The organism is Streptomyces sp. JNUCC 64, assembly GCF_054484115.1.
In genome coordinates this window covers 4,482,369-4,536,839 of sequence record NZ_CM137015.1, presented here as the reverse complement: position 1 = coordinate 4,536,839, position 54,471 = coordinate 4,482,369, and the positions used below count along the sequence as shown (strand labels likewise).

The window sequence follows — 54,471 nt, the reverse complement described above, 5'->3', positions numbered from 1 at the left end:
AGGTGTCGCCGCCGCCCGCCTCCCCGGCGGGGGCGGTGGGCTCAAGGGTCTCGCCCCCGGTGTCGCCACCGCCCTCGGTGGGACAGGAGTCGGACGGCACCCAGGCGAACTGGACCTGATAGGACGCGCCCGGCTCCAGGATCAGCGAGGACGGTTCCGACGAGGGCGCGGGCAGGCCCGTCGCCGCGTCGCCGGAGGTGTGGGTGAGCGCGCCGACGTCCTCCGGCTGCGTCGCCCCCTGGGCGATGACGGCGACGCTGCCGCCCCCGTCGACCGTGCAGTTCGCGGAGGAGACGTTCGCCACCCGGAACGAGCCGTAGACCGTGCCGTCCGGGCCCGGGGCACCGGCGGCCGACGTCGCCTGGCCGAGGTGGCCGGGGCCGCAGCTCGGGGAGGTGGCGTTGTCGGAACCGGTACCGCCGCTGTTGGTACCGCCGGAGCTGGAGCCCCCGCCGGTGACCGGGCCGCCGCCGCTGCCGCCGCTGCCGCTGCCACCGGAGCCGGAGCCCCCGCCGGAGCCGGAGCCGCCGCCCTTCGAGGGCTTGTCCTTGTCGCCCTTGCCGCCGCCCTTCGGGGGCTTGCTCGGGGAACCGGACTTCTTGCGGGTGCGGTCGGGCGAGGGCGTGGCGCCCTTGCTCTCGGCGGCCTTGCTGGAGTCCGGGGTCCGCTCGCCGTGGCCGATGGTCGAGACGTGGGTGTCCGTGGTGCCCGGCCGGTTCGCCAGGTGGACGACGGTGGGCACCGCCGTCCCGATCAGGACGGCCGCCGCGACGACCCCGACCATCGCCTGGCGCTTGCGGGCGCGGCGCGCGGGGACGGCCCGGCGCAGTCGCTCCAGGGCGTCGTCCGAGGGCTCCAGCAGGCCGACCCGCTGGTGCAGCAGGCCGTGGAGGTCGTCCAGCCCGTCGAGCCCCTTGAGGTCGTCCAGCCCGCCGAGGTCGAGGGACGGGACGTCGTCCTTCTCCTCCGGCTTCTTCGACTGCTCCGGCTCCTCGGGCTTCTCGGGCTGCTCCGACCGCTCCGGCTGCTCTGCGGGCTTCTTCTTCGGTGCGGAGGCGTCGCCGTCGTTGTCGCCGTCGTTGTCGGCGGTGGCGGCGGGCGCGGGGGTCGCCGGGTTCCCGGGGGCCTTGGACGGTCCGGGGGCCTTGGAGGGCTCGGAGGTCCTGGCGGTGCCGGGCTCGCCGGGTGCGTCGACGGAGGCACTGGAGGTACTGGAGGCCGGGGGGGTGTCGGAGCCTCCGGAGCCGCCAGGGCCTTCCGGGTCGCTGGGGGCTGCGGAGTCGCCAGTGGCTTCGGGGTCACCAGGGACGCTGGCCGATCCTTCGGCGGGGCCGGCCGGCCCGGCGGGGCCGGCCGGGTCTGCGGGTCCGGCCGGGTCGGCCCGTTCCGCTTCGGCGGGCCCGGCGGACCCGGTGCCGTCCACGGCGTCCGCGCGGTCCGGCGCGGAGGCGCCGCCGTCGGGTCCGGTTCCGGTTCCGGTGGAGGGGCTCTCGTTCACGGTTCCGTTCCCAGCGTCTCGCTCGTTCTCGTTCGGGGCCCGATCGGCACCGGTCCAGTCTCCCGGCTCTCCGCCGTTACCGGACGGGGGCGTGCCGTCGCGGCGGCCCTGATGTTCCCCGCTCACTTCTTGGCTCCCATGGCGACCCGTAGGGCGGCTATCCCCCGGGATCCGTACGCCTTCACCGAGCCCAGGGACACCCCGAGCGTCTCCGCGACCTGCACCTCGGTCATGTCCGCGAAGTACCGCAGGACGAGGACCTCGCGCTGGCGGCGCTGGAGGCCCTTCATCGCCTGGATCAGGGCGTCCCGCTCCAGCAGGTCGTAGGCCCCCTCCTCCGCGCTCGCCATGTCCGGCATCGGCTTGGAGAGCAGCTTGAGCCCGAGGATGCGGCGGCGCAGCGCGGACCGCGAGAGGTTCACGACCGTCTGCCGCAGGTACGCGAGGGTCTTCTCCGGCTCGCGGACGCGCTTGCGCGCGGAGTGCACCCGGATGAACGCCTCCTGGACGACGTCCTCGCAGGACGCGGTGTCGTCGAGGAGCAGGGCGGCGAGACCGAGCAGCGAGCGGTAGTGCGCCCGGTAGGTCTCGGTCAGGTGGTCAACGGTGGTGCCCTCCGCCGGAACGTCCTCCGCGCTCTTGCGCGGGGACGGGACCGAGGTGGGACGGGTCGCGGGCACGGGGGCGATCACCGGCATGCCGCCGGGCGCGGAGACCGCGCGGGGGCGCCGGGAAGGGCGCGGGACGGTGCCGTACGCCTGGACCACTGGGAAGTCGAGTACCTCTGCCACGTCAGTTGGACACACTCACCCGGTTCAGGGTTGTACGCCGTGGTCCTCTGTCCGGTTCCGGGCACTCTGCTCGACACAGCGCCATCCGCCCACATGCGTACCAGCTCTTCCCTCGCCCCGATGTCGTTCACGCCCCCGTGACCACCCGGCGGAACCTCCTGGCGTCCGCACAGACGTACGCCTAGACGCGGGTCGCGGTGCGCTTGGTTGCAGCGGCGCGACGGGGAGGGCTCACGGGGCCATGGGTGGGTTCCGTGGGACTTACGGTGATCCTACAAATGAATTCGGGCTTGGCTAGCAGGGATTTTCGCTGGCGGGGGCGGCGGGGGCCGTTTCGGAGGTCCCGGCGTCCCTTTCCGGGGGACGGGGACCTCGCCCGCGCGGGCTGCCCGCCGGGTTCCGGCGGGCGGGGGGCTTCGGGGACGGGTCCCCGGGGCGCGGGCCGTCCGGTGCGGGGGCGTATTGAGGGGCGCGAGTCGCCGCGCGGGCCGGGGGTACGGCGTGGGCCCGTGGGGGCGCGCGTGCGGTTCCCGCGCCCCTTTCCTTCCCTGGGCGCCTGCCGTTGATGGCTGGATTTCGCCGTCCGTCGCCCTCGGCCGCCCCTTCCCGTCGGGTGCCGGGGCCCCGCCGGGTGAGGGGCCGGGCGGGGTCCCCGTTCGTCGCGGACGTGGACGTGCGGTCAGTGGGTCGTCGGGTGGTCCGTGGGGTGGTCGTCTCCGGTGGTGTGGTGGGGGCAGACGTGGTGGGTGACGGACCGGGGGCCGGTGGTGGCGTCGGTTCCGGTGCCCGTGCCGTCGGGGGCGTGCCGGGTGGTGTAGCCGATGACGACGGGGGCGGTGGTCCAGCGTCCGCAGACGTAGCAGTGGGTACCGGTCTCGGTGGGCGGGCCACCGAGGAGGGCCTCGCGGATCACGCGGCCCTTCCCGTCCTCGTCGCCGTCCCCGTCGGCTGGGGGTGGGCCTGGTGGAGGCCGGGGGCGGTGGCGGCGTAGGGGTAGTCGTAGCCGAGTTCGGCGAAGGCGGTGGCGTAGAAGCGTTCGCGTTGGGCGGGGGTGAGGTGCCGGGTTTCTTCGGCGCGGAAGATCGCGAGGGCTTCGGCGGAGCTGGGGCCGGTCCAGGGGCGGCGCCAGGGGTTCGGGTCCGGGGCCGGAGCCTGGCCCGGGGCGGGGGCCGGTGCGGGGGTCGGTGCGGAGGTCGGTACGGGATCGAGTGCGGGAACCGGAACGGGGGCGGGGACGGGACCGGGGGCGGATGTGGGTTCGGTCCTGGCCAGGTGTTCGGCGGTGTGGCGCCCGGGGCGGGTCCGTCGGGTGAGGGGAAGCCGGATCAGGACCCATACGAGGGCATGGCAGATACGCTTACGCATACGTCGGTCAGCTCCTAGGAAAGCTGTCTTGGCGAGTCCCGGGTGGACCGTTGGTGCGGTCCGCCCGGGGCGTTTTCTGTTTCAGGTGGTGGTGGTCAGTAGTGCGGTGAGTGGGGTGTGGCGAAGGTTTCCGGTGGGGGTTCCCGGGGTGAGTGGGCAACTGGTGAGGTTGCCGTTGGGGTGGACGGTGAGACGTCCTCGTGCGTGGTGGGCGTGGGTCTCGTCGAGTCCCGGCCCGGGGTCCGTTCCGGAGACGGGATTACGCGCCCCGGTGTGATAACGATCTAAGGTGACTCGGGTAACGCCCATCGCTTTGAGATCTGCGCGGGCCCACCGGATGCGCTGCCCGGGGAAGGTGTCGATGATCCGGGCCCGGACGCGAACCCCGCGCTGGACGGCCTGCCGGATGGCGTGACGAGTGTCGCTGTGGCTGCCGGGGTGTCCGGTGAGGTACTCGTGCTGGTTGGCGGAGTCACTGTGATAGCCGGTCGTCACGCCCATCCCGGGCCGGGCGAGCAACTCCCACCATTCCTCCCGGACTTGGACGAGGTCGGTGTACAGCTCGACGGTCAGCCCGGACGACAGGGCGTGCGCGGCGAGGTCGGTCCAGTGGGGGTGGAGGGTCGGTTCGCCACCGATGAGCCGCAGGTGGGGGACGTTGAGGGTGGCGGCGTCGGTGATGACGCGGCGCCAGTCGTCGGGGGTCATCGTCCCGGGTACGGCCCAGGGTTCGGGTTCGGAGAGGCAGTGCGCGCAGTGGCGGGTACAGCGCCCGGTGATCTCCAGCTCCAGGACGGTGATCCCGGTGAACGGCCGCCGGGGCGGGGACGGTTCATCAACCAGCGGCATCGGCTGATCCTTATCACTGTGTCAAGGTTGCGGGTCGCGGTGGATATGAAGTGGTGCTCCCCCTGCCGGGCGACAGGACAGCGGGGCAGGGGGAGGTTCGGGGGCCTGGGTGCGGGGCTCGGGCTCAGCACTCGGGCTCGGGCTCAGCTCCTGGAGCCGGTCCCGGTCCCGGTCCCACTGTCGGCGGCGGTGCCGGTCGCGGTTTCGGGCCAGGCGGTGAGGACGTACCGCTCGCCGTACTCCGCCGCGACGACCTGGACGGTTCCCCCACCACGCAGTCGCCGCACCGCCGGACCGTGGTCCTCGCGCAGCGCCCAGGAGCGCAGACGGGTGGGGACGTCACCGGGGAACTCGTGGTCAGGGAACGGGATCTCGTGCAGCGCGTCCGGATGGATCGGCCCGCCGTCCGGGTCCGGGTCGAGCCCGTCAGCGATACGGAACGCCTGCCTGCGGAGCCAGCGCAGCACCCGCCCCGGGTAGGGACTGTCGAACGCCCCGAGGGCCATCCGGGTGTCCCAGTCCCCGTACGCCGAGGACCACTCCGCGACCACCTGCGCCCGGTACCGGGACGGGTCGCCCGTCACCGCCGCTCCCCTTCCGCGTCGACGGGCACGGCGAGGGTGCACCAGGTCTTCGTACCGTCGGGCCCGACGCCCCACTTGGCGGCGAGGGCGGCGACGATGAGCATTCCGCGCCCGTTCTCGTCCTCCGGACCGGCCACGCAGACGTCCGCCCGGCGCCCGGGGCAACCGTCGTCCACCTCGATGGTGACCAGGTCGTCGGCCAACAGGAGTCGGCAGGTGACGCGTTGACCGTCCCCGTGCCGGAGCGCGTTGGTGACGAGTTCGCTGACGAGGAGCTGCGCGCTGTCCACGAGATCGGCCAGCCCCCAGAAACGGAGCTGGGCGCGGCAGACCCGGCGCAGGTGGCCGACCCAGCGGTCATCGCCCGCGCCGGACGAACGGCCACCGGCCCGGGGGCTTCGATGGAGAGACAACGTCGCCTCGCCGCGCACCCCTTCGGGAACGGCGGCGAGAGGGCGGTACTCGGTGGGGCTTCCTGCGGTGACGTTCTGGCGCATCGCGGCCTCGACTCGTTGAGGAGGGAGCGGACCGCCGCGCCCGATGGAGAGATCGGGACGGCAGCCCCGGCCGGAGATGAGGGGAGTCAACCGGCCGACCGACAGGCAGCAGCGACTACGCAGGGCGCAACGCATCACCATGAGTCAGGGCATGGTGACTTCCTGTCGAACCTAGCTTGCGCCTTTTTAGGTTCCGAGCGCAACACTTTCACCCCAGACGCAAAAAAGCGCGAACACCTGTACGCATCGCCAAGTGCGACGCAGGCGTGACAAACTGCGACCATGACGCAGAAGAGGGCGACACCGTCAATCAAGAGGCGACGGGTGGGTGGCCAACTGCGCCGCTGGCGCGAACAGTTCGAGATGCCGTCAGGCGATGTCGCCCGCGCTATGGGGTGGAGCCAAGCGCGGTTCTCCCGGATTGAGCGCGGCTACTACCGCGTCTCGCGCGACGAAGTCCACGACATCTGCGCAAAGATCGGCGTCGATGACCCTGAAGGCGTAGAAGAGGTCAGCCGCATCGCCGAGGAATCCCCCGGAACTGGCTGGTGGGCGTCCTACTCGGACCGGATCGGTCAGAACTACTTGGACTTCATCGAGCTTGAGTCCGAAGCGGAGACGATCCGAATCCACCATCCGGTCGTCATCCCCGGCCCGATTCAGACCGCTGGCTACGCGCGTGAAATCCTCACCCACACGGCCACCCGGGAAGAAGGCCAAGGGGAGATGTTGGTTTCCATCCGCATGGCACGCCAGGAGATCCTCACTCGAAAGAAGCCTGTGCAGTTCCACGCACTGGTACCAGAAATTGCCCTTCATGCCCGCTTCGGCGAAGGGCCCGGCATCATGCCGGACCAGCTTCGCAAGCTGCTTGATGTGGCAGACATGCCGAACGTCAAGTTGCAGATCGTCCCTATTACTGCTCACCCGGCTTACGTGACGAAGGGACCGATGACCCTCCTCACGTTCCGCCACCCATGGGTGCCCGTGGCCAGCGTGGACAACCAGATGGGCGGAAGCCATACGGAAGGCGCAGAGGAAATCAAGTTTCTGAACGCCGAGTTCGATGCCGTCGGCTCCATCGCCCTTTCCGTGGACGAGTCACGGGATCTACTCACCGAGTATCTGGAAGGAATGCGCAAGTGACCATAGACAAGGGGAAATCTCTGATGGCACCAAAGATCGAAGGCGCCGTCTGGAAGAAGTCGTCCTACAGCGGCAGCGGTGAAGGGCAGTGTGTCGAGATTGCTGACCTGCCTGCCACGCTGCGCAACGGCGTTGGAGTCCGTGACTCGAAGGACCTCGGTGGCCCGGCGCTGGTCTTCACGTCATCCGCGTTCGCAAGCTTCATCACGCAGGTCCGAAGCAGCGGGCTAACCATCTGACGCAGCTTGCAACTATGAGAGGCCTGTCTCCCCATCCAACCTGGGGGACAGGCCTCGTCGTACTTGGACCTGCGCGGGTCAGAGCAAGCTACCCACCAGGAGGCAGTGTCTCCACGACTATCTGGAAGGACTGCATCGTGACCACCATGAACACACGGAAACTCACCGCCACCCTCGAAGGTGCCATCTGGCGAAAGTCGTCGCACAGCGGTAGCGAGTACGGCCAGTGCTTGGAGATCACCGAGAGGGGCAACGCGGTTCACGTTCGGGACTCGAAGAACCCCGACTCCATTGCGCTGACCTTCACCACCGCCCAGTTCACCACCTTTGCCCGGTTCGCGTCAGAGCCCGGCGCGTAGCCTCAGCCGCACTCAACGATCAATCAGGATCGGGCTTCTTCTTGTGCCGATGGGGGAAGCCATACGGAAGCGCAGCAAATCCAGCTTCTGGAAACCAGGCTCACCGTCCTCAGCTCCATCGTGCTTCCCGTGGACAAGTCGCGGGATCGTCTCAACGAGCACCTGGAAGGACTGCATCGTGACCACCATGAGCACACGGACACTCACCGCCACCCTCGAAGGCGCCGTCTGGAAGAAGTCGTCCTACAGCGGCAGCAGCCAGGGGCAGTGCGTCGAGATCGTCGATCTGACTGCGACGCTGCGCAACGGCGTTGGAGTCCGTGACTCGAAGGACCTCGGTGGCCCGGCGCTGGTCTTCACGTCATCCGCGTTCGCAAGCTTCATCACGCAGGTCTGAAGCAGCGGGCTAACCATCTGACGCAGCTTGCAACTATGAGAGGCCTGTCTCCCCATCCAACCTGGGGGACAGGCCTCGTCGTACTTGGACCTGCGCGGGTCAGAGCAAGCTAGCCGCCAGGAGGCGGTGTCTCCACGAGTATCTGGAAGGGCTACATACGTGACCACCATGAACACACAAGCACTCACCGCCATCATCGAAGATGCCATCTGGCGGAAGTCATCGCACAGCGGCGGCGACTACGGGCAGTGCCTGGAGATTGCCGAGAGAGGCAACGCAGTTCACGTCCGGGACTCGAAGAGCCGTGACTCCGTCGCGCTGACCTTCACTATCGCCCAGTTCACCACCTTCGCACGGTTCGTTTCAGAGCCCAGCGCGTAACCTCAGTCGGACTCAGCGACCGTTCAGAGGATGGCTTCATCTTGTGCAATGGGGGAAGCCATCCGGAAGGCACAGCAAATCCAGCTCTTGGAAGCCAGGTTCAACGTCCTTGGCTCCATCGCGCTTCCCGTGGACCAGTCTCGGGATCGTCTCCACGAGTATCTGGAAGGACTGCATACGTGACCATCATGAACACACGGACACTCATCGCCACCATTGAGGGTGCCGTCTGGCGAAAGTCGTCCTACAGCGGCGGCGAGCAGGGACAGTGCGTTGAAGTAGCCGACATCCACAGCCACGGAAGCATCGCCGTACGCGACTCGAAGAACCCGACAGGCCCCATCCTCCTGATGGCCCCCGAAGCGTTCACCAGCTTCCTCGCCAGCGCGACTCACGGAGCTTTCGAGCAGCGCTGACGTGGCGCCCCCTGAGAGAGGCCCGTCTCCCCCAGGCCGTAGCTGGGGGAGACGGGCCTCTCTCATTGCCCCGCACGCGCGGGGAGCACGCAGGCCAGGCGCCGTACGCGGACGCCATCCGGGGACCACCCCCGCACGCGCGGGGAGCACATCACCGTGCACGCATCATCCCACCCCCGTCCGGGACCACCCCCGCACGCGCGGGGAGCACCCGTTCGCTGCCCGCGACGCGCCGATGATGGTGGGACCACCCCCGCACGCGCGGGGAGCACACCAGGACGATGCCGTAGGCCAGGGCGAGCCGGGGACCACCCCCGCACGCGCGGGGAGCACCCCCCGCCCGACGACCCGGCCGCCCGGGCGGCGGGACCACCCCCGCACGCGCGGGGAGCACGGTGGTCCGAGCGGCCTGTGTGATACCAGGGCGGGACCACCCCCGCACGCGCGGGGAGCACTCTTCCTGACCTGCGACGTTACCCCGCCGCCGAGCGGTTTTTGGCAAGAACTTGGAACTCCGGCGTAACATACATAAGCCGCGAACGGGAAGTCAGGGAAACCGCGCCCGACAGCCCCCGAGCCCTCAAACACCCGCTCTCCGTCCGCATACCGCCAACGTACCCCGCTCGCCGTCCCCGTCCGCCTCGTTCCTCCCCAACACCCCATCCGCAGACCGTTCCCACGGTTAACAGCGCGTCCCGTACCCGTCCGTGCAACGCGCGAGGCCGGGGCCAGGGAAGCCGCTGGCCTCAAGGTGACGCACGACAAGAACCGGCACCGATGGGGATGGGTGATCTGTTGCCCGTGCAGTAAGAAGGTCACGGTGTACTGCACGCCCAGCAGTCAGGGAGAAGAGGCGAACAAGATTGACCAGTTCACCGGGAAGCACCGGAACTGTGCGTAGCTGGTACTTCAACCTCGTTCTCGACGCCCCTCTCACCGAGGAACAGAAAGACGTCCTGGACGGTCTCGACCGCTTCGCGGAGGGCGGCATCGGGCTGGAGGAGGGGCCGGATTACACGGGGTTCCTCTGCGTCGTCCGGGCCGAGTCCCTCACCGCCGCCGTCGCTGACGCGCTGAGCCGCTTCGAGGACTTCCCCGGCGTGCTGGTGCGGAGCGTGGTGCTGGATCACTTCGACCTCGCCTCGAACGGCATGGCCACCGCCGCCGTCGTCGTCGTGTCCGCCACGCCCCCCGTGGAGCCAGCCCCGCCAGCGCCTTCGTCGGCAAGCACCGCACCTGTGCGTGACTGGCACTTCAACCTGGTGCTCGACGCCCCGCTCACCGAGGAGCAGTCGGACGCCCTGGACTGGTCCGACCGTTTCAACGACGGGCGGATCGGTCTCGCCGAGGCGCCGTGCTACTCCCGATTCATCTGCGCGTTCGCGGCGGAGACCCTGACGGAGGCGGTCGCGGACGCCCTCTCCTTCTTCGAGGAGCTACCGGGCGTCCTCGTCCGAAGCGTCGAACTCGATGAGACCGCCCTCGCGCACAACGGCATGGCCACCGTCGCCGTGGTGCCCGTCCCGCCGGAACCCGCCGACGCCGTCTGACCGCCCGGCCGGAGGGTAGCCCTGCCGTCGAGGCGCCCACCAGCGTCCTCCCTGCGCGCCCCCGGGCGACCCCAGGCGTCCCCGAGCTGTCCCGAGCGCGCCCGCTGGAAGGGCGCGCCCCGCACGGTGAGCCCCGCGCCCCGCGTTCCGGGGGACCGTACCGGCGCAGGGCAGCGACGCGCCAAGTCCCTTGCCCCGTAGCGCAGATGAGGAACTCAAGCGCGCTGATCGCGGCAACGTCACTACTTCTGGTGGACGTTGGGGCCGGATCCGTTTGGTTTGCGCCGTTGCGATCAGGATGCGGACGGCACGGCATCATCCGTTCGCAGAGAAGGTGGTTCCGCATGACCAGCGACCCGACCGCTCCCGCTCCCCCGGTCACCGAGGCGACGCTCACCGACATCGCCACCAACGGCGTCTGGGGGCCGGGCCACAGCGTCAGTCAGGCCGTCGTCGACGTGTCCCGGGCGCTGCTCGCCGCCCTCCAGGGCGAGGAGGGCGTCCAACTCCCGCCGGAGCTGGCGGAGCTGGTGGCCGAGGTGCGGGGGATCGCCACGATCGGGCAGCCCCGCGTCGTCGCGTCCGACGGCGTCCGGCTGTCGGCGTTCTCGGTCAAGCTGAAGGGCGACGCCCCGCACCCGGTGGTGATCGTGCCCGCCGGGTGGAACCCGTACGGCTGGCTGCCCTTCCTCTACGCGTACCTCAAGCTGGCGCAGCGCGGCTACCACGTACTGGCGTACTCCCCGCGCGGCATCGGCATCAAGGGCTGGCCGTCGACCTCCGAGGGGTTTGTCGACGTGGCCGGGCCGAACGACTGGGCCGACGGCTCCACTGTGATCGACTACGCGCAGGAGTCCCTGGAGCCCAGCCGGATCGGCTTCCTCGGCGAGTCCTACGGCTCCGGGATCAGCCAACTCGTCGCCGCGCACGACCCGGCCGGGCGGGTCGACGCCGTGGTCGCGCTGAGCACCTGGGGGAACCTCGCCACCAGCCTGTACAACAACCGCACCCGTCACCTCCAGGCCGTGCGGGCGCTGATCGACTTCACCGGGGGGCCGTTGGAGGAGAAGTTCGACGAGGGGGCCCAGCAACTCCTCAAGGACTTCCTGAGCGGCCAGAACCTGGACGACGTGGTCGCGTGGGGCACCGAGCGCTCCCCGGAGGCGTACGTCGACCAGACGAACGCGCGGGGCGTTCCCACGTTCATCTCGAACACCTGGCACGAGACGCTGTTCCCGGTCAATCCGGTGCTCGAACTCTTCGAGCGGCTCACCGTGCCGAAGCGGCTGAACCTGTGGATCGGCGACCACGGCGCCCCCGAGGGCCCCGGCCTGGTCGGGCTGGCTCCCGGGGCCCCGTTCCCCGGGCTGGCCGTGCCGTCGAGGGAGGCGTACGAGTGGCTGGACCACCATCTGCTCGGCGTCGCCAACGAGGTGCCGAACTGGTCGCCGGTGACCAGTCAGAGCATGTTCACCTACGAGACGGTCACCATCCCGGGCGGCACCAAGCTGATCACCGTCCCGGCGCGGCGGGAGTCCCACCCGTCCTGGTACGACGCCACCACCGGCAGCGAGTCCTGGTACCTCACCGGCGCCGGGGACACCGGTGACGGCTCGCTGACCGACAAGCCCGCCGTCGGGTGGTCGCGGGACTTCCAGGCCGGTGCCCTGACCTCCTCCGTCGCGGGCGAGCTGCTCAAGACCGGGCAGCGGGAGTGGTTCGGCAACCCCGATTCCTACGAGCTGGCGAAGTTCGAGCGCGACCAGTTGCTGGTCTGGTCGACCGAACCGCTGACCGGCTCCGACGACGTGGCCCGCCGGATCCGGGGCGCCGCCACCGTGCGGCTCAACGTGCGGAGCGACGTCGACGCCGCCACCCTGGTCGCGTACCTGTACGACGTCGCCCCGGACGGCACCGCCCGGCTCATCGCCCACGAGCCGTACACGGCCACCGACCTGACCCCGAAGGCCGACACCGCCGTCGTATGGTTCCTCCAGGCCGTCTCCTACGACCTGCCGACCGGGCACCGTCTCGCCCTGGTGGTCAACAGCCGCGACCCGCTGTACTCCTACGCGGGCTCGGACCTGCCCGCCCTCACCACCACCACGGTCAGCTCGGTGAGCGGGACCGAGGCCCGGCTGGACCTGCCGCTGGGCTGACGCCCCGGGGCCCCGGGCTCCACCGCCCGTGTACGTCGGCGGCCCGTCGCGACCGACCGGTGCGCGACGGGCCGCCGCCGTACGGGACCGGGCGTCCGTCTCAGCCCTGGGCGTCCGTCTCAACCCTGGGCGTCCCATTCAGCCCTGGGCGATCAGTTCCGCCAGCTGGACGCTGTTCAGCGCCGCACCCTTGCGCAGGTTGTCGCCGCAGACGAAGAGTTCCAGGGCGCACGGGTCGTCGAGGTTGCGCCGGAGCCGTCCGACCCAGGTCGGGTCGGTGCCCACCGCGTCGGCGGGGGTGGGGAACTCGCCCGCCTCCGGGTCGTCGGAGAGGACGACGCCGGGCGCGGTCGCGAGGACCTCCCGGGCGCGGTCCACGGTGACCTCGTCCTCGAAGCGGGCGTGCACGGTCAGGGCGTGGGTGGTGAGGACGGGCACCCGTACGCAGGTCGCGGTGACCCGGAGGTCCGGGAGGCCGAGGATCTTGCGGGTCTCGTCCCGCAGCCCCAGTTCCGCCGAGGACCAGCCGCCGTCCCGGACCGCACCGGCCCACGGCACGACGTTGAGGGCGACCGGTCCGGGGAAGGGCCCGGTGCGGTCGCCGACCGCGCGCCGGACGTCGCCGGGGGCGGTGCCCAGTTCCGTCCCGGCGACCAGCGCGAGTTGTTCGCGGAGGATGTCGACGCCCGCCTGACCCTCGCCGCTGACGGCCTGGTACGTGGAGACCAGCAGTTCGCGCAGCCCGAACTCCGCGTGCAGCGCGCCCACCGCGACGATCATCGACAGGGTGGCGCAGTCCGGACCGGCGACGATGCCGCGCGGACGGATCCGGGCGGCGTGCGCGTTGACCTCGGGGACGACCAGCGGCACGTCCGGGTCCGCCCGGAAGGCCGTCGAACCGTCGACGACCACCGCGCCCTTGGTGACGGCGACCGGCGCCCAGCGGGCGGCGACCTCGTCGGGCACGTCGAACACCGCGATGTCGACCCCGTCGAAGGCGTCCTCGGTGAGCGCCACCACCTCGGTCGCCTCCCCCCGCACGACGAGCGAGCGGCCCGCCGAACGGGGGGAGGCGATCAGCCGGATCTCGCCCCAGATGTCCGCGTGCTGGGACAGGATCTGGAGCATCACCGAGCCGACGATCCCGGTCGCTCCCACGACCGCGAGCGTCGGACGGCGGGTCATCGCCCGGTGCCTCCGTAGACGACCGCCTCGTCCGAGTCGGAGTCCAGGCCGAAGGCCGTGTGCACCGCCTGGACGGCTTCCTTGACGTCGTCGGCGCGGGTGACCACCGAGATGCGGATCTCGGAGGTCGAGATCAGCTCGATGTTCACGCCCGCGTTGCTGAGCGCCTCGAAGAAAGCGGCGGTGACGCCCGGGTTGGTCTTCATCCCGGCGCCGACCAGGGAGATCTTGGCGATCTGGTCGTCGTAGCGCAGGGACTCGAAGCCGACGCCCACCTTGGTGGACTCCAGCGCGGCGATCGCCTTGCGGCCCTCCGCCTTGGGGAGGGTGAAGGAGATGTCCGTCAGCCCGGTGGCGGCGGCCGACACGTTCTGGACGATCATGTCGATGTTGATCTCGGCGTCCGCGACGGCACGGAAGATCGAGGCGGCCTCGCCCGGCTTGTCGGGGACCCCGACGACCGTGATCTTCGCCTCGGAGGTGTCGTGTGCGACACCGGAGATGATGGCCTGCTCCACCTTGCGTTCTCCCTTGCCCGGATGTGGTTCGTTGCTGACCCAGGTGCCCTGGAGTCCGGAGAAGGACGAGCGTACGTGGATCGGGATGTTGTAGCGGCGCGCGTACTCCACGCAACGGTGGAGCAGCACCTTCGAGCCGGAGCTGGCGAGTTCCAGCATGTCCTCGAAGGAGATCCAGTCGATCTTGCGGGCCTTCTTCACCACACGGGGATCGGCGGTGAAGACGCCGTCCACGTCGGTGTAGATCTCGCAGACCTCGGCGTCCAGGGCCGCCGCGAGGGCGACGGCCGTGGTGTCCGAGCCGCCGCGACCGAGCGTGGTGATGTCCTTCTTGTCCGCCGAGACGCCCTGGAAACCGGCGACGATGGCGATGTTGCCCTCGTCCAGCGCGGTCCGGATGCGACCGGGGGTGACATCGATGATGCGGGCTTTGTTGTGGACGGAGTCGGTGATGACGCCCGCCTGGCTGCCGGTGAACGACTGGGCCTCGTGGCCCAGGTTTTTGATCGCCATCGCCAGCAGGGCCATGGAGATGCGCTCTCCGGCGGTCAGCAGCATGTCGAACTCGCGCCCGGCGGGCATCGGCGACACCTGCTCCGCGAGATCGATCAGCTCGTCCGTCGTGTCGCCCATCGCGGAGACCACGACAACCACCTGGTTGCCGTTCTGCTTGGCCTCGACGATCCGCTTGGCGACGCGCTTGATGCCCTCGGCATCGGCTACGGAGGAGCCTCCGTACTTCTGCACGACAAGGCCCACTTGCGTACGCTCCTCGCTCGGTCCGGTTTATCCGTCTTGGGGTGACCGGATCGGTCAGTTGGGGGTCAGGACAGTCTAACGATCGGGGCGGAACCGCCCCGAAGGGGTCGCATCCTGAGACGTGATGACCACGAAGTGATCAGGTCGTCATCTGCCCAGCCGACCGGCGCGGCACGCGCGAAGTGGGGCGACTCACAGCCCGCGCCCGCCTCGCGCCCGGTCCACACCCGGTCCGCGCCCGGCCCACACCCGGAGAAAGGCGGACATACGTCCCCCGATCGGGGGGTGGGTGGTCTTCCGGTTGTCCCTGGGCGGGGAGCGCCCGCCCAGGGGTGCCGGAGGCGGCGGAAGTACTGGAGGCGGAGGCGGCGGGGGTACTGGCGGCGGAGGTACCGGGGCGCCGACGTCAGCCGGAGGTGGTGCGCAGGCCCAAGGGGTGCGCGATCTCCTCGGTCATCACCCGGCCCGCCTCCTCGGCGAGGACGTCCTCGCCGAGGTCCTGGTCCGTGTCGAGGCCGTCCAGCTCCTGGAGGGGCTGGTTCAGCCGGACGTGCGCGACCAGCGACTGGAGCGCCCGCAGCGCGCCGGAGGCGGTGGAGCCCCAGTTGGAGAAGTACGAGAACTGCCACCACCACAGCGCCTCGGTGGTGCGTCCGGCCCGGTAGTGGGCCATGCCGTGCCGCAGGTCCGCGATGACGTCCGCGAGGTCGTCGGAGATCCGGCAGGGCACCGGCGCCTTGCGCGGCTCGTACGGGTCGAAGACCTCGGAGTAGACGTCGATCGGCTCCAGCAGCACGGCGAGCCGTTCCCGCAGGTCGTCCACGTCCGGCTCCGCGCCCAGGTCGGGCTCGTACCGCTCGTCGGGGACGATGTCCTCGTGCGCCCCGAGCCGCCCGCCCGCCAGCAGCAGCTGGGAGACCTCCAGCAGCAGGAAGGGCACCGCCGAGTCCGGCTCGTCCCCCTTGGCGACCTCGGTAACCGCGACCAGGAAGCTCGCGATCTGGTCGGAGATCTGGACCGCGAAGTCGTCGGGGTCCTGCGTCGTGGAGTGCAGCGTCACGTCAGACATCTAGGAGTCTTCTCCCCTCAAAGGCGCGGCCCAGGGTCACCTCGTCCGCGTATTCCAGGTCGCCGCCCACGGGCAGGCCGCTCGCGAGCCGGGTGACCCGCAGCCCCATGGGTTTGATCATCCGCGCGAGGTACGTGGCGGTGGCCTCGCCCTCCAGGTTGGGGTCGGTCGCCAGGATCAGCTCGGTGACCGAGCCGTCCGCGAGGCGGGCCAGCAGCTCACGGATGCGCAGGTCGTCGGGGCCGACGCCCTCGATCGGGCTGATCGCGCCGCCCAGGACGTGGTAGCGGCCCCGGAACTCGCGGGTCCGCTCGATCGCCACGACGTCCTTGGGCTCCTCGACCACGCAGATCACCGCCGGGTCCCGGCGGGGGTCCCGGCAGATGCCGCACCGCTCCTCCTGCGCCACGTTGCCGCAGACCTCGCAGAACCGGACCCTCGCCTTGACCTCCATCAGCGCCTGGGCCAGCCTGCGGACGTCCGTCGGCTCGGACTGGAGGATGTGGAAGGCGATCCGCTGCGCGCTCTTGGGACCGACGCCGGGCAGCCTGCCCAGTTCGTCGATGAGGTCCTGGACCACGCCTTCGTACAACGGAATCGGCCTTTCAGCGGGCCCGGCCGACGGCCGGGGTGATGCGGTCGGTGGTGCGGACGGTGCTGCCGTGGCGGTCGGCGACCGGGGGCCGGGTGGGGCTCACGGTTCGCTTCCCTCGTCGTGCTTCGTTGTGTCTCGTTGTGCTTCGTTGCGCCTCGTCGTCCTTCGTTGTCCTTCGTTGGTAACCGTAGTTGCCCACGGGCCGCCGTTGAAGCGTTGGGACGCCTCCGTCTCTCGCCGCCGTTCCTCCGGGCGGTTCTCAGACGGCTCCCCGTGGGCCCTCCGGTCGTTCCTCCGGTCGTTCCTCCGGTCGGTCAGAAGGGCAGGCCCGGGATGGAGCCGCCGCCGAGGCCCTGGGCCAGCGGGCCGAGCTTCTCGCCCTGGAGCCGCTGGGCGTTCTCGTTGGCCGCCTGGACCGCCGCGACCACCAGGTCCGCGAGGGTCTCGGTGTCGTCCGGGTCGACGGCCTTGGGGTCGATGACCAGACCGCGCAGCTCGCCGGAGCCGGTCACCGTGGCCCGGACGAGGCCGCCGCCCGACTGGCCCTCGACCTCGGTCGCCGCCAGTTCCTCCTGCGCCCGCGCGAGGTCCTGCTGCATCTTCTGGGCCTGCTGGAGCAGCTGCTGCATGTTGGCCTGGCCACCACCGGGAATCACGATCAGCTCCTGTTGCCGACGCCTGGCGCGTCGGCGGACGACGGTACGACGGTCGGCGGGTTTCCCCGCCTGGCACGAGCCTACGTGCTCCGGGGACGGCTCGCCCCAGCACTCTTTCGGGTGACACGGCGCCCCCGTCCCCGTCCGGCCGCGCACCGCCCCCGGGCCCGCATCCCGCGAACCGGCGCCCGTGACCGCCCCCGGGGCGGCGGCCCGGGGCCCGTCGGGTGCGCGGGGCACCTCCCCCGCGTCACGTACGGTCACCTCACGGGCACGGAAACGGGACGGACGCGGGCCGGATCGGCCGGATCGCCCACACGGTCCGAACGAACGCGTGTGCGACCTGTGGACACGTGGACCCGTGGGGTCCGTGGGGTCTGTGGGTCCACACGTCCACGGGTCCGTACGTCCACGGGTCCGTGGGTCTGTGGCCGTGACCCGGTCGCGGTCCGGTACCGGGCTCGGGTCCGGTACCGGGCTCGGTCCTGGCCGGTCCGGGGTTCCCCTGGTCCGGTCCGGGTCCGGTCCGGGTCCGGTGCGCGTTCCGGGTCGTGTCCTCCGGCCCCGGTCACGGCCCCGGCCGGGTGTCCGGGCGGCCGGTCCGGGTCGGCGGTGGGCACGCGGGCGGTGGGTGAGTGGCGAGCGGTGAGCGGTGGAGCGGTGCGCAGTAGAGCGGTGAGCGGTGGGCGGGTGGTACGAGCGGTGCTAGCAGGGCGAACGGTGCGCGTGGTGGCCGGACGGCGTGGACGGTGCGGGCGACGGCACGGTCCTGCTCGGTCCGCACGGTGCGGGCGACGGTGCGGATGGTGCGGGACGTGCGGACGGTGGACGTGTCGGGCGACGGACGGGCCCGGACGGGGCGCGTCCTCCGTCCCCGGGCCGAGGACCGACGGACCCGGGCCGAGGACCGACGGACCCGGACGGCGCCCGGACGGGCCGGGACCGGGGACGTACGGGCGTCGTGGACGGCGGACGGACGGGCGAGGCGACGAGGGGAGTGCCGGGTGAGTCAGCCGGAGATGCGGCCCGAGGGACCGTCCGAGGGGAACCCGCCGGACGGCCGTGACGGGGGCAGGGGCCTGCGGCCGGGTGATCTGGTGGGGCGCGGACTGCCGCTCGGGGACTGGGACGACCCGGCGGAACGGCTCGACGAGCTGTACCGCTGGGTGGAGCGCGGGGCACTGGACATGGCCGAGTGGTACCTCGCGGACCGGGTGTGGAAGCGCAGGTGGGCGCGGGTGCTGCGGGCCGGGGCCGCCGCGCTGACGGTGATCGGGGTGGTGCTGCCGCTGGCCGACCCGTCGGGGACGGGGGGCGCGGTCGCCCGGTGGGGGTACCTGGCGCTGCTGCTGGCCGTGGCGTGCGTGGGGTGCGACCGTTTCTTCGGGCTGACGTCCGGCTGGATGCGGGACGTGGCGACCGCGCAGGCGGTGCAGCGCAGGCTCCAGGTGCTCCAGTTCGACTGGGCGTCCGAGTGCGTCCGGGAGGTGCTCGGCCCCGCCGAGGGGACCGCCTCGGAGGCGGTCGAACGGTGCCTGGGGGTGCTGCGGCGTTTCTCCGACGACGTGCTGGAGCTGGTGCGGGTGGAGACCGCGGACTGGATGGTGGAGTTCCGCGGGGGGCCCGCGCCGCTGGGGTTGCAGATGGGGTGCGTGGGGGCCGGGGGCGGCGGACGCCCGGACGGTACGGTGCCCGCGCGGTTCGCCCTGACCCATCCGTCGGCCACCGCCCGGCCCAACATGCCGCGACAGCGACCGCCGGAGCCACGCTGAGCGCTTCGCGGGTCGCCTTCGTCCGGTCCGGGTGCCTGGGCTGGTCGCTCCCGGGTGCCCGCGCCGGTTCTGGGGCCCCGCCCGTCGGGTGCTCGCGCGGTTGGGCGTCGCGCCGTGCGGGTGCGGGGAGTGGCTCCGTGCGGGTGCGGGGTGGTCGCTCGCGCCGTTCCCCGCGCCCCTTGGGTGCTGCCTCGGACGGTGCGCTGTCTTCCTTCGCTCCGTCGTGGTTCCCCGCGACCCTGGCGGGGCTGTCAGCTGAGCCCCGGTGGCGGGAATCCGCCTTGGAGGGGCTGCCGTCCGCGCGCCAGACTGGGCCGTCCGTCCCGGTCCGACGCCGGGCCCGACCTCTCCCGAGGACCCAGCGGTGATCAGTCTCGAACAGGCGGCGGCACTGGCCCGGACGTACGTGGCGGAGGACCCGCTCAACTCCGCGGTGGATCTGATCCATATCGAAGGACGAGTGGCCGTTCAGGACGGTCACGCCTACTTCGGGTACCAGAACCGGCCGTACCTGGAGACCGGCGATCTTTCCCATATGACCGTCGGAATCGGCCCCGTCCGAGTCGATCTGAACACCGGCGAGTGCAAGATGCTCGGTTCCCTCCAAGCCCGGGAACTGAACTTGTTCGACACCGACGGGATGGTTCTGCCTGGCCCTGGCGGATGGCAGTTCGTCCCCTCCGGACTGCTGGACGCCTGGCGCGCCGTCTTCGAGGCCGAGCCCGACGCCTCCGACCTGTCCGGGCCCTGTCCCGGGTGCGACGCCCGGGACCTCCACCGTTGGTACCGGGCGGACCAGGCCGTGGACGAGATCATCGACGAGGTCATCGACGGGGTCCACATCGTCGGCGACGGCTGGCGGATCGAGTGGTGCGCCGCGTGCCACATCTACCAGGACGACGAGAGCCTCATCCCCGGCTCCTGGTGCTCCCCCTACGACGTCCCCGACAGCCATGTCATGGACGTCGTCTTCGCCCGTCCCGCCGAAGCCGCCAGGCAGGCCGAGCTCGCGGCCGACGGAGGACGGCGAGCCCCTGACGGTCCGGAGCTTCCCTCCCGCGCGCCCGGTGACGGGACTCCGGAAGGGAGCCGACCGCAGTGACAGCGGGCAGCAGCGAGTTCGCGTTCCTCTGGGACGGATCGGAGGAAGGCTGGGCGGTCCTCCGACTGGACGCCGAGTCGGGCACCATCTACAACGTCAGGACCCACATGGCGCTCGTCATCGAGGACGACGACGAGCACGAACGCGCCATCCAGTCGATGAAAGAGCACGGGCTCCCCGTCCTGGACTCCCTCCCGTGACCCACTACCCGGACCTGTCCCCCTACTCCTACGAGGAGGGGGACGGGCTTCCGCTCAACGTCGGATGGCTGGGCGCGGGCCGGGCGTACGCCCGTGGGGTCGTGGACGACCGGGTGGTGGACGCGTTGCGGATGCTCAGCGCCACGTACGAGAACCAGATGCGCGGGGTCCACTTCTGTGAGTTCTGTGCCGTGGACCGGCCCACCGTCCTCGGCGGGCCGGACCTCGCCACCACGGTGTGGCTCGGGTCGGCGGAGATCCGGGTGACGGGCGCGGACGGCACGGCCTACGCCGCGCCCAACCTGGTGATCCACTACATCACCGACCACCTCTACCGGCCGCCGGAGGAGTTCTGCCGGGCGGCCCTGGAAGCCGTCGGGGTGGAGGCGGACGGGCCGTTGACCTTGAGCGAGTGACAGGCGGGGCCGTGCGTGCTCAGGGGGTCGCGGGGCGGGGAGGCGTGGCCCCCGTCGCCGTCGTCAGCGGGTCGTGGGGCGGGCGGTTCAGGAGGGGGGTGAGGTCGGGGCCGGGGGCGGCGAGGAAGCCGTGGCGGACGGCGGTGGCGAGGGAGACCAGCATCGGGGGCTGGAAGGGCAGCAGGCCCGGGGCGGACAGCACGCGGCGGCGGTACTCGGAGAGGCCGACGTCGCGGTGCGGGACGCCGAGGCGGTCGGCGACCGCGCGGGCCGTGAGCGGGGTGGTGCCGGTCAGTTCCAGGACGCGGCCCGTGTGCGGGGCCGGGTCCGCCGCGACGGCCGCCGCCACGGCGGCCAGGTCCGCTCGGGCCACCGCCGCGAGCGCCCCGTCCCCGAAGGGCGCCTCCAGGACCTCGTCCGACCAAGTCAGCAGCGCGCCGAAGAGTTCGGCGTAGAGGCCGTTGCGCAGGATCGTCCAGGGCGTCGGGCCCTCGCGCAGCAGACGTTCCGTCGCCCGGTGCGCGAGGGCGAAGCCCAGGTGGTCGCCCGCGCCCGTCAGGCTCGTGTACACGACGTGGCCGACGCCGTCGCGGGCCGCCGCGTCCAGCACGGCCGTGTGCCGTCGGATCACCCGGTCGTCCTCCGCGTACCCCGCCGAGACCAGCACCAGGACGTCCGTCCTGGTGAGGTCGAGGCCCGCCGGGTCGTCGAAGTCCAGGCGCCGGACGCCCTCCCCCGGGGTGCGGCTGCCGCCCGTGGCCCGGGCGCCCCGCGCGCGCAGTTCCGTCAGGACGGCCGCACCGAGGTGCCCGTTCGCTCCGGTCACCAGGATCACGTCGTGACCTCCGTTCGTGGTTCTCTGCGGTAACTACGGTCGATCGTCACCGGGTCGTCCACCGCCCACAAGGAGGCAGTCTCATGTCACCCACGCACACCGGGGTAACCGGCCCCGCCGCGCTGGAGCCTTGCGGACGCGAGGACCATCCCGACTGCGGCATCCGTGACGTCCTCGACCGGCTCGGGGACCGCTGGTCGGTGCTGGTGCTCGTGGAACTCGCGGGCGGGACACGGCGGTTCAGGGAGTTGCAGCGCGCGATCGACGGGATCTCGCAGCGCATGCTGACGCTGACCGTGCGGCGGCTGGAGCGGGACGGGCTGGTGACGCGCACCGTGTACGCGACGGTCCCGGCCCGGGTCGACTACCGGCTGACCGGCACCGGGGCCAGCCTCACCCATCTGGTGCGGGCCCTCGCCGACTGGTCGCTGGACCATCGCGAGGGCATCGCCGGGGCGCGCGCCGCGTACGACCTGGAGCACCCGGGCCACAGCGTCCAGTAGTCCGGTGCAGTCCGGCGGTCGGGTGGTCCGGCAGTCCGGCGGTCGGGTGGTCCGGTGCGGTCGTGCGGGCGGCGCGGGGGCGGAACCCCCGCGCCGCCCGGGCCGCTCGCGCCGCCCGGGCCGTCGAGCCGCTCGGGCGGCGCGGGGCGCCGGTCGCGGGCGGGGCGCGGGATCAGCTGAAGATGATCATCGAGCCCTGGGCGAGGCTGCGGGTGGCCGCCGCGTGGAGGCCGAGCCAGACGTGGCGCTCGCGGGCGTAGGGGCCGCCGTCCAGCGGCACCGGGGCCGCGGGCTCCTCCAGGGCGGTGGGGCCGGACGGGGGGCGGGGGGACGCGGGCGGGTTGCGCGGGTCTATGCCGATCGCCGGGGCCACGTACTCCAGCTCCCGCAGCAGGCCCTGCGAGGAACCCAACGGACCGCCCCCGGCGAGCAGTTCGTCGTTGGAGAGCGGGGCGGCGAAGTCCAGCGGGACGTACGCCCCGGCGTGGTCGTAGTGCCAGACCAGGTGCGACTGCTGGGCCGTCGGCTCGAACATCTCCAGCAACTGCTCGTAGTCCCCGCCCAGTTCGTCCACGGGGGTCACGGTCAGCCCGCACAGTTGGAGCAGGTACGCCCGGCGGAGGAAGTGCAGCGCGTCGTAGTCGAACCCGGCGACGGGGGCGACGTCCCCGGACAGCCCCGGCATGTACGCGTACACCGGCACCGGAGGCAGCCCGGCCTCGGCCAGGGTGCGGTCGTAGAGCGCGAGTTCCTCGGCGAAGGGGTTGTCGGGGCTGTGGCAGAGCACGTCGACGAGCGGGACCAGCCAGAGGTCGCAGGCCAAGGGTGGGCTCTCCTTGCGGTAGTCCGTGGACAGGGGGCTCGGCGCGCGCCGTCCACTACGGCGCGCGCCCCGGTCAACGGAAGATTAATGCGCACGGGCCGTTCCGGCGCCCGGTCGGCGGGAGCGGGACGGGAACCGGCCGGGAACAGGGGGGACCCGGGGCGCTCAGTCGGTCGCCGGGCCGCCCGACAGCCGCTCGATGAGGCCCAGCGCATGGGCGTTGTACGCGGCGAAGACCGCGCGGGCGACCGTCCGGTCCCGTCGGGCCAGGGCGTCCACCAGCTCGGTGTGCGCGGCCCACAGCCGTCCCGCGAGGTCCGGTTCGCGGCGCAGCAGCGGCACCGCGCAGGTCCAGGACTGGACGCGCAGCCGGTGCAGGAAGTCGGTGAGGTACGGGTTGCCGAAGACCGCGCCGAGTTCCCGCCAGAAGCGCAGGTCGTAGCCGATCAGGACGTTGAGGTCCCCGGCGAGCGCGGCCCGTTGGGCCTCCTCGCCGCGCCGCCGCACGGCCCGCAGCGCCTCCTCGACCTCGGCGCTCCAGGCGTCCCCGGTGAGGCCGCGGAAGAGCGCGTCGGTGATCAGGGCGCGGGCCTCGATCATGCCCCGGAAGTCCGCGAACGAGTACTCGCGGACCTGGAAGCCGCGGTGCTGGACGGCGTCGAGGAGGCCCTGCGCGGAGAGGTCGACCAGCGCCTCCCGCACGGGCGTCGCGGAGACCCCGTACTGTTCGGCGATCTCCTTGACGGTGAACTCCTGGCCGGGCTGGAGACGGCCCGCCAGCACCTCGTCGCGCAGGGCGTCCGCGATCTGCTGGCGCAGGGTGCTCCTGGTGACGGCGGTGGCGCCCGTCCCGGCGCCGCCGTGACCTCTCGTGCCGTCTCCGCCGCCGGTTACGGTGCCGGACATGTGCGCGCCCCTCCCCCGCGTGACGGGTCCGAAATCGCTCTGACGAGCGGAGGCAACCCTACGCGGTCGGCGGGCCTCCGGCGGCCCGGGGAACCCGTCCGGTTCCCGGCGTTTCCCGCCGGGGCCCGCCGGACGTCACACCGTGTAGGTGTCGGCCACCGTCAGCGCCGCGTCGAGGGCGGCGAGCCCCTCCTTCGCCTCCTCGTCGGTGAGGTTGCAGGGCGGAACGACGTGGGTGCGGTTCATGTTGACGAACGGCCAGATCCCGTTGCGCTTGGCGGCGGCGGCGAACGCGGCCATCGGCGCGTTGTCCTCGCCGCTGGCGTTGTAGGGGACGAGCGGTTCGCGGGTCTCCCGGTCGCGGACGAGTTCCAGGGCCCAGAACGCGCCGGTGCCCCGGACCTCCCCGACGCTGGGGTGGCGGTCGGCGAGGGCGGCGAGCCCGGGGCCGAGCACCTCGCGGCCGAGGCGTTCGGCGGCGCCCACGACGTCCTCGTCGGCCATCACCTGGAGGGTGGCGATGGCCGCCGCGCAGGCCAGCGGGTGGCCGGAGTAGGTGAGGCCGCCGGGGTAGGGGCGGCGGGCGAAGGTGGCGGCGATCTCGGGGGAGATCGCGACGCCGCCCAGCGGGACGTACCCGGAGTTGACGCCCTTGGCGAAGGTCAGCAGGTCCGGGACGACGCCGTGGTGCTCGGCGGCGAACCACTTCCCGGTGCGGCCGAAGCCCGCCATGACCTCGTCGAGGACCAGGACGATGCCGTACGCGTCGCACAGTTCGCGGACCCCGGCGAGGTAGCCGGGCGGCGGGGGCATGATCCCGGCGGTGCCGGGGATCGTCTCCAGCACGATCGCGGCGATCGTGCCCGGCCCCTCGAAGGCGAGGGTGTCGGCGAGGTGCGCGAGCGCCCGGTCCCGCTCCTGTTCCTCCGTCCCGGAGTGGAACGGGGAGCGGTAGAGGAAGGGTCCCCAGAAGTGGACGACGCCCGCCGCGCCGGTGTCGGAGGGCCAGCGGCGCGGGTCACCGGTGAGGTTGATCGCGGCGGAGGTGGCCCCGTGGTACGAGCGGTACGCGGAGAGCACCTTGGGGCGTCCGGTGTGCAGCCGGGCCATCCGGACGGCGTTCTCCACGGCCTCGGCGCCGCCGTTGGTGAAGAAGATCCGGTCCAGGTCGCCGGGGGTGCGCTCGGCGATCAGCCGGGCCGCCTCGGAGCGGGCCTCGACGGCGAACGCGGGCGCGAAGGTGGCGAGCCGGGCCGCCTGGTCCTGGATGGCGGCGACCACCCGGGGGTGCTGGTAGCCGATGTTGGTGAAGACGAGTCCGCTGGTGAAGTCGAGGTAGCGGTTGCCCTCGTAGTCCCAGAAGTGCGCGCCCCGCGCGCCCGCGACGGCGAGCGGGTCGATGAGTTCCTGGGCGGACCAGGAGTGGAAGACGTGGGCGCGGTCGGCGGCCTTCACCGCGGCGCCCGTGACGGGGTCGGGCTGCGGGGGCTCGGGGGTGCTGCCGGTCGGCTGAGGGGTCATGGGCGGAGCGTAGGCGGCGGGAGCCGGGCTCCGGTATCGGCGGCTTGTACGGGAGTGGGGGCGCGGGGCGGACAGTTCGTCCAGTCCGGGCCTTCCGGTCTCCGGTCGTCCGGCACCTTTTGATTGACAGCTTACTGTCAATCATGACAGTCTGCTGTCACAAGGTCGAGCACGTCGAGCACATCGAACAAACCGAGCGCCTCGGAGGTCGTCATGAGCGGTTCGCAGCACACCACCGCCCCCCGCAAGCCCGTGTACCTGGCCGTCTACGACACGTTCGCCGACTGGGAAACCGGGCACACCACCGCCTTCCTCGCCCGTGGCGGCTACGAGGTCCGCACCGTCGCCCCGACCGGAGCGGCCGTGACCAGCATCGGCGGGCTGCGGGTCCAGCCCCACGCCGCGCTGGACGAACTGGCCCCCGGTGACGCCTCGCTGCTGATCCTGCCGGGCGCCGACCGCTGGGACACCGGCGACGAGCTGGCCCCCTTCGCCCGGGTCGCCCGGACCTTCCTCGACGCCGGGGTGCCGGTCGCCGCGATCTGCGGCGCCACCGCCGGGCTCGCCCGCGAGGGGCTGCTGGACGACCGCGCCCACACCAGCTCGGCGGCGCCCTATCTGGCGGCCACCGGGTACGCGGGCGCCGCCCGGTACGTGGAGACGGACGCCGTCACCGACGGCGGGCTGATCACCGCCGGGTCCACCGAGCCGGTCGCCCTCGCCCGCGAGACGCTGGGACTGCTCGGGGTCTTCGAGGGCGAGCTGCTGGACGCCTGGTACCGGCTGTTCCACCACTCCGACCCGACCGCGTACGCGGTGCTGGCGGCGGCCGACGGGGGCGAGGACGGCTCCCGGGACGGGTCCGGGGCGGGGTCCGGCGATGAGTGAGGCGGGCGCGGTGAGCGAGGCGGACGGAGTCAGCGAGGCGGGCGGGACGGACGGGACGGGCACGGCTGACGGAACGGGTTCCGTGGACGGTACGGGCACTGCCGACAGGACGGGCGGCGTGGACGGGACGGGCGCGGCTGACGGAACGGGCAGGGGGCGGGCGCGGCAGGACCTGCTCAGCGCCACCGCGCTCGGGGTGTTCCGGCTGAACGGTCAGTTCCTCGCCGTCTCCGAGGAGCTGGCCGCCCCCGCCGGGCTGTCGGCGGCCCGCTGGCAGGTGCTGGGCGCGGTGCTCCACGAGCCGTTGCCGGTCGCGGGCGTCGCCCGGGCCATGGGCATCACCCGGCAGAGCGTGCAGCGGATCGCGGACGTCCTGGTCGGGCAGGGACTCGCGGAGTACGCACCCAACCCGGCACACCGCCGCGCCAAGTTGCTGCGGCCCACCGGGGCGGGACGGGCGGCGGTGGAGCTGATCGGCCCGGGGCACGCCCGGTTCGCCGCGCTCCTCGCCGCCGAACTGGGCGACGAGGAGTTCGCGGCCACCGTCCGGACCGTCGAGCGGCTGTCGGCGGCGCTGGACCGGATCGCCCGGGAGGGGCGGGGGTAGGGCCCGAGGCGGGGCCGGGCCGGAGACGGGACGGTCAGGGACGGGTCAACCGAGCTTGCCCAGGCCCCGTTGGAGGTCCTCCGCGTTCATCACGGGCAGCACCTCGACGTCCGCGCCCATCTCCATGAAGAACGGCTCCCCGGCGGGCACCAGGTCGGAGCTGTCTTCGAGGTCCAGGACCAGCAGACAGGTCCGCCGCCCGCCGAGCGGGAGGAAGTAGGCCGCCTCGGGCTTGAGGTGGTCCATGGTCTGCTGGATCAGATGCGGCATCTTGCCGCTGCGCAGCAGCTCGTTGCCCTTCTCGGTGTCCAGAGTGGCCCGGAGCATCACACGCATCGCAACTCACCTCGACTGGGACTGTCCCCCCGTTCCCCTTTTTCTCCAGAATATTCCTAAAAGCGGGAATCGCCCTCTGATCGATCGAAGGGGGCGGCGACGACGGCCGGGGCGTGCGGTGCGCCTGAGGCGCGGCACACCGCGTGAGGCCGGACTGAAATGACCGAAAAGCGCCGTAAGTGATGGCCGTGCCCCTGGGCCGCTCCCACAATGCCCTCCATGAAGTTCAGCTACGCGATGCTGCCCGACCACTCCGTCAGTGAGGCCCTCGCCTCCATCGAGCTGGCCGACGAACTCGGTTTCCACGCCTGCTACGCGGCCGACGAGACCTGGCACAAGGACCTCTGGGTGCTGTTCGCCGCCGCCGCGACCCGGACCCGTTCGATCCGGCTGGGCCCCAGTGTCACCCCCGTGCTGCTGCGGGAGCCCAGCCATGTGGCGCAGGCGGTGGCCACCCTGGACGAACTCTCCGGCGGACGGGCCGAGGCGGTGCTCTCCAGCGGCAACACCGGACTGCTGGAGCAGTACCGGATCGACCCGGCGGGGCTGAAGCCCCTGTCCCGGACCAAGGAGGCGCTCCATGTGGTGCGCACCCTGCTGGACGAGGGCGCCATCACCTTCGACGGGGAGTTCTACCGGTACGACGGGCTGTTCACCTTCGCCCGGCCGGTCCAGGAACGGCTGCCGCTGAAGCTGGGCGGGATGCGCGGGCCCCGGACCTTCGAGGCGGCGGGCGAGCTGTCCGACGGCGTCCACCACGCGCTGAGCTACACCCGCGAGGCGTACGAGTACATGGTCCGCCATCTGCGGATCGGCGCCGAGCGCGCCGGACGGGACGTCGCCGACCTGGACATCGGGGCCTGGGTGGTCTTCGCCACCGCCGAGGACTCCGCCGCCGCGCGGGAGGCGGCCCGCAGCATGGTCGGCATCTACGCCTCGGCGATGCCCGAGGAGCAGCTGTTGCGCAACGGTGTCGACCCCGGGGAGCTGAAACCCGCCATCGCGGCGATCCGGGACGGGGACCTGGCCCGGGGCATCGAGCTGACCTCGCCCGAGGTGGCCGAGCGGCTCTCCGTGTCGGGGACCCCGGAGGAGTGTCTGGAGAAGATCCGCACCGAGATCGAGCCCGCCGGGGTGAACCACGTGATCTGCGCGGTCACCGACCGCACCCTGGTGCGGGCCTTCACCGGACGGGACCTGCCGGAGGTGCCGGAGACCCGGGAGCAGCTGCGGCTGATCCACGACCGGATCATGCCCGCCTTCGGCTGACCGCCCCCGCCCCCGTCCCCTCCTCCGCCGGCCCCTCCTGCCGGGCCTCCTCCGCCCCGGAGTTCCTCCGGTCGGACGTCTTCCGGCCGGGGCCCGGACCTGCGGTCCGACCGGTCGCGACGACGAGTGCCCCCGACCGGTCGGACCGGTCGGGGGCACTCGTCGTCCTCATCCGGGGCGACCCGGAGGAAGGATCAGGATCAGGATCAGAGGAAGGAGTTGATCTCGATCGTCTGGGTGCGGCCGGGGCCGACGCCGATCGCGGAGATCGGGGCGCCCGACATCTCCTCCAGCGCCTTCACGTACGCCTGGGCGTTCTTCGGCAGGTCGGAGAACGACTTGGCGCCGGTGATGTCCTCGTTCCAGCCCGGCAGCTCCTCGTAGACCGGCTTCGCGTGGTGGAAGTCCGTCTGCGAGTAGGGCAGCTCCTCGACGCGCTTGCCGTCGATCTCGTACGCGACGCAGACCGGGATGCGCTCCCAGCCGGTGAGCACGTCGAGCTTGGTGAGGAAGAAGTCGGTCAGCCCGTTGACCCGGGTCGCGTAGCGGGCGATCGGGGCGTCGAACCAGCCGCAGCGGCGGTCCCGGCCGGTGGTGACGCCGCGCTCGCCGCCGATGCGCCGCAGCGCCTCGCCGTCCTCGTCGAACAGCTCGGTCGGGAACGGACCGGCGCCGACCCGGGTGGTGTACGCCTTCAGGATGCCGATGACCCGGCTGATCCGGGTGGGGCCCACGCCCGCGCCGGTGCAGGCGCCGCCCGCGGTCGGGTTGGACGAGGTCACGAAGGGGTACGTGCCGTGGTCGATGTCGAGCAGGGTGCCCTGACCGCCCTCGAACAGGACGACCTTGTCCTCGTCCAGCGCGTTGTTGAGGATCAGCGTGGTGTCGGCGACGTACCGCTCGATCTGCTCCGCGTAGCCGAGCAGCTCCTCCACCACCTGGCCGACGGCGATCGCGCGGCGGTTGTAGAGCTTGGCCAGCACCTGGTTCTTGAAGTCGAGGGACGCCTCGACCTTCTGGGTCAGGATCGACTCGTCGTAGAGGTCCTGGACCCGGATGCCCACCCGGTTGATCTTGTCCGCGTAAGTGGGGCCGATGCCGCGCCCGGTGGTGCCGATCTTCCGCTTGCCGAGGAAACGTTCCGTGACCTTGTCGACGATAACGCTGTACGGCGTGATGACATGCGCGTTTCCGCTGATCAGCAGCTTGGACGTGTCGACGCCGCGGTCGTTCAGACCGCTCAGCTCGGAGAGCAGGACCGACGGGTCCACCACGACGCCGTTGCCGATGACGGGAACGCAGTCCGGGGAGAGGATTCCGGAGGGGAGCAGGTGGAGCGCGTACTTCTGGTCGCCCACGACGACCGTGTGGCCGGCGTTGTTGCCGCCCTGGTAGCGCACCACGTAGTCGACCGAACCACCGAGCAGGTCGGTGGCCTTCCCCTTGCCCTCATCACCCCACTGAGCACCGAGCAGCACAAGTGCGGGCACAGGCGTACACCCCTTCCGGGCGGGGCATGTCCAGGGTCAGGGGCGTACGCGTCGCACACCCCGGCGACCCTCGTCGGCCGCAAACCCGTCGGACCGGTGCCCCGGAATAGACGAAGCCCCTGGCGCAATAGCGCAAGGGGCTCTTGCACAAAGATGCTACCCGAGGAAGCGAGGAAGGACCGAGGTGTCGGTTTCCGACCAGCTGCTGGTCCTCGTCGACCCGGTCGCCCGGCGGCACGACGGGGAGTCGGTCCGGATCGCGAAAGACGTGCTCAGCGGGGGTGCGGGCGTGAAGGTGTGCCTGCCGGAGGGCCCCGAGGAGTTCGCCCGTTCCCTGGCCCGCCGGGGCACCCGGCGACCGGTTGTGATCGGTGATGACCAGGCCCTGCGGCGGACGGTGGCCCTGCTCCACCGGGAACGGGTGCTCGACAGCACCCCGCTGGCCCTGGTGCCCGTCGGGGGCGAGGTCTCCCTGGCGAAGTCGCTGGGCGTCCCCACCGGGGCGGTCGGGGCGGCGCGGGCCGTGCTGGAGGGCACCGGGCGGCGGCTCCACCTGCTCGTGGACGACAGCGACGGGGTGGTCCTCGGCGGGCTGCGCATCCTCTGCGGGGACGGGACCGATCCCGTCCCGCCGTCCTCGCCCGCCGCCCGGGGCGGCTGGCTGCGGACCGGCTGGGCGCGGGTGCTCGGGGTCTCCTCCTCGGTGGCCGCCCGGGACGCGGGGGCCTCGGTGCGGGTGCGGGTGGAGGTGGACGGGCGGACCGTGGTGGACCTCGGGGCGCCGGTGGAGGCGGTGGGGCTGGCGCCGGGCGAGGGCGGGGGGTGCGAGGTCGAGGTGCGGTTGGCCGCCGCCGGGGCGGGGGCCAGGGTGTCGCGGGCGCGGGGGCGGGTGGTGAGCGTGTCCGGGGCGGACTTCCGGTACCGGGCCGACGCGGTGGCCTCCGGCCCGGTTCGGCGGCGGACGTGGACGGCTCGGGACGGGGGGTGGGTCCTGACGTTGCCCCGGGGGGTCTGAGGGGTCCGGGTCCGGGGTCCGGGGTCCGGTCGTCGGGTTTCCGTCGGGGTGGGTCGCTCGCGCAGTTCCCCGCGCCCCTGTTTGGGCACCCAACCGGCCCAGGGGCGCTGTCCCTGACGGGGCCCTCCCGGGGGCCGGTCGCCGGCTCTCCGCCGGGGGCGGTTGCTCGCGCAGTTCCCCGCGCCCCTGGTGGGGCGCCCAACCGGCCCGGGGGTGCTGTCCCTGACGGGGTCCTCCCGGGGGCCGGTCGTCGGGTTTCCGTTGGGGGAGGTTGCTCGCGCGGTTCCTCGCGCCCCTGGTGGGCGCCCGGCCGGGCGGGGGTGTCGGGCCCCGTCAGGGGCGCGGGGAACTGCGCGAGCGGGCACGGCGGACCCGCACCGGACCACGGAGAACGGGTGGCACGCGCCCGAAGGGGCGCGGGGAACTGCGCGGACGGCCACAGCGGGCCCGCACCCGGCCGACCGGGCCCGGCAGGGCGTGCCCGAAGGGGCGCCGGGCGGGGCGGAGGGTCAGAGGTTCAGGGTGGACCGGTGGGTCTGCCAGCGGGTCATGAGGTCCGCCAGCTCCCGCTCCAGGAACTCGAAGAAGAGCAGCGTCTCCGCCACCCGGCGTCCCGCCGGGGTGTCGGCGCCCAGGCTGACGACCCCCTCCCGCATCGCCTCGGCCCACCGCTTCAGCACCGCGTCCCGGTTGGTCAGCGCCTCGTACCACTGGGTGCCGTGCACCACGTACCGCTCGCGCCGCGAGCCGGGCTCCCGCTGCCGGGTCACCATGTGCTGCTGCGCCAGGTACCGCACCGCGCCCGACACCCCGGCCGGGCTGACCTTGAGCTGTTCGCCCAGTTCGGCGGCGGTCATCGAGCCCCGGTCGGAGGCGAGGATCGACGCGAAGACCCGCGCGGCCATCGGCGGCATGCCCGCCGTGACGAGTTGCGCGGCGAAGTGCTCGACGAAGTGCGCGACCCCGGCCTCGTCCCGCCGGGAACCGGGGTCCAGCCGGGAACCCTCGTCCCGCCGGGGACCCGGGTCCCCCCGGAACCCCTCGTCCAGCGGCGAACCGTGGGCGTTCTCCGTCATGCCTGATCATCTCCTCGCGCCCGGCCGCCTGGTCAGGAGGTTATACGCTTTCCTATCTTCACAAATTTCTGAAACTAGCGTACCTTCCGAATCATGACGAAGGCCATCACCGTGTCCGGACTCCGCAAGTCCTTCGGCCGCACCCGCGCCCTCGACGGACTCGACCTCGACGTGCGGACGGGCGAGGTCCACGGGTTCCTCGGGCCCAACGGAGCCGGGAAGTCCACCACCATCCGGGTCCTCCTCGGGCTGCTCCGCCCCGACGGCGGCGCCGCCCAGGTCCTCGGCCGCGACCCGTGGCACGACGCCGTCCCCCTGCACCGCCGGGTCGCCTACGTCCCCGGGGACGTCACCCTCTGGCGCAACCTCAGCGGCGGCGAGGTGATCGACCTGTTCGGACGGCTGCGCGGCGGCCTCGACCGCGCCCGCCGCGACCGGCTCGTCGAACGCTTCGAACTCGACCCCACCAAGAAGGGCCGCGCCTACTCCAAGGGCAACCGTCAGAAGGTCGCCCTCGTCGCCGCCCTCGCCTCCGACGTGGACCTGCTGGTCCTGGACGAGCCCACCTCCGGCCTCGACCCGCTGATGGAGGAGGTGTTCCAGGACTGCGTCCGCGAGGAACGCGACCGGGGCCGCACCGTGCTGCTCTCGTCCCACGTGCTCAGCGAGGTGGAGGCGCTCTGCGACCGGGTCAGCATCGTCCGCCGGGGCCGCACCGTCGAGAGCGGCTCCCTCGCCGATCTGCGGCACCTCACCCGTACCAGCGTCAGCGCCGAACTCGCCGCCCCGCCCGACGGCCTCGACCGGCTGCCCGGCGTCCACGACCCGCGGGTCAGCGGCCACCGCGTCCGGCTCCAGGTCGACACCGACCGGCTCGACGGCGTCCTGCGCGCCCTCACCGCCTCCGGCGTGCGCTCGCTGACCGCCTCCCCGCCCACCCTGGAGGAACTCTTCCTGCGGCACTACCAGACCGAAGAGGTCGACGGCGGCGCGGACGGCGGCCCCACGGCGGTGACCCGGTGAACGCCCCCGCCCCCGCCCCGACCCCGTCCGGGACGTCCGGGATGTCCAGGACATCCGGGACGTCCGCCCGCGCCCCGCGCTCCGGACCGTTCACCGGCACCGGAACCCTGCTGCGCCTCGCCCTGCGCCGCGACCGGATCGTCCTCCCGGTCTGGGTCGCCGCCATCGCCGCCATGGTGCTGAGCGTCCCCGGCACCATCGACGGCCTCTACGGAACGGCCGCCGAACGCGCGGACTTCGCCCGTTCCGTCACCGCCAACGGCTCCCTGCGCGCCCTGTACGGACCGGCGTTCGGGGACTCGGTCGGCGCGCTCACCGCGATGCGCGTCGGGGTCTTCGCCGCCGTGTTCGCCGCGCTGATGAGCCTGCTCCTCGTCGTCCGGCACACCCGCGACGAGGAGGAGAGCGGACGTCAGGAACTCCTCTCGTCCGCCGTCCTCGGCCGCCGCGCCCCGCTCACCGCCGCGCTGCTGACCGCCGTCCTCGCCAACGCGGCGCTCGCCCTGCTGATCACCGCCGGGATGTGGGGCCGGGGCGGCGCCGGGGCCCTCGCGCTCGGACTGGGCACCGGCGCCGCCGGGGTCCTCTTCGCCACCACCGCCGCCGTCGCCGCGCAGCTCACCGAGAGCGGACGGCTCGCCCGGGGCCTCGCCGCCGGGGTGCTCGGCGCGGCGTTCGTCCTGCGCGCGGCCGGGGACGCCGGGACCGCCGACGGGTCCTCCGTCCTCACCTGGCTCTCCCCGTTCGGCTGGACGGAGCACCTGCGCGCCTACGCCGGTGAGCGCTGGTGGACGCTGCTGCCGCCGGTCGCCGCCGTCCTCGCCCAGTCGGCCGCCGCGTTCGCGCTCGCCGCCCGCCGGGACGTCGGCATGAGCTTCCTGCCCGCCCGCCCCGGACCGGCCCGGGGCGCCCTGGGCACCGCCGGGGCGCTGGCCCTGCGGCTCCAGCGCGGCGCCCTGGCGGGCTGGGGCGCCGGGTTCCTGGTGGGCGGGGTCGTCTTCGGCGGGATCACCACCGGGGTGGCGGACCTCGTCGGCGAGAACGAACGGACCCGGGAGCTGCTCCAGCGGATGGGCGGCGCCACGGCCGTCACCGAGGCGTTCCTCGGCACGATGGCCGGGATCTTCGGGCTGGTCGCCGGGGTGTACGCGGCCTCGGCGGTGCTGCGGCTGCGCGCCGAGGAGGTCTCCGGACGCGCCGAACCGCTGCTGGCCGCGCCGCTGGGCCGGATCCGCTGGGCGGCCGGTCATCTGGCGGTCGCCTTCGGCGGCTCCGCGCTGCTCCTGCTGCTGAGCGGGGCGGGCCTCGCCCTCGGCTACGGACGGGACCCGGGCCAGGCGCTGGCCGCCTCGCTGGTCCAGCTCCCGGCGGTGTGGGTGATCGGGGCACTCGCCGTCCTGCTGACCGGGGCCTCCCCCCGGCTGGCCCCGCTGGCCTGGGGGGTCGCGGGCGGCGCGCTGCTGCTGGGCTGGATCGGCCCCGCGCTGGACGTACCGGGGTGGGTGCTGGACCTCTCCCCGTTCGGACACCTGCCCAGGCTCCCCGGCGAGGACCTCCGGTGGACCCCGGTGGTGGCGCTGACGCTGCTGGCGGCGGCCCTGGTGACGGCGGGCCTCACCGCCCTCCGCCGCCGCGACCTCGTCCCTTCGTGAGCCCTTCCGTTCACGGGGCCGGGCGGTTCGTGGCCCGTACGTTCACGGCCCGGACGGCTCGCGGCCCGTACGTTCACGGCCCGGACGGCTCGCGGCCCGTACGCTCCCGGCCCGGACGGCTCGTGACCCATACGCTCCCGGCCCGGACAGCTCGCGGCCTGGTCCGCTCGTGGCTCAGGCCGCTCGTGGCCCGGGCACGGGCGGCCCGGCGGGGCGGGGGCTCAGCCGGGCCCCTGGGTGACCAGCCGGGCCTCCCAGGCGAAGACGGCGGCCTGGGTGCGGTCGCGCAGGCCCAGTTTGACGAGGACCCGGCTGACGTGGGTCTTCACCGTCGACTCGGCCACCACCAGCCGGGAGGCGATCTCCGCGTTGGACAGGCCCTGCGCGATCAGCACCAGCACCTCCGTCTCCCGCTCGGTCAGCTCCCCGTACGCGCTCCGCGCCGCCGCCAGGGTCCTCGGCTCGTCGGAGAGCTTGGAGAACTCGGTGATCAGCCGCCGGGTGACGCTCGGCGCGAGCAGCGCCTCCCCGGCGGCCACGATCCGCACCCCCTCCGCGAGCTGCCGGGCGGAGGCGTCCTTCAGCAGGAAGCCGGAGGCGCCCGCGCGCAGCGCCTGGTAGACGTACTCGTCGAGGTCGAACGTCGTCAGGACGAGCACCTTGGTCCCGCCGGTACCGCCGGTACCGCCGGTACCGCCGGTTCCGCCCGCGCCGGTGCCCCCGTCGGCGGCGACGATCTCCCGGGTGGCGTCGATGCCGTTCATCTCGGGCATCCGGATGTCCATCAGGACGACGTCCGGGGACAGTTCGCGGACCCGTTCCACCGCTTCCCGGCCGTTCACCGCCTCCCCGACGACCTCGATCCCGGGCATCGCGTTGAGCAGCACCGAGAAGCCCTCGCGGACCATCATCTGGTCGTCGACGACCACCACCCGGATCGTCACGCCGACTCCTCCGCCACCGCGCGGACCGGCAGGAACACCGCGACCTCGTAGCCGCCGTCTTCCTGTTCCCCGGCGGTCATCTCGCCGTCCAGCATGGCGACCCGCTCCCGCATCCCGGTGATCCCGTGCCCGGCGCCCGGCGAGGGCTTGACCAGTCCGCGCGCCGGACCGTTCACCACCCGCAGCCCGAGGCCGCCGAGGACGTACCCGACCTCGACGGAGGCCGCCGCGCCCGGCGCGTGCCGCAGGGTGTTGCTCAGCGCCTCCTGGACGATCCGGTACGCCGACAGCTCGACGCCCGGCGGCAGCTCCCGGACCGCGCCGGTCACCGTCTTGGTGACCTCCAGACCGGTGTCGCGGACGTTGGCGAGCAGGGAGTCCAGGTCGGCGAGGGTGGGCTGGGGGGCGTCGGGGGCCTCGTAGTCCTCGGCCCGGACCACCCCGAGGACCCGGCGCAGCTCGGTGAGGGCGGCGACCGCGTTCTCCCGGATGGTGAGGAACGCCTGCTCCAGCTCCGGCGGCGGGTTCTCCACCCGGTAGGGGGCCGCCTCCGCCTGGATCGCCACCACGGACATGTGGTGGGCGACGACGTCGTGGAGTTCGCGGGCGATCGTGGTGCGCTCCTCCAGCAGGGTGCGCCGGTCGCGCTCGACGGCGGTCACCGTGCGCTCGGCGGCCACCTCCCGCTCCGCCACCGCCACCTTCAGCCGCGCCTCCCGCCGCACGTGCCAGATGCTGAGCAGCAGCACCAGCACCCCGGACATCGCGATCATCGATCCGGGGTCGGCGTTGTTCTCGTACCCGCCGCCGGAACTGGTGGCCACCGCGAACACCGAGGTCAGCGCCCACATCCAGAGTCCCGTCTGGAGCCGGGTGCGGAGCGTGACCACGGCGATCACGACCAGGTGCGCGAAGAACCCCGTGTCGGTCCACGGCCAGGTCCCGCCGTAGACCTCGCCGATCACCAGCAGCACCGGGACGGCGGCCAGCGAGGCGAAGAACGCGAGCACCGGACGGACCAGCGTCAGCAGGATCACCAGCGCGGGCAGTCCGCCCATGATCAGGGTCGCGAGGTCGGAGACGTCGTACGCGTGCGCCGAACCGACGATCCAGGTGAGCCCCGCGACGGCCGCGACCAGGGCGTGCGGCGTCCACTTGCCGCGCCCGCCGAACCAGGAGGCGAGACGGCGCTCCGGGCCCAGCGGGGCCAGCGGACGGTAGGCGAAGGCGTCGTTGAAGAGGTCCTCGTACAGCCCCCCGAAGACGTTCTTGAGCATCTCGTACTCGGGGTTGCGGGACCCGGCCGCCGCGCCCGAGGGGGCACCCGTCGGGCCGGGGCTGGGACTGGGGCTCGGACTCTGCTGCGGGGGCGGAAACGGTATCCGCTGGGACTCGGTCACCCTACGAAGGTAAGCGGCGGAAAGGGGACGGGTCGTCCCCAGTGAGGCGGGTTGTGGGGCGTCCCCCTCAGGTACTACCCGGGGCCGTCGCGCGACGGCCCCGGCGGTACGGCGCCCACGCCGGGCGGCACCACGCCGGGCGGCACGGCGACGCCCACGCCGGGTGGTACGGCGGCACCCCACGGGTACGGCAGCCCCACCGGACCTACTGGACCGGCCGGACCCACCGGACTGACTAGCCCTACTAGCCCTACTGGACCGACTGGACCGACTGGACCCATCAGACCTACTGGACCCACGAGACTTGCCGGACCGACCAGGCCCGCCGGACCACCAAGCCCGCCGGGCTCACCAGGCTAGCTGGGCGATCTCCTCCGCGACCACCGCGCAGGCGTCCGCCGCCGGGTCGATCAGCGGGAAGTGCCCGACGCCGGGGAGCACCGTCAGGCCGACCTCCTCCCCGGCGCGGGCGGCGGCCTCCGCGTAGGCGTCGGCGACCGCGCGGGGAACGTCCCGGTCGTCGGCGCCCTGGACGAGGACCGTGGCGACGCCGGTGGGCAGCAGGGCGGCGGGGTCCGCGTACGGCAGCCGCTCCTCGTACCCGGCGGGGCCGCCGAGGAACTGACGGGCGGCGTCGGAGCAGACGCCGAGCGCGGTGGCGGTGGCGAAGTCCGCGATGGGGGCGAGCGCGACGACCCCGCGCAGGGCGGGCGGCCGGGCGAGCCGCCAGGGGCTGTCGACGGGCAGCGCGTGCCGGGCCGAGGCCCACAGGGCGAGCGCGCCCCCGGCGGAGTGCCCGGTCAGGACGGTGCGGCGGACGTCGGCGGCGGGCAGGGCCCGGCGGACGAGCGCGGGCAGCGCGTCCAGGGCCGCCACCACGTCGTCGAGGGTGTCGGGCCAGCGCCCGGCGACGGGTCCGGCGGCGGCGTCCGGCCGCTGGGCGGGTAGCGGGGCGGCGCCGCGCCGGTACTCGACGGAGGCGACCGCGAGTCCGGTGCGCGCCAGGTACCCGGCGAAGGGGCTGATGTGCGCGCGGTCGTACGGCGCCCGCCAGGCGCCGCCGTGCAGCACGACGACGAGCGGGACGGGGCCCTCGTCGCCGTCCCGTCGGCGCGGTGCGTGGAAGTCGACCACCTGGTCGGGGTGCGGACCGTACGCGGCGGTGGCGTCCGGGGCCACGGCCGGATGCGAGAACGCGGACGCCTCTTCGGCGGCGGCCCGCGCCGCGTCGCACGGTCCGGACCCGGGCCCGGCTCCCTCGCCGTCTGACATCTTCCGTCCTTCCGTACGGGCGGATTCCGACTTCCGGACGCTACCAAGCGCGCCCGGACGCGGCTTCCGGCGGACACGGGAAGCAGGGGGCCGTGTTCCGGTCGGCCGAACGGTTCCGCCCCGGACTCGTCGGCGGATTCCCCGTCGCGGCGGAACCGCTCCGCGCGGCGCGGCCCGCGTGTCGTGGACGCCCGATGGCCGCCCCACCCCTGATCACCCGGCTGCCATCGCCCCCGGCCCACAGGGGGCGTAGCCTCCACGCGGACCCGGCGCGGTCATCCTGGCGACCCGGCGCGTTCCGGACAACCGCGCTTCGGAGGAGCCCTCCGCAGGGTCCGTGCGCACCGGCGGCGGCATCGGGGCCGCGCTGGCGTCGCTGACGCGTGTATGGAGCACCCGGACATGCGGGCCCGGTGCGGGAACACCTCCGCATGGCGGGGCGATATCCCGTCGATCGTGGCGTCGACAGCGCGACGAACGCTTCTCACTGATGGTTTGGCCCACCCCGGGGTGACGTACCGTGCCCGTTCATGGGATTCCTCTCCGTGGCAGATCACCCTCAGGCGGCCCCCGACCCGGGTCGGTTCGGTCCGTGCCCCGTCCGGGTGCGGGGGGCGGGCAGCCGAAGAGGAACCCGGAGCACACGATCGGGGACGGCGCCCGCCGAACCGACTGGTGGTACCGCTGGCGCCGGAAGCACGGCCGACATGTCGCGAAATGACCGCCAGTCAACTCTGGCGCCATTCAACGTGTCAGCTGTTTAGCTTATACACCTACCTGGGTACCGTGTTCGAATCACACCCCTGGTGCGACTTTCAACTGCCATCCGTACGTGAACGTCGACCGTTTCCCTCCACATTGCTCACCACCCACCCCCGACAGAACACAACCAGGTCGGAGCATCGGCGAAGCAGGCGGACGGCCACGAGAGTCAGCGATAGCGCGCACTAGGTGATACCGGGTCGGCGAAAAGCCGCCGAGATACTCTCTGACGGAGTGTGCAGACATTCATGGAACTCGTTCCCCCCACAACAGCCCGATCCACCACCAAGCACGCCTGCACAAGGAGAGCGATCGGTCCGGAACCGGACACAGGGGGAAACAAGCCTTGGTAGTCGATGTGCGCATCGAATCCCAGCACCGCACTATACTCAAGCTCCTTTCCGAGGGCTGTACCATGGCGCAGATCGCTCGCAGGACCGGGATGAGCGACCGAACTCTGCGCCGCAAACTACGAGTGATCTGCGAGCAGGCGGACGTGCAAACCCCGATCGAGGCGGTGGTGTGGGCGGTCCGCCGGAAGATCCTCTGAGACGCTCTTCGGCCGCCGCTCCACCAGTCGGTTCGGTGGGCGGCGGCCCCCAGCCACGGCACCCGGGGCCGGAGACCTCCTCCTCCCCCGGAGCGGCCCGGCTCCCCCTCCGGGGGCACCACGGACCGGTGGCCGATATCGGTCAACGCATTGTCCGCGCTCCGGGCCCGCGATAGAAAATGACGGTGGAAAGCGATGAGAGCCCCCATCCTCAGGGCCGACCGCCATCGGTCCCCGTCGACACTCCCCTGGCAAAGCCGGTGCAGGATCTGCTGGCCCGACTGGAGCTCGGGTCACTGAGCGACTCGGAAGTCTTCTCCTATCCAGGACGGAACGACAACTGGGCGGGAGTAACAGACACCGGCGAACCCGTCTTCGTGAAGCGACTGAAGGGTTTTCCGGGAGAAACACTCAAACGTTACCGCCGCCTCATGACCTTTGAAGAGGTCGCTCGGCGGGCCAACACCGAGATCGCGCGCCCCGCTTTCCTCGGCGGCGACGACGAGGAAAGGATCCTCGTCTACGAGATGCTCTCCGGGACACGTTCGGGAAGCGAGCTTGCCGCAGCTGACGAATTCACTGCCGAATTATCGGAACGAGCTGGCCGGACCCTCGCTGAACTCCACCGGCTGCCAGTCCGTCCGCAGGATTTCCCGGAATCCGATCCGCATCCCTACCCTCCGGTGGAGGACCTCCGCGCGCTGCCCCTGCCCCTCTACGTCGGCGCCACGGCCGCCTTCGTCCAGGCATGGGGTCTGCTCCAGCGGGACCCCGGTCTCCTGGCGGCACTGGAGCGGATGCGCGCCGCAGAGGTCCGGGCCCCGCGGGCGCCCGTCCACGGTGACCTCCGGCTCGACCAGTACCTGATCGAGGAACCGGCCACGGCACAGGGCCGGTCGGACTCCGCCGGGCGCGGACGGCTGCTCGTCAACGACTGGGAGGAGTTCCGTCTCGGCGACCCCGCCCGGGACGTCGGCGCGTACGTCGGCGAATGGCTGCACCGCGCGGTGCTGCGGATCCCGTCCCAGGAGAAGGACGACGGCTTCGCCCAACCGCTCACCCACCGGGAGGTGGTGGAGCGCGGGGACGCCGAACTCCGGCGCGCGCGACCGTTGGTGCGCGCCTTCGTCGCGGGCTACCGCGCGGCCGGGGGCCCTTGGGACGAGGACACCCCGGTCCGGGCGACGGGCTACGCGGGATGGCACCTGATCGACCGGTTGATCGCTTCCACCCGCGAGAACGGCAGGCTTTCGGCGATCGTCCGGGCCGCCGCCGGGATCGGGCGGACGGCGTTGCTGGACCCGCGGGACTCCGTCTCCGCGGTCGGCCTCGGGGAGGCGGCATGACGACCGGCACCGGTCACCCCGCGACGGACGGCGCCGAGGCCACCGGGCCGCGACCGGTCCTCGCGCCAGGTCTGCTGAGGGCACTGGCGGGCGTGCGGATCTCACCGGACGGCCGTACCGTCTGGATCGCCGACGGCGCCACCGGCGACGAGGACGAGGTGGTGTCCGAGTCCCCGTCGGCGACGCGCTACGCGTTGGCCCGCGTCCTCTACGAGGTGCTGCACACCGGGCGCGGGACGCGGGACGCTCCCGTGCCCCGCACCTTGCGCGCCCCGGAGTACGAGGCGCGGCTGGCCCGGGCCACCCCGCACCGGGAGACCCGGGTGCCCGCCGTCCTGCTGCCCGGGAGGGCACCGGACGGCACCCGGGTGGTGGAGCTGGACGGGCTGCGCGTGGCGGTGCCCCCGTCGGTGCCGACGCGCGGGCCGCACGAAGCCGGGGACGGACCGCAGGTGGTGACGCTCCGGCTGCCGGCGGCCCGCCCACTGGTCTCGCCCGGGTTCTTCCTGGTGGACGGCGGCACCGGGCGGCCGGACCCCGGGGAGCTGCTGCGGATCTACCTGCGGGTGACCGACCCCGATCGGGCGCCCCGGCTGTGGCACACCGTGCTGAGTGCCCTGGAGGAACGTCGCGTCGCCTACCGGGCGAAGATCATCTCGAATCCGGAGAGCCTGCCCCGCAACGACGGCATGGTCGTCTACCTCGGACCCGGTGCCTGGCACGCGGCCCCGGCGATCACCGAAGCGGCGCACGGCGCGGAGGTCCCCGACGGGCGGGACGGGGCCTTCGCCCACCCGCTTGCGCCCGGGGTGACCGCGGCCTGGGAACCACGGGACGACCGGACCGGCATGCGTTCCCTGAGCTTCGGCGAGCACCGGGCACACGTGGTCGCGCGGGCATACGTCCAGGCCGCGGCGGACGGCCTGGAGCGTCCCACCGCGGGCGGGCTGGCCGACGCCTGCGTCGCCGGCAACGTCGATCCGGGCGACCCCGCGCGCAATCTCGACTCCGCTGCCTGGCCCTGGCGGCCGACCCCCGGCTGAGAGCCGTTCCGTAGCGGCCTGCCGTCCCCGCCCGCCACCGGTCCGCCCTCCCGATCGCACGAGGAGACGCATCAGGATGTCCATCGAGCACGATCCGACGGAGCCCGGCGAACTGCGGGTCTTCCCCCAGTTGGTACGCGGCCGGGGGACCGCCGTGGCCATGGCGGTCCTGCTGAGTCTGGTCGCCGCCGCCGCGACCCTCCGGATGCCGATGGAGGTGCGCGACCTGGTCACCGCGTTCGCCGTCGACGCCCCGCCAGCGGGCCCGCTGCTGCGGATGGCGGGACTGGCCGTGGGTGCCGGTGCCGCATCGGCGCTGAGCAGCTTCCTGCTGGCCCGGGCCGGTGAGGGGCTGGTGGCCGAGGCCCGGCTGCGCGTCGCCACCCACATCCTGCGGCTGCCGCTGCGCCGGGCCCGCCGGGAAGGCACCGGCAACCTGGTGGCCCGGGCCAGCTCCGACAGTTCCCAGTTGCGTGCCGTGACGGACGTGGGCGTCACCCAGATCCCGGCCTCGCTCCTCCTCGCGGTCGGCACCCTGGTCGCGATGGGGCTGCTCGACTGGCCCCTCCTGCTGGTGGTGCTGGGGACCTTCACCCTCGCGGGCATCGGTGTCTGGCTCTCGGTGCGGGCGATCCGCGGCGGAGTGGAGCGCCAACAGGGCGCCATCGGTCTGATGGCGCAGCAGATGACCGCGGCGGTGCTGTCGCTCCGGACGGTCAAGGCGTTCATGGCCGAACGCCAGGTCACCTCGTCGCTGGAGCGCACGGTCGACGATGCCCGCCGGGCCGCCGTGTCGGTGGCCCGCTACACCGCGCTGGTCGGGCCGACGATGCAGTTGGGCCAGCAACTCTCCATCGTGGCCGTGATGGTGACCGCGGGTGCCCGGCTGTCCTCGGGCGACCTGGGCATCGGCGACTTCGCCGCCTTCATCGTCTACCTGCTCCAGGTGGTCTCCCCGCTGACCATGCTCGTCTCCGGCTACGCCCGGATGCAGGCGGGTCTCGCCGCGCGGGGCCGTCTCAACAGCGTGCTCACCCTGGCACCGGAGGGCACCGGGGCCAGGACACCGGTGACGCCGGTGGACTCCGCCCCCGCGGTCACGTTCTCGGCAGTCGACTACTCCGACGGCGGCCGTCCGGTGCTGCGCGCGGTCGACTTCAGCGTGCCCGCGCGGGGCCTGACGGCGATCGTCGGCGCCTCGGGGGCGGGCAAGACCACCCTGCTCGACCTGATCGAACGCTTCCACCTGCCGGGGTCGGGACGGATCTCGGTGTGCGGGCGGCCTGTGGAGGAGTGGCCGCTGGACCAGCTCAGGGCGTGCGTCACCTACGTCGACCAAGGCTTCACCCTGGTCGAGGGCACCGTACGGGAGAACCTCGAACTCGGCCGGGACGGCCACCTCGACGAGGCGGATCTCTGGCGGGTGCTCGACGGCCTGGGCCTGCGGGAGGCGGTGGCCGCGCTGCCCGACGGCCTGGACACCTGGCTCGGCGGCGCCGAGGACCTGTCCGGCGGGCAGCGGCAACGCCTGGCGGCGGCCCGCGTCCTGCTGCGCGAATCCCGGATCGTCCTCTTCGACGAGCCGACCTCGCAGCTGGACAGCGAGAACGAGGAACGGCTGCGGCTGATGATGCGGGAACTCGCCGCGGACCACGCCGTGATAGCGGTGGCCCATCGCATCTCCACGGTCCAGGACGCGGATCAGATCATCGTGGTGGACCGGGGGCGGGTGGTGGCGCGCGGCACCCACGAGGAGTTGCTGGCCTCCTCCCCGGTCTACCGGGAGCTGACGCGCGGACAGACGCTGCGCGGCGGCCCGGCGGCGCCCAGCCCGGTGGGGGGCGCCCGATGACCGCGCGCGCCCTTGGAACGGGACCGGAGCACGAGGCCGGGGACCCGGGGGGCGGGCCCGGGAGGGTGCGTCGGCTGCTGGTGGTCGGGACGGGCTCGGTCACCGCCGCGCACCTGCCGTTCTGGGCGAGCTGGCTGACCGCCAACCGGCCGGCGGTGCGGACCCGGTACGCGCTGACCCGCACCGCGGAGCGCTTCGTCACCCGGGACGCGCTGGTGGCGCTCTCCGGCGGCGACGTCCTCCAGGACCGGTGGCCCGGGGAGCCGGAGCCGCGCGCCCGGCACGTCGACCTGGCCGAGTGGCCCGACGCGGTGGTCGTCGTCCCCGCGACGCTCGACTTCCTGGCCCGGCTGGCGCTCGGGCTCGGCGACTCCCCCGTGCTGCTGGCGCTCCAGTGCACCTCCGCCCCGGTGGCGCTGGCTCCCGCACTGCCGCCCGGCGGCACCCGCAGCGCCGCCTACCGGGACCATCTGCGCCGGTTGTCCGACCGTCCCCGGGTCACCGTCGTGCCACCGCACCCGGGGCGCAGCACCACCACCGGGCGGCTCGACGCGTGGGCACCAGCGGCCTTCCCCGAGGTGCTCGCCGCGGTCGAGAGACTGCGTGCCCGTCTGGCGGGCGGGGCGCCGGCGGCCCCGGGGGAGGGTGCTCCGGCCCCGTGACTCCCGCCGCGGCGCCGCCGCCCCACCCGTCGCCGTCCACCGTTCGTCCCTCGTCATCCACACCAAAGGGGAGACCATGTCCACCGAGGTACCCACGGACTCCACACACAGCCGCCCGGACCAGCCGGCCGCGCCGTGGTCCGGCCCGGATCCGGAGGCCGGTCCCGCACCGGGCAGCAGCGCGTACGGAGAATCGCTGGCGGACGTCTACGACCTGCTCTACGCGACCTCGGGACCCATCGTCGACGCGGTGGTCGCCTTCCTGGCCGGGGAACGCCCGGCACCGGCCACCCTGCTCGAACTGGGCGTCGGTACGGGACGGTTGGCCGTGCCGCTGGCACGGCACGGGTACCGGGTCCACGGAGTCGACGCCTCTGCGGCGATGCTGCGGAAGCTGGCCGCGAACGACACCACCGGCACCGTCACCACCGAGGTCGGCGACTTCGGCGCCCTGAAGGTCCGGGACCGGTACGAGATCGTACTGATCGCGCTCAACACCTTCTTCATGCTGCCCGACCAGGAGCGGCAGATCGCCTGTCTGCGCGGGGTCCGGGAGGCGCTGTCGGACGACGGGATCGCCGTCCTGGAGACGTACGACCCCATGACCTACCACCAGTTGACGGAGGCGACCACCCGGATCGGGCATCTGGCCCCGGACGCCCTGCTGATCGACACCGTGCAGGTCAACCGCTCACTCCAGTCCGCGCTCGTGGTGCACACGCTGGTGGGCGCGGGCGGGATCCGCAAGGTCCCGGAGGTGTCCCGCTACGCCTGGCCCGCCGAACTCGACGTGATGGCAAGGCTGGCGGGGCTGCGGGTGACCCGGCGGTGGGGGGACTGGGACCGCCGCCCGGTGACCGACGCCACCGAGAAGCACATCACCGTCCTGGAACGCCTCCCCAGGTGATCCGCCCACCGCCCCTCCCGGCGCGAGGAGCCGTGAAGGTAACGGGCCACCACCCAACTGCCATAGCGACACCTTGACGGAGTGATAGGTTAACGCAACACTCGGAAGGGTTGGCAGCACACTTTGAGAGGGTGTGGATCTTGATGGCCGCTCTGGAAGTCGACAGCGTCAGCAAGAGCTACGGTCGACGGCGGGCCGTACGGGACATGACCTTCGACATCCGCGGCGGCGACCTCTTCGGCTTCGTCGGCGGCAACGGCGCGGGCAAGACCACCACCATGCGCATCGTGCTGGGGGTGCTCACCCCGGACGCGGGCGAGGTCCGCTGGAACGGCCGTCCGGCGGACTTCGCCGTCCGGCGGAGCTTCGGGTACATGCCTGAGGAACGCGGGCTCTATCCCCGTATGAAGGTGTCGGCGCAGCTGCGTTACCTCGGTGAGTTGCACGGGCTGTCCTCCCGGGCCGCCCGGCACGAGGCGGAACGCTGGATCGACCGGCTCGTCCTCGGCGACCACGCCGGGGACGAGGTGCAGAACCTCAGCCTCGGCAACCAGCAGCGGGTGCAGCTCGCCGCCGCGCTGGTCCACCGTCCACGGGCGCTCGTCCTGGACGAACCGTTCTCCGGCCTCGACCCGCTCGCGGTGGACGTGATGGGCCAGGTGCTCGCCGAAGCCGCCGCGGACGGCGTCCCCGTATTGTTCTCCAGCCACCAGCTGGCCTTGGTGGAAAGGATCTGCCACCGGGTGGGCATCGTCAGCCAGGGCCGCCTGGTGGCCTGCGGAACGATCGACGAGCTGAGCGCCTCCGCCGACCGCCACCTCCTGGTGGACGCTCCCGGAGCCTCCGGGGACTGGACCGACGGCCTGCCGGACGTACGGGTCCTCGCACGCGAGGGCACCCGATGGCGGCTTGGGCTCGCGGCACACGTGGACGCGCAGCGGGTGCTGCGCGCCGCGCTCGCCACCGGCCCGGTCCTCGCCTTCACCCCCGAACGCCCCTCGTTGGCCCGGCTCTACCGCGAGGTGGCGGGGCGGGACGGTGGAGGCGGTGCCGCCGCGCCGCCTCCACCCACGGCGGACGGGACGGCCGTCGGGGCCGGGGCCGGACACCGCCCGGACGCGGAGGCGTCCGCCGCTCCCCGCGGCACCGCCCCGGCCCCCTCCCCGACGGTCAAGGAAGCACAGGAATGAGCGCGGAACCGTCCGCGGCCCCGAAGGGCCCGCACGACCTCCCGCCACCGCCGTACACCGGGGCGCTGTCCGCACGACGGGCGGTGGGCCTGGTCGCGAGGCGGGAGATCACCGGCCGCCTGGGCACCCGTTCGTTCCTTCTGAGTACCGTCGGCCTGCTGGCCGCCCTGGGCGTCTACGCGCTGATCATCGGCTTCGTCCGGGACGGCCCGGCCACCGTGGGGCTGGACCGCACGGCGTCCGCGCTCCGCCCGGCGCTCGTCCAGGCCGCCGGAGCCACCGGCACCGAGGTTCGTTTCGTCGCCGCCCCGCACGGCGGCGGAGAGGGCGCCCGAGCGGCGCTCCGGGAAGACGCGCTGGATGCCGTGGTGACGGTGACGGCGGACGGGGGACTACGGATCGGGGTCGAACGGCGGATCGACGCCGACCTGCTCGCGGTGGTCCGTTCCGCCCTCGTCCACCACCGCACCGACGCCGAACTGACCCGGCTCGGCACGGACCCGAAGGCGTTCCGGGAACGGGTCGCCACGGCCGGGGTGGAAGTCGACGCCCTGGAAGCGGAGGGCGCCAGCGCCGCCCAGCAGTTCGCGTTGGTCTTCTCCTCCACCGGGCTGCTGTACGCCTTCTTCGTGTTCTTCGGGATCATGCTCGCGCAGGGGGTGGTGGAGGAGAAGACGAGCCGTGTGGTCGAGTTGCTGCTCTCCACGATCCGGCCGTGGCACTTGCTGGTCGGCAAGGTCGTCGGCGTCGCCGTGGTGGGCACGGCCCAGCTCCTGGTGCTCGGCGGCTCCGCCGTCCTGGTGGTGGAGGTGACGGGCGTCGTGGCCCTCCCGGCAGCCGCCGCCGGCACGGTGCTGTCGATCGGGGTCTGGTTCCTGCTGGGCTTTCTGATCTTCGCGCTGGTCCTGGCCGCCGCGGCGGCGCGGGTGGCCCGGCAGGAGGACCTGCAACCCGTGGTGCAACCGGTGATGGTACTGATCACCGCACCGTTCGTGCTCGGCCTCGCCCTGCTCAGCCGGGATCCGCATGACCCGGTGATCGAGTGGCTGTCACTGGTGCCGCTCCTCAGCCCGGTGCTGATGCCCGCCCGGATGGTCCTCGGCACCGCCCCCCTCTGGCAGGTGGCCCTCTCCCTGTCACTGGCCGCGGTCACCCTGGTCGCGCTCGTCCGGCTGGCCGGCCGGGCGTACGCCAACAGCGTGCTCTCCAGCGGCAGCAGAGTGCCGCTGGCGGTCGCCCTGCGGCGCCGCTGACCGACGCGACCGGGACGGACCGCCCCGCCCGCCCCCTCTCTCCACCGTCCGAACGACCGAACCACCCCTCACCGAAACAGGAGAACCCCATGAGCACCACGCTGTGGATCGTCATCGCCCTCGTCCTCGCCATCGCCGTCTGGGCCGGCATCCGGAAGAACCGCGGCTGAGCCCGCGCGGAGCGCGCCACGGAGTGGCGGTCGGCCCGTCCCCCTGGGTGGGCCGTCCGCCACCGCCGTCCCGTCCGGGTGCGGCCGGGTGCGGATCAGTCCCGCCCGGTGGCGGCCACCGGCCAGGCGTCGCCAAGGACCGCGGCGGCGGATCCCGGTGGCAGTTCACCGACGACCACGCCGGTGAACGCCCCGGGGCGCAGGTACCGGGCGGCGGCCTCCGCCACCCGGGCGGGGCCGACCCCGGCGAGCACCGCCCCCCAGCGGCTCAGCCAGTCGGACCCGGCACCCACGTGCAGCAGATTGGCGAGTCCGGTCGCGAGCGCGCTCGGGGAGGCCATCGCGGTGGCGGTGGAACCCGCCGCGTACCGCACGGCCGCGGCCACTTCCGCCCGGTCGGGCGGTTCGTCCGTCATCCGGTCCAGCACGGCCCGGATCTCGGTCAGCGCCACGGCGGTGCGGGCGGCGGCGACATCGGCTTCGATCATCAGCGTCCCGGCGCCCGGCACGGACTCGACGCCCGACCCTGCCCGATAGGCGTGCCCCAGGTCCTCCCGCAGCCGGTCGACCAGCCGGGAACCGACGGCACCACCGAGGACCAGGTTCGCCAGATGGAGCGCCGGGAAGTCCGGATGGGTGCGCGGCAGCGCCGGGGCGGCCAGCCGCAGCAGGCTCTGCACGGCACCCGGCCGGTGCACCGGCAGCAGCGGGCCCGGGCGGAAGGCGGGCGGGGACGGTGGTGGCGCGGCCCGTCCCGTCGGCCAGCCCGCGAAGGCAGTGGCGACCTCCGCCGCGGCGCGGTGCGGACACAGGTCGCCGACGAGGACCAGGGTGGCCCCGGCGGTGCGGATGTCCTGCTGGTGCAGTCGGCGCAGCACCTCGGGCGTGACCTCGGACGCCTTCTCCGCCGAGGGCCGCAACGCCTCCGCGGCGGACCCGTACCGGTGCCCCAGCAGCGCGTGCTGGGCGAGGGCGGCGGGCTGGCCCAGGGCCAGCCTGATCCGGTGCGCGAGGCGGCTCCGCCGGGCATCGACGTCCGCCGGGTCCAGCACCGGGTGGCGCAATCCGTCCGCCAGCAGTCCGAGGACACGGGGGAGGGCGTCGGCGAAGGCATGGCCGCTGACCGAGAGCCGGTGTGCCTCGCCGACCGCCGTCAGGGTGGCGCCGTCCTCGGCGAGCGCCCCGTCGTACGCCTCCTCGGTGTGCTCGGCGGTGGCCCGCAGCAGACAGTCCGCGAGGACCTGCCGGGCCGTCAGCTCACCTGGCGTGGAGTACGGGAGGGAGAACCGGATCTCCACCAGTGGGACGGTCGGCACCCGGGCGGCGACCAGCCGGATGCCTCCGGCGAGAACGGTGTCCAGGTCGGGTGGGGCCGGCCCGCGGAACGCGACGGAGGGAACGCGGGGCGGCGAGGTGTTCACCCGGCCTCCGGGTCCGGCGTGAAGTGGACCACCGCCCGGCCGCCCGAGAGCAGCGCACCCGCGGCCTGCGTCACCCGCTCGGGCGTGACGTGGCGGCGGACCGACTCGGGCATCCGGTCGGTGAGTCCGGGATGCCCGAACAAGGTCTCGCGCAGTCCCAGGAGTTGGGCCCGGGTGCCGGGATCGCCGAGTTCACGGAGGGCGGACGCGGACCAGCGCGCGGTGGTGCGCGCCAGTCGCGCGGGGTCGACGCCGAGCCGGACGATACCCGCCAGCTCCGCTTCCAGCGCCGCCGGGACGCGCTCGGCGCCGGTCGTCGGAGCGGTCACCGCGAAGAGCGTCAACAGGTCGGGCCCCGCGGTGTCCAAGGGCTGGCCGAACAGTCCGCAGCCCATGGCCAGCCCGGTGACGTCGGCTTCCCTGGCCATGCGGCGGCGCAGCGGGGCCCCGGCGCCCTGGACCAGGAACGGCACGAGGGCGAGATGGGCGAGGTAGCCGGGCAGGTCGGCGACCGGGTCGGGAAGACGCATGCCGAGGGCGACGGCCGGCGCGCGGGCGTGCCGGTCACGTACTCGCGTCACCGTCTCCGTCACCGGCGGCGGCTCAGCGAGGTCGGGCGGGGGGAGATGCCACCGGGACGGCACGTCGTCGAAGTGCCGGTGCACGAGCCGGACCGCCTCCTCGTACCGGAAGGCTCCGGTGAGGGTCAGGACGGCGTTGCCGGGGGCGTAGTGGTCGGTGAAGAACCGGTGGCAGGAATCCAGGTCCGTGCCGTCGAGTTCGGCGCTCTCGCCGTAACCGTCGCGCTGGTTCTCCCGACGGCTGTTGAGCGTCCGGGAAAGCACCCACGGAAATTGCCCGTAAGGCCGGTCCCGGACCGCGGTGTTCACTTCCTCCTTGATGACCGCGCATTGCGCGCGGAGTGTTTCCGGAGTCAGGCGGGGGCCGCGCATCCGGTCGGATTCCAAGGCCAGCAGCGTGTCCAGCGCGAAGGACGGCGCGGTGGCGTGGTAGACCGTGGCGTCCTGCCGGGTCCGCGCGTCGCACAGGCCGCCGACCCGCTGGACGTGACGCGCGTATCCACCGGCCGGGACGTTCCGGCCGCCCTGGAACACCAAGTGCTCGAAGAGATGGGCCAGCCCGGCCCGGCCCGGCGGTTCGGTGCGGAATCCCACGCCGTAGTGGACCGCGAGCCCGATCGGCCCCGCCCCGTCCTGGGGGGCCAGCAGGACCCGCAGGCCGTTTCCCAGGACGAAACGGCGGGCGGGCTGCCGGGAGCGGGGATTCCGATTCACCCGACGAACCCTAGGGGAGCCGCCGTCGCGTGTTCCATGGATTCACATGACCGAATGCGGCCATTGACCGAGGTCGGACATTCCCATTGCCATTCCAAGGCATCAGCGGAAGAGTTCTGACGCGGCCAGAAAGCCCCTGAACGGGGTGGATCCGACCGTCATCCGTTTTCCCCTTGCCAACAGAAGGAGAATCCCATGGACAACCAGTCGCTCATCAGCGGATACACCAGCTACGCGGACGCCGAGGAGATCGTCCCGGCCGCGGAGGCCCCGGCCGCCACCTGGACGACCGTCACCACCTCGTCGCAGGCGTGCATCTCCGCCGCCTCCGCCGTCTCCGCGGTGTCGATCGACAACACCTTCGACCACTCCTGCTGAGTCGTTGAACGGTAGTTGACAGGAACGGGTGCCCGCCGCTCCAACCGGCGGGCACCCGCTCTCGCATGATCCCACGGCCTCGGCGATCCCACGTGGGCCACCGGGCGGGAAACAGACAGGACCCCGGTCAGGGCCCGCTCCGCACGTCGTCGGCCTCGTCGGTGTAACCGACATCGCCCGTGCCCGAGAAACCGAGGAGGATCGACGGCACAGCCGAACTCGTCAGCATCAGGGTGCAGAGCAGGGCGGGCATCCGCTCGATCATCCCCGCGTCGTTCTGGAAGGCGACCATGAGCAGGACGGCCACCATGCCGGAGCTGATCGCGCACTGGTAGCCGATGAAGGCGACCCGGTCGCGCAGGCCGCGCTCCCGCTCGTCCAGACCCGCTTCCGGACGCTCCCCCAGACCACGGGTCATCGACCGGAGCACACCCCAGAGCAGCAGCCAGAGCGCGAAGCAGACCAACCACCCGGTGTCGGAGAAGGCGTTCCCCTCCGACACCGAGGACAGCACCGCCATGACCACGCTGAGGGCCGAGAGGGCGAGCGCGAGGACGCGCTGCGGACTCACCGGGCCGGAACCGCCACGCGGGTCGCGCGTCTCGGGCTCGTTCACCTGTGCTCCTCCTTGTACACCTGAGCCGACAGGGGGGTGAAGGGCTCGCGGCTGAACACCGCCTCCACGGGCAGGCCGAAGACGTCGCCGAACCGGAAGGCGAGGTCGAGGCTCGGGTAGTAGTCACCCCGTTCGATCGCGCCGATCGTCTGCGGGTGCACGTCCACCGCCGCCGCCAGGGCGACCCGGCTGAGACCACGCTCGGCACGCAACACCCTGAGCTGGTTATAGATCACCGATCCTTCGCGGCGACTCACTGGACTCATGAGAAGAACATACTGACAACACAACAGCCCGTCAAGGAAACACAACACTTGAGAGGTACTGCCCCGTGACCACCGCGTACCACCCGCGCCCCGGCCTGCCCGGTGTCCTCGTACCGACCATGCCCGCCACCCCCGACGCCCTGCGCCCCTACGCCGAGTTGGTCCTCCGCAGCGGCGCCCGACGCCTGTGGACGGGCCAGTCCCTCAAGGTCGAGACCCATCAGGCGCTCGCCCACCTCGCGGGCTCCGGGCTACGGGTTCCGGTCGGCACCGGCGTCACCCTCATGTCGCTGCGCCACCCCTACGAAGCGGCCCTCCAGGCAAGGTCGTTGGCACTCACCAGCGGCTACCCCGCGGTCGCCGGATACGGCGTGGGCGCGCCCTCCTTCGTCCGCAGCCTGAACGGCGACACCTTCGCCAGCCCTCTCACCATGGCGAGCGAGTACCTGGGGACCGTGCGGTCACTGGTGCGGGGCGGGACCGTCGACCACACCGGCGAGTACCACTCCCTGCGCGGTCGGCTCATCCCCCTCGACCACCCGGGCGTCGAGGTCGGCGTGGGCGTGCTGCGCCCCAACATGGCCCGCGCCGCCGGCCGCACCGCCGACGTCGCCATCACCTGGATGACCCCCGCCGACTACATCGCCGGGACACTGGTCCCCGCCCTCTCGGAGGGAGCCGCCGAGCGGGAGACCCGCCCCCGGGTCGCCACCGTCGTGCACGTCGCCACCGACCGCGGCGGCCGCGACCCGCACGCGCTCGCCCTCACCGCCGCTTCCAGCCACCTCACCGCCGCGCACTACACCGACATGCTGCGCCGGGCCGGTGTACCCGTCGACCCCGCCGACCCCCGGGCCGGGGCGAAGGCCCTGGTCGACAGCGGCACCTACGTCTTCGGCGACGCCGACCACGTCGCGGCCGAACTGGACCGCTACCGGAAGGCCGGAGTGGACGAGGTGGTCCTCAACGCGGCCGGCGTCCTCTTCACCGAGGGGCCCGAAGCCGCCTTGGAGGACCTCGGAGCGGTCCTCGACGCCGTGGCACGCCGCCACGGTGTCTGAGCCGACGCCGGGCGGCCCGGCGAGCGGACCGCCGCCCACCGGGAACGCCCCCACCACCCTCCGCGCCTACGGAACCCGCTACCTGCGGATCACGGTGCGCCACCACGGCGACGGCCGCCTCACCTGGACCCGCTCCCCCGGACCCGCCCACCACCACCCCCAGCGCGTCGTCGGGCCGGAGCTGCGCGCCCTGCTCCGCACCACGGTCGGCGGACCGGCCGCCCCGCTCCGCCCCGTGGGCGCCGCCCTCGTCCTCGGCACACCGACGCGCCTCGCGGACGGCACCGCGGGACTGACCTACGAGGTGCCGGGGATGACGTCCGTGGCCCGGCTGCTGCCCACCGGCGACCCGCTCGCCCGGCACCTCGCCCTCCGCGCGCTCACCGGAGCCGGCCGCACCCTCCGGCGCCTGCACACCGTCCCCTGGACGGGACAGGACCGACCGGCGCACACGGGGGTCGACCGGTTGCTCCACTGGCTCGCCGGCGGTGAGCACTCCGCCGACGCGATCCGTCTGCACGCCCGCGCACGGGCCCGGCTGGGCCCGGGGAGGTGGCGACGGCTGACCGAGTGGGCCACCGCCGCGGCCCACCCCGACGACGGGGACACGCCCAGGCTGCTCCACGGAGCGCCGAGCACGGGCTGGCTGGTGCCCGCACCCACCGGAGACCGGACGGCACTCCTCTGCGGCGAGGAGGTCACCTGGGGTGACCCCGGCCTCGACCTCGGTTGGCTCCTCGGTGAACTCCACGAGCTGCGCGCCGCGTCCGAACGCGGACTCGGTGCCGTCGGCCAAAGCCCGCGGGCCGACTACGCGGGGGCGGCACGCGCCCTGCTGGACGGCTACCGCGACGGCGCCCCGGAGGGCGGGCCCGCGCCCCCGGAGGGCACAGCACGGGCCGCCACCCTCCGACTCGCCGTACACATGCGGGACTTCGCTTGCTTCGTCGGCTGGCACGAGGACCTGACCGGCTACGCCGACCTGCTCGCCGACACCCTCGACGGCGAGGGGGCCGCCACCCTCGCCTGGTGAGACGCGCTGGCGGCGCGTACCGGTAGACGCGCGGCCGGCCCCCGCGAGCCGTCGGCGTCACGGGAATGCGGGGTGGCTTTCCGCCACACCCACGTCAACCCACGTCAACCTGCGGCACCGCCGGGCGGCACGACGACGAACGGGACGGGGCCGCCCAGGCGTCCCGGCCCGGTCCGCCCCCGCGAAGCGGAGCTCCCCGTTCCCTGCACCGAACGATGTACCCGGATCTCACCCCGAGGGCCGAGGCCGGGCGCGGACACCGTTCCTAGGCTGATGACGAGTACACCGACCCCGCAGCGGGACCCCGGCGCGGGGCTCCGCCCCAAGGAGAGGGAACCATGGCCCAGGCATCGAAGAACCTGTCGCAGGGGGTCGTCGTCTTCGCGATCGGCCTGGCACTCCGCTTGTTCACCGAAGGAGTGGAGACACCGGTCGTGACGCTGACGAAGGTCGGCGTGGTCCTCATGGTCATCGGCGGCGCGATGGCGGTGACGGGCCTCTTCCAGACGAAGTCCCTCCCGAAGAACCGGGGTTAGCCACCACCCTCCGCACATACGGCACACGGTGAACACCACGCGGGGTACGTTGGCGATGTGCGAACGG

At 72.7% G+C, this 54,471-nt stretch carries 57 protein-coding genes, 1 pseudogene and 1 CRISPR repeat array (1 of these 59 cut by a window edge); of the genes and pseudogenes, 31 read left to right on the top strand and 27 right to left on the bottom strand.

The annotated features are described in order from the left end of the window. From ACVWNX_RS18815 to ACVWNX_RS18785, 7 genes are all read right to left on the bottom strand, one after another. Window positions 1-1,498: the 5' portion of a hypothetical protein gene (locus ACVWNX_RS18815; protein WP_454408417.1), read on the bottom strand. 173 nt of this gene lie to the left of the window's left edge; 1,498 of the gene's 1,671 nt are visible here — the first part of the coding sequence; the start codon lies at window positions 1,496-1,498; its stop codon lies off the left edge, out of view. Between the two features lie 122 nt (window positions 1,499-1,620). Continuing rightward, on the bottom strand, window positions 1,621-2,289 hold the full coding sequence (locus ACVWNX_RS18810; protein ID WP_454408415.1) for a SigE family RNA polymerase sigma factor: 669 nt from the start codon (window positions 2,287-2,289) through the stop codon (window positions 1,621-1,623). 679 nt (window positions 2,290-2,968) lie between these two features. Continuing rightward, window positions 2,969-3,202, bottom strand: a complete 234-nt coding sequence (locus ACVWNX_RS18805) for a hypothetical protein (RefSeq protein WP_454408414.1) — start codon at window positions 3,200-3,202, stop codon at window positions 2,969-2,971. Next, window positions 3,199-3,654: a hypothetical protein gene (locus ACVWNX_RS18800; RefSeq protein ID WP_454408412.1), complete on the bottom strand. Its 456-nt coding sequence runs from the start codon at window positions 3,652-3,654 to the stop codon at window positions 3,199-3,201. The genes ACVWNX_RS18805 and ACVWNX_RS18800 overlap by 4 nt, the downstream gene beginning before the upstream one ends. Window positions 3,655-3,735: 81 nt before the next feature. Continuing rightward, complete coding sequence (locus ACVWNX_RS18795; protein WP_454408409.1) at window positions 3,736-4,503, bottom strand: radical SAM protein; 768 nt, start codon at window positions 4,501-4,503, stop codon at window positions 3,736-3,738. Window positions 4,504-4,646: 143 nt separating this feature from the next. After that, a complete protein-coding gene (locus ACVWNX_RS18790) occupies window positions 4,647-5,087 on the bottom strand; it encodes a hypothetical protein (RefSeq protein WP_454408407.1) in 441 nt (146 codons plus the stop codon). After that, on the bottom strand, window positions 5,084-5,725 hold the full coding sequence (locus tag ACVWNX_RS18785) for an ATP-binding protein (RefSeq protein WP_454408405.1): 642 nt from the start codon (window positions 5,723-5,725) through the stop codon (window positions 5,084-5,086). Before ACVWNX_RS18785 ends, ACVWNX_RS18790 begins: the two co-directional genes overlap by 4 nt. A 141-nt stretch (window positions 5,726-5,866) precedes the next feature. Between ACVWNX_RS18785 and ACVWNX_RS18780 the strand changes: the two genes are divergently transcribed. The 3 genes from ACVWNX_RS18780 (at window position 5,867) to ACVWNX_RS18770 (ending at window position 7,328) form a co-directional block, all read left to right on the top strand. Further along, window positions 5,867-6,730 (top strand): helix-turn-helix domain-containing protein, encoded by an 864-nt coding sequence (locus ACVWNX_RS18780; protein ID WP_454408403.1) that lies wholly within the window; start codon window positions 5,867-5,869, stop codon window positions 6,728-6,730. Next, window positions 6,727-6,969 carry a DUF397 domain-containing protein gene (locus ACVWNX_RS18775; RefSeq protein ID WP_454408401.1) on the top strand — a complete coding sequence of 81 codons (243 nt, stop codon included), beginning with the start codon at window positions 6,727-6,729 and terminating at the stop codon, window positions 6,967-6,969. Before ACVWNX_RS18780 ends, ACVWNX_RS18775 begins: the two co-directional genes overlap by 4 nt. A 146-nt stretch (window positions 6,970-7,115) precedes the next feature. Beyond that, a complete protein-coding gene (locus ACVWNX_RS18770; RefSeq protein ID WP_454414834.1) occupies window positions 7,116-7,328 on the top strand; it encodes a DUF397 domain-containing protein in 213 nt (70 codons plus the stop codon). A 12-nt stretch (window positions 7,329-7,340) separates the two neighbouring features. Here the strand turns inward: ACVWNX_RS18770 and ACVWNX_RS18765 are convergent, their stop codons facing one another. Further along, window positions 7,341-7,505 (bottom strand): hypothetical protein, encoded by a 165-nt coding sequence (locus ACVWNX_RS18765; RefSeq protein WP_454408399.1) that lies wholly within the window; start codon window positions 7,503-7,505, stop codon window positions 7,341-7,343. Between the two features lie 10 nt (window positions 7,506-7,515). On the opposite strand from ACVWNX_RS18765, the gene ACVWNX_RS18760 reads away from it, so the two are divergent. The 6 genes and pseudogenes from ACVWNX_RS18760 to ACVWNX_RS18735 all read left to right on the top strand — a co-directional run bounded on the left by ACVWNX_RS18760 (window position 7,516) and on the right by ACVWNX_RS18735 (window position 12,231). Continuing rightward, the gene (locus ACVWNX_RS18760) at window positions 7,516-7,725 is read left to right on the top strand and encodes a DUF397 domain-containing protein (protein ID WP_454414833.1); all 210 of its coding nucleotides are present in this window, start codon (window positions 7,516-7,518) and stop codon (window positions 7,723-7,725) included. A gap of 168 nt (window positions 7,726-7,893) precedes the next feature. Continuing rightward, the gene (locus tag ACVWNX_RS18755; RefSeq protein WP_454414832.1) at window positions 7,894-8,106 is read left to right on the top strand and encodes a DUF397 domain-containing protein; all 213 of its coding nucleotides are present in this window, start codon (window positions 7,894-7,896) and stop codon (window positions 8,104-8,106) included. 188 nt (window positions 8,107-8,294) lie between these two features. Next, on the top strand, window positions 8,295-8,522 hold the full coding sequence (locus ACVWNX_RS18750; RefSeq protein WP_454414831.1) for a DUF397 domain-containing protein: 228 nt from the start codon (window positions 8,295-8,297) through the stop codon (window positions 8,520-8,522). A 121-nt stretch (window positions 8,523-8,643) separates the two neighbouring features. Further along, a CRISPR array of direct repeats spans window positions 8,644-8,977; the repeat unit is 29 nt; unit sequence GGGACCACCCCCGCACGCGCGGGGAGCAC. 438 nt (window positions 8,978-9,415) lie between these two features. Further along, window positions 9,416-9,736: pseudogene (locus tag ACVWNX_RS18745) on the top strand (hypothetical protein); the annotation flags it as partial. 24 nt (window positions 9,737-9,760) lie between these two features. Continuing rightward, window positions 9,761-10,072: a hypothetical protein gene (locus tag ACVWNX_RS18740; RefSeq protein WP_454414830.1), complete on the top strand. Its 312-nt coding sequence runs from the start codon at window positions 9,761-9,763 to the stop codon at window positions 10,070-10,072. 344 nt (window positions 10,073-10,416) lie between these two features. Next, on the top strand, window positions 10,417-12,231 hold the full coding sequence (locus tag ACVWNX_RS18735) for an alpha/beta fold hydrolase (RefSeq protein ID WP_454408397.1): 1,815 nt from the start codon (window positions 10,417-10,419) through the stop codon (window positions 12,229-12,231). A gap of 138 nt (window positions 12,232-12,369) precedes the next feature. Here ACVWNX_RS18735 and ACVWNX_RS18730 read toward each other — a convergent pair whose 3' ends face one another. From ACVWNX_RS18730 to ACVWNX_RS18710, 5 genes are all read right to left on the bottom strand, one after another. After that, a complete protein-coding gene (locus tag ACVWNX_RS18730; protein ID WP_454408395.1) occupies window positions 12,370-13,416 on the bottom strand; it encodes an aspartate-semialdehyde dehydrogenase in 1,047 nt (348 codons plus the stop codon). Continuing rightward, window positions 13,413-14,693, bottom strand: a complete 1,281-nt coding sequence (locus ACVWNX_RS18725) for an aspartate kinase (RefSeq protein ID WP_454408393.1) — start codon at window positions 14,691-14,693, stop codon at window positions 13,413-13,415. The genes ACVWNX_RS18730 and ACVWNX_RS18725 overlap by 4 nt, the downstream gene beginning before the upstream one ends. 406 nt (window positions 14,694-15,099) lie before the next feature. Continuing rightward, window positions 15,100-15,762 (bottom strand): DUF5063 domain-containing protein, encoded by a 663-nt coding sequence (locus tag ACVWNX_RS18720; protein ID WP_454408391.1) that lies wholly within the window; start codon window positions 15,760-15,762, stop codon window positions 15,100-15,102. Then, window positions 15,755-16,354: a recombination mediator RecR gene (gene recR / locus ACVWNX_RS18715; protein ID WP_454408389.1), complete on the bottom strand. Its 600-nt coding sequence runs from the start codon at window positions 16,352-16,354 to the stop codon at window positions 15,755-15,757. The genes ACVWNX_RS18720 and recR overlap by 8 nt, the downstream gene beginning before the upstream one ends. A gap of 317 nt (window positions 16,355-16,671) precedes the next feature. Beyond that, window positions 16,672-17,013: a YbaB/EbfC family nucleoid-associated protein gene (locus ACVWNX_RS18710; protein ID WP_454408387.1), complete on the bottom strand. Its 342-nt coding sequence runs from the start codon at window positions 17,011-17,013 to the stop codon at window positions 16,672-16,674. Between the two features lie 1,004 nt (window positions 17,014-18,017). Between ACVWNX_RS18710 and ACVWNX_RS18705 the strand changes: the two genes are divergently transcribed. From ACVWNX_RS18705 to ACVWNX_RS18690, 4 genes are all read left to right on the top strand, one after another. Continuing rightward, a complete protein-coding gene (locus tag ACVWNX_RS18705) occupies window positions 18,018-18,785 on the top strand; it encodes an SLATT domain-containing protein (RefSeq protein ID WP_454408386.1) in 768 nt (255 codons plus the stop codon). Window positions 18,786-19,149: 364 nt separating this feature from the next. After that, the gene (locus ACVWNX_RS18700) at window positions 19,150-19,887 is read left to right on the top strand and encodes a hypothetical protein (RefSeq protein ID WP_454408384.1); all 738 of its coding nucleotides are present in this window, start codon (window positions 19,150-19,152) and stop codon (window positions 19,885-19,887) included. After that, on the top strand, window positions 19,884-20,087 hold the full coding sequence (locus ACVWNX_RS18695) for a hypothetical protein (RefSeq protein ID WP_454408383.1): 204 nt from the start codon (window positions 19,884-19,886) through the stop codon (window positions 20,085-20,087). The genes ACVWNX_RS18700 and ACVWNX_RS18695 overlap by 4 nt, the downstream gene beginning before the upstream one ends. Then, entirely contained in the window at window positions 20,084-20,503 is a 420-nt protein-coding gene (locus ACVWNX_RS18690) for a DUF7919 family protein (RefSeq protein WP_454408382.1), read from the top strand. Before ACVWNX_RS18695 ends, ACVWNX_RS18690 begins: the two co-directional genes overlap by 4 nt. A gap of 19 nt (window positions 20,504-20,522) precedes the next feature. On the opposite strand, the gene ACVWNX_RS18685 is transcribed toward ACVWNX_RS18690, so the two are convergent. Beyond that, entirely contained in the window at window positions 20,523-21,338 is an 816-nt protein-coding gene (locus ACVWNX_RS18685; RefSeq protein ID WP_454408381.1) for an NAD(P)H-binding protein, read from the bottom strand. Between the two features lie 83 nt (window positions 21,339-21,421). On the opposite strand from ACVWNX_RS18685, the gene ACVWNX_RS18680 reads away from it, so the two are divergent. Further along, a complete protein-coding gene (locus ACVWNX_RS18680) occupies window positions 21,422-21,841 on the top strand; it encodes a winged helix-turn-helix transcriptional regulator (RefSeq protein WP_454408380.1) in 420 nt (139 codons plus the stop codon). 172 nt (window positions 21,842-22,013) lie between these two features. On the opposite strand, the gene ACVWNX_RS18675 is transcribed toward ACVWNX_RS18680, so the two are convergent. The 3 genes from ACVWNX_RS18675 to ACVWNX_RS18665 form a co-directional block, all read right to left on the bottom strand. Next, window positions 22,014-22,664: a hypothetical protein gene (locus ACVWNX_RS18675; protein ID WP_454408378.1), complete on the bottom strand. Its 651-nt coding sequence runs from the start codon at window positions 22,662-22,664 to the stop codon at window positions 22,014-22,016. Between the two features lie 165 nt (window positions 22,665-22,829). After that, entirely contained in the window at window positions 22,830-23,570 is a 741-nt protein-coding gene (locus ACVWNX_RS18670) for a GntR family transcriptional regulator (protein WP_454408377.1), read from the bottom strand. Window positions 23,571-23,705: 135 nt separating this feature from the next. After that, window positions 23,706-25,091: an aspartate aminotransferase family protein gene (locus tag ACVWNX_RS18665; protein ID WP_454408376.1), complete on the bottom strand. Its 1,386-nt coding sequence runs from the start codon at window positions 25,089-25,091 to the stop codon at window positions 23,706-23,708. A gap of 213 nt (window positions 25,092-25,304) precedes the next feature. Between ACVWNX_RS18665 and ACVWNX_RS18660 the strand changes: the two genes are divergently transcribed. Both ACVWNX_RS18660 and ACVWNX_RS18655 read left to right on the top strand, forming a co-directional pair. Further along, window positions 25,305-25,979, top strand: a complete 675-nt coding sequence (locus tag ACVWNX_RS18660; RefSeq protein ID WP_454408374.1) for a DJ-1/PfpI family protein — start codon at window positions 25,305-25,307, stop codon at window positions 25,977-25,979. 118 nt (window positions 25,980-26,097) lie between these two features. Next, complete coding sequence (locus ACVWNX_RS18655) at window positions 26,098-26,586, top strand: MarR family winged helix-turn-helix transcriptional regulator (RefSeq protein ID WP_454414829.1); 489 nt, start codon at window positions 26,098-26,100, stop codon at window positions 26,584-26,586. A gap of 45 nt (window positions 26,587-26,631) precedes the next feature. Here ACVWNX_RS18655 and ACVWNX_RS18650 read toward each other — a convergent pair whose 3' ends face one another. Then, the gene (locus ACVWNX_RS18650) at window positions 26,632-26,922 is read right to left on the bottom strand and encodes a hypothetical protein (protein ID WP_454408372.1); all 291 of its coding nucleotides are present in this window, start codon (window positions 26,920-26,922) and stop codon (window positions 26,632-26,634) included. Window positions 26,923-27,141: 219 nt separating this feature from the next. Here ACVWNX_RS18650 and ACVWNX_RS18645 point away from each other — a divergent pair, with 219 nt between their 5' ends. Beyond that, window positions 27,142-28,191, top strand: a complete 1,050-nt coding sequence (locus ACVWNX_RS18645) for an LLM class flavin-dependent oxidoreductase (protein WP_454408370.1) — start codon at window positions 27,142-27,144, stop codon at window positions 28,189-28,191. A gap of 206 nt (window positions 28,192-28,397) precedes the next feature. Here ACVWNX_RS18645 and ACVWNX_RS18640 read toward each other — a convergent pair whose 3' ends face one another. Beyond that, window positions 28,398-29,681 (bottom strand): adenylosuccinate synthase, encoded by a 1,284-nt coding sequence (locus ACVWNX_RS18640; RefSeq protein ID WP_454408369.1) that lies wholly within the window; start codon window positions 29,679-29,681, stop codon window positions 28,398-28,400. A gap of 184 nt (window positions 29,682-29,865) precedes the next feature. Here ACVWNX_RS18640 and ACVWNX_RS18635 point away from each other — a divergent pair, with 184 nt between their 5' ends. Further along, the gene (locus ACVWNX_RS18635; protein WP_454408367.1) at window positions 29,866-30,696 is read left to right on the top strand and encodes a diacylglycerol kinase family protein; all 831 of its coding nucleotides are present in this window, start codon (window positions 29,866-29,868) and stop codon (window positions 30,694-30,696) included. 509 nt (window positions 30,697-31,205) lie between these two features. Here ACVWNX_RS18635 and ACVWNX_RS18630 read toward each other — a convergent pair. Continuing rightward, window positions 31,206-31,772: a GbsR/MarR family transcriptional regulator gene (locus tag ACVWNX_RS18630; RefSeq protein ID WP_454408366.1), complete on the bottom strand. Its 567-nt coding sequence runs from the start codon at window positions 31,770-31,772 to the stop codon at window positions 31,206-31,208. 93 nt (window positions 31,773-31,865) lie between these two features. Between ACVWNX_RS18630 and ACVWNX_RS18625 the strand changes: the two genes are divergently transcribed. Then, complete coding sequence (locus ACVWNX_RS18625) at window positions 31,866-32,795, top strand: ABC transporter ATP-binding protein (RefSeq protein WP_454408364.1); 930 nt, start codon at window positions 31,866-31,868, stop codon at window positions 32,793-32,795. 41 nt (window positions 32,796-32,836) lie between these two features. Next, a complete protein-coding gene (locus ACVWNX_RS18620) occupies window positions 32,837-34,447 on the top strand; it encodes an ABC transporter permease (protein ID WP_454408362.1) in 1,611 nt (536 codons plus the stop codon). Window positions 34,448-34,668: 221 nt separating this feature from the next. On the opposite strand, the gene ACVWNX_RS18615 is transcribed toward ACVWNX_RS18620, so the two are convergent. The 3 genes from ACVWNX_RS18615 to ACVWNX_RS18605 all read right to left on the bottom strand — a co-directional run bounded on the left by ACVWNX_RS18615 (window position 34,669) and on the right by ACVWNX_RS18605 (window position 38,063). Further along, window positions 34,669-35,391, bottom strand: coding sequence for a response regulator (locus tag ACVWNX_RS18615; protein ID WP_454408361.1), 723 nt, complete (start codon window positions 35,389-35,391; stop codon window positions 34,669-34,671). Further along, window positions 35,388-36,668 carry a sensor histidine kinase gene (locus ACVWNX_RS18610; protein WP_454414828.1) on the bottom strand — a complete coding sequence of 427 codons (1,281 nt, stop codon included), beginning with the start codon at window positions 36,666-36,668 and terminating at the stop codon, window positions 35,388-35,390. Before ACVWNX_RS18610 ends, ACVWNX_RS18615 begins: the two co-directional genes overlap by 4 nt. A gap of 471 nt (window positions 36,669-37,139) precedes the next feature. After that, window positions 37,140-38,063: an alpha/beta hydrolase family protein gene (locus ACVWNX_RS18605; RefSeq protein WP_454408360.1), complete on the bottom strand. Its 924-nt coding sequence runs from the start codon at window positions 38,061-38,063 to the stop codon at window positions 37,140-37,142. 1,491 nt (window positions 38,064-39,554) lie between these two features. Between ACVWNX_RS18605 and lxmK the strand changes: the two genes are divergently transcribed. The 7 genes from lxmK to ACVWNX_RS18570 all read left to right on the top strand — a co-directional run bounded on the left by lxmK (window position 39,555) and on the right by ACVWNX_RS18570 (window position 47,628). Continuing rightward, entirely contained in the window at window positions 39,555-40,721 is a 1,167-nt protein-coding gene (gene lxmK / locus ACVWNX_RS18600) for a class V lanthionine synthetase subunit LxmK (protein ID WP_454408358.1), read from the top strand. After that, on the top strand, window positions 40,718-41,764 hold the full coding sequence (locus ACVWNX_RS18595) for a T3SS effector HopA1 family protein (RefSeq protein ID WP_454408356.1): 1,047 nt from the start codon (window positions 40,718-40,720) through the stop codon (window positions 41,762-41,764). Before lxmK ends, ACVWNX_RS18595 begins: the two co-directional genes overlap by 4 nt. 76 nt (window positions 41,765-41,840) lie before the next feature. Further along, on the top strand, window positions 41,841-43,616 hold the full coding sequence (locus ACVWNX_RS18590; RefSeq protein ID WP_454408355.1) for an ABC transporter ATP-binding protein: 1,776 nt from the start codon (window positions 41,841-41,843) through the stop codon (window positions 43,614-43,616). After that, complete coding sequence (locus tag ACVWNX_RS18585; protein ID WP_454408353.1) at window positions 43,613-44,278, top strand: flavoprotein; 666 nt, start codon at window positions 43,613-43,615, stop codon at window positions 44,276-44,278. The genes ACVWNX_RS18590 and ACVWNX_RS18585 overlap by 4 nt, the downstream gene beginning before the upstream one ends. 76 nt (window positions 44,279-44,354) lie before the next feature. Further along, window positions 44,355-45,185, top strand: coding sequence for a class I SAM-dependent methyltransferase (locus tag ACVWNX_RS18580; RefSeq protein WP_454408352.1), 831 nt, complete (start codon window positions 44,355-44,357; stop codon window positions 45,183-45,185). A gap of 143 nt (window positions 45,186-45,328) precedes the next feature. Next, complete coding sequence (locus tag ACVWNX_RS18575) at window positions 45,329-46,375, top strand: ABC transporter ATP-binding protein (protein WP_454408351.1); 1,047 nt, start codon at window positions 45,329-45,331, stop codon at window positions 46,373-46,375. After that, window positions 46,372-47,628, top strand: coding sequence for an ABC transporter permease (locus tag ACVWNX_RS18570; RefSeq protein ID WP_454408349.1), 1,257 nt, complete (start codon window positions 46,372-46,374; stop codon window positions 47,626-47,628). The genes ACVWNX_RS18575 and ACVWNX_RS18570 overlap by 4 nt, the downstream gene beginning before the upstream one ends. 265 nt (window positions 47,629-47,893) lie before the next feature. On the opposite strand, the gene ACVWNX_RS18565 is transcribed toward ACVWNX_RS18570, so the two are convergent. Together ACVWNX_RS18565 and ACVWNX_RS18560 are read right to left on the bottom strand one after the other, a co-directional pair. After that, complete coding sequence (locus ACVWNX_RS18565; RefSeq protein WP_454408347.1) at window positions 47,894-49,219, bottom strand: M16 family metallopeptidase; 1,326 nt, start codon at window positions 49,217-49,219, stop codon at window positions 47,894-47,896. After that, on the bottom strand, window positions 49,216-50,514 hold the full coding sequence (locus ACVWNX_RS18560) for a M16 family metallopeptidase (protein ID WP_454408346.1): 1,299 nt from the start codon (window positions 50,512-50,514) through the stop codon (window positions 49,216-49,218). Before ACVWNX_RS18560 ends, ACVWNX_RS18565 begins: the two co-directional genes overlap by 4 nt. 195 nt (window positions 50,515-50,709) lie before the next feature. Between ACVWNX_RS18560 and ACVWNX_RS18555 the strand changes: the two genes are divergently transcribed. Further along, complete coding sequence (locus ACVWNX_RS18555) at window positions 50,710-50,892, top strand: LxmA leader domain family RiPP (RefSeq protein WP_454408344.1); 183 nt, start codon at window positions 50,710-50,712, stop codon at window positions 50,890-50,892. Window positions 50,893-51,019: 127 nt separating this feature from the next. On the opposite strand, the gene ACVWNX_RS18550 is transcribed toward ACVWNX_RS18555, so the two are convergent. Further along, window positions 51,020-51,508: a hypothetical protein gene (locus ACVWNX_RS18550; protein WP_454408343.1), complete on the bottom strand. Its 489-nt coding sequence runs from the start codon at window positions 51,506-51,508 to the stop codon at window positions 51,020-51,022. Further along, complete coding sequence (locus ACVWNX_RS18545; protein WP_454408342.1) at window positions 51,505-51,774, bottom strand: helix-turn-helix transcriptional regulator; 270 nt, start codon at window positions 51,772-51,774, stop codon at window positions 51,505-51,507. The genes ACVWNX_RS18550 and ACVWNX_RS18545 overlap by 4 nt, the downstream gene beginning before the upstream one ends. A 65-nt stretch (window positions 51,775-51,839) precedes the next feature. On the opposite strand from ACVWNX_RS18545, the gene ACVWNX_RS18540 reads away from it, so the two are divergent. The 3 genes from ACVWNX_RS18540 (at window position 51,840) to ACVWNX_RS18530 (ending at window position 54,404) form a co-directional block, all read left to right on the top strand. After that, the gene (locus tag ACVWNX_RS18540; RefSeq protein ID WP_454408340.1) at window positions 51,840-52,835 is read left to right on the top strand and encodes an LLM class flavin-dependent oxidoreductase; all 996 of its coding nucleotides are present in this window, start codon (window positions 51,840-51,842) and stop codon (window positions 52,833-52,835) included. Further along, the gene (locus ACVWNX_RS18535) at window positions 52,828-53,868 is read left to right on the top strand and encodes a phosphotransferase family protein (protein ID WP_454408338.1); all 1,041 of its coding nucleotides are present in this window, start codon (window positions 52,828-52,830) and stop codon (window positions 53,866-53,868) included. The genes ACVWNX_RS18540 and ACVWNX_RS18535 overlap by 8 nt, the downstream gene beginning before the upstream one ends. 338 nt (window positions 53,869-54,206) lie before the next feature. Continuing rightward, complete coding sequence (locus tag ACVWNX_RS18530) at window positions 54,207-54,404, top strand: DUF5708 family protein (protein ID WP_454408337.1); 198 nt, start codon at window positions 54,207-54,209, stop codon at window positions 54,402-54,404. The last annotated feature ends 67 nt before the right edge of the window (window positions 54,405-54,471 follow it).

What these genes read in the sequence shown, in the direction of transcription:
- ACVWNX_RS18800 (WP_454408412.1), bottom strand. Translation starts at nt 3,654, where the DNA reads ATGCGTAAGCGTATCTGCCATGCCCTCGTATGGGTCCTGATCCGGCTT.
- ACVWNX_RS18795 (WP_454408409.1), bottom strand. Translation starts at nt 4,503, where the DNA reads ATGCCGCTGGTTGATGAACCGTCCCCGCCCCGGCGGCCGTTCACCGGG.
- ACVWNX_RS18785 (WP_454408405.1), bottom strand. Translation starts at nt 5,725, where the DNA reads ATGGTGATGCGTTGCGCCCTGCGTAGTCGCTGCTGCCTGTCGGTCGGC.
- ACVWNX_RS18780 (WP_454408403.1), top strand. Translation starts at nt 5,867, where the DNA reads ATGACGCAGAAGAGGGCGACACCGTCAATCAAGAGGCGACGGGTGGGT.
- ACVWNX_RS18770 (WP_454414834.1), top strand. Translation starts at nt 7,116, where the DNA reads ATGAACACACGGAAACTCACCGCCACCCTCGAAGGTGCCATCTGGCGA.
- ACVWNX_RS18765 (WP_454408399.1), bottom strand. Translation starts at nt 7,505, where the DNA reads ATGCAGTCCTTCCAGGTGCTCGTTGAGACGATCCCGCGACTTGTCCAC.
- ACVWNX_RS18760 (WP_454414833.1), top strand. Translation starts at nt 7,516, where the DNA reads ATGAGCACACGGACACTCACCGCCACCCTCGAAGGCGCCGTCTGGAAG.
- ACVWNX_RS18755 (WP_454414832.1), top strand. Translation starts at nt 7,894, where the DNA reads ATGAACACACAAGCACTCACCGCCATCATCGAAGATGCCATCTGGCGG.
- ACVWNX_RS18750 (WP_454414831.1), top strand. Translation starts at nt 8,295, where the DNA reads ATGAACACACGGACACTCATCGCCACCATTGAGGGTGCCGTCTGGCGA.
- ACVWNX_RS18735 (WP_454408397.1), top strand. Translation starts at nt 10,417, where the DNA reads ATGACCAGCGACCCGACCGCTCCCGCTCCCCCGGTCACCGAGGCGACG.
- ACVWNX_RS18730 (WP_454408395.1), bottom strand. Translation starts at nt 13,416, where the DNA reads ATGACCCGCCGTCCGACGCTCGCGGTCGTGGGAGCGACCGGGATCGTC.
- ACVWNX_RS18720 (WP_454408391.1), bottom strand. Translation starts at nt 15,762, where the DNA reads ATGTCTGACGTGACGCTGCACTCCACGACGCAGGACCCCGACGACTTC.
- ACVWNX_RS18680 (WP_454408380.1), top strand. Translation starts at nt 21,422, where the DNA reads ATGTCACCCACGCACACCGGGGTAACCGGCCCCGCCGCGCTGGAGCCT.
- ACVWNX_RS18670 (WP_454408377.1), bottom strand. Translation starts at nt 23,570, where the DNA reads ATGTCCGGCACCGTAACCGGCGGCGGAGACGGCACGAGAGGTCACGGC.
- ACVWNX_RS18665 (WP_454408376.1), bottom strand. Translation starts at nt 25,091, where the DNA reads ATGACCCCTCAGCCGACCGGCAGCACCCCCGAGCCCCCGCAGCCCGAC.
- ACVWNX_RS18660 (WP_454408374.1), top strand. Translation starts at nt 25,305, where the DNA reads ATGAGCGGTTCGCAGCACACCACCGCCCCCCGCAAGCCCGTGTACCTG.
- ACVWNX_RS18650 (WP_454408372.1), bottom strand. Translation starts at nt 26,922, where the DNA reads ATGCGTGTGATGCTCCGGGCCACTCTGGACACCGAGAAGGGCAACGAG.
- ACVWNX_RS18645 (WP_454408370.1), top strand. Translation starts at nt 27,142, where the DNA reads ATGAAGTTCAGCTACGCGATGCTGCCCGACCACTCCGTCAGTGAGGCC.
- ACVWNX_RS18630 (WP_454408366.1), bottom strand. Translation starts at nt 31,772, where the DNA reads ATGACGGAGAACGCCCACGGTTCGCCGCTGGACGAGGGGTTCCGGGGG.
- ACVWNX_RS18625 (WP_454408364.1), top strand. Translation starts at nt 31,866, where the DNA reads ATGACGAAGGCCATCACCGTGTCCGGACTCCGCAAGTCCTTCGGCCGC.
- ACVWNX_RS18620 (WP_454408362.1), top strand. Translation starts at nt 32,837, where the DNA reads ATGTCCAGGACATCCGGGACGTCCGCCCGCGCCCCGCGCTCCGGACCG.
- ACVWNX_RS18610 (WP_454414828.1), bottom strand. Translation starts at nt 36,668, where the DNA reads ATGCTCAAGAACGTCTTCGGGGGGCTGTACGAGGACCTCTTCAACGAC.
- ACVWNX_RS18605 (WP_454408360.1), bottom strand. Translation starts at nt 38,063, where the DNA reads ATGTCAGACGGCGAGGGAGCCGGGCCCGGGTCCGGACCGTGCGACGCG.
- lxmK (WP_454408358.1), top strand. Translation starts at nt 39,555, where the DNA reads ATGACGGTGGAAAGCGATGAGAGCCCCCATCCTCAGGGCCGACCGCCA.
- ACVWNX_RS18595 (WP_454408356.1), top strand. Translation starts at nt 40,718, where the DNA reads ATGACGACCGGCACCGGTCACCCCGCGACGGACGGCGCCGAGGCCACC.
- ACVWNX_RS18590 (WP_454408355.1), top strand. Translation starts at nt 41,841, where the DNA reads ATGTCCATCGAGCACGATCCGACGGAGCCCGGCGAACTGCGGGTCTTC.
- ACVWNX_RS18585 (WP_454408353.1), top strand. Translation starts at nt 43,613, where the DNA reads ATGACCGCGCGCGCCCTTGGAACGGGACCGGAGCACGAGGCCGGGGAC.
- ACVWNX_RS18580 (WP_454408352.1), top strand. Translation starts at nt 44,355, where the DNA reads ATGTCCACCGAGGTACCCACGGACTCCACACACAGCCGCCCGGACCAG.
- ACVWNX_RS18575 (WP_454408351.1), top strand. Translation starts at nt 45,329, where the DNA reads ATGGCCGCTCTGGAAGTCGACAGCGTCAGCAAGAGCTACGGTCGACGG.
- ACVWNX_RS18570 (WP_454408349.1), top strand. Translation starts at nt 46,372, where the DNA reads ATGAGCGCGGAACCGTCCGCGGCCCCGAAGGGCCCGCACGACCTCCCG.
- ACVWNX_RS18555 (WP_454408344.1), top strand. Translation starts at nt 50,710, where the DNA reads ATGGACAACCAGTCGCTCATCAGCGGATACACCAGCTACGCGGACGCC.
- ACVWNX_RS18545 (WP_454408342.1), bottom strand. Translation starts at nt 51,774, where the DNA reads ATGAGTCCAGTGAGTCGCCGCGAAGGATCGGTGATCTATAACCAGCTC.
- ACVWNX_RS18530 (WP_454408337.1), top strand. Translation starts at nt 54,207, where the DNA reads ATGGCCCAGGCATCGAAGAACCTGTCGCAGGGGGTCGTCGTCTTCGCG.